General features: G+C 66.3%; 42 protein-coding genes and 1 pseudogene. 26 read left to right on the top strand and 17 right to left on the bottom strand.

The genetic code is table 11. The annotated features are described in order from the left end of the window. Nucleotides 1-71 precede the first annotated feature (71 nt). On the bottom strand, nucleotides 72-911 hold the full coding sequence (locus AC1ROX_RS30680; RefSeq protein WP_493132583.1) for a TauD/TfdA dioxygenase family protein: 840 nt from the start codon (nucleotides 909-911) through the stop codon (nucleotides 72-74). Nucleotides 912-975: 64 nt separating this feature from the next. On the opposite strand from AC1ROX_RS30680, the gene AC1ROX_RS30675 reads away from it, so the two are divergent. From AC1ROX_RS30675 to AC1ROX_RS30615, 13 genes are all read left to right on the top strand, one after another. Next, entirely contained in the window at nucleotides 976-1,572 is a 597-nt protein-coding gene (locus AC1ROX_RS30675; RefSeq protein WP_493132581.1) for a glutathione S-transferase family protein, read from the top strand. Between the two features lie 25 nt (nucleotides 1,573-1,597). Further along, nucleotides 1,598-3,040 carry a 4-hydroxyphenylacetate 3-hydroxylase family protein gene (locus tag AC1ROX_RS30670; RefSeq protein ID WP_493132579.1) on the top strand — a complete coding sequence of 481 codons (1,443 nt, stop codon included), beginning with the start codon at nucleotides 1,598-1,600 and terminating at the stop codon, nucleotides 3,038-3,040. A 19-nt stretch (nucleotides 3,041-3,059) separates the two neighbouring features. Beyond that, nucleotides 3,060-3,365, top strand: coding sequence for an ATP-dependent Clp protease adapter ClpS (gene clpS / locus AC1ROX_RS30665; protein ID WP_493132577.1), 306 nt, complete (start codon nucleotides 3,060-3,062; stop codon nucleotides 3,363-3,365). Nucleotides 3,366-3,398: 33 nt separating this feature from the next. After that, nucleotides 3,399-4,271 (top strand): DUF72 domain-containing protein, encoded by an 873-nt coding sequence (locus tag AC1ROX_RS30660; protein WP_493132575.1) that lies wholly within the window; start codon nucleotides 3,399-3,401, stop codon nucleotides 4,269-4,271. A 2-nt stretch (nucleotides 4,272-4,273) separates the two neighbouring features. Then, on the top strand, nucleotides 4,274-4,876 hold the full coding sequence (locus AC1ROX_RS30655; RefSeq protein WP_493132573.1) for a UdgX family uracil-DNA binding protein: 603 nt from the start codon (nucleotides 4,274-4,276) through the stop codon (nucleotides 4,874-4,876). Nucleotides 4,877-5,051: 175 nt separating this feature from the next. Beyond that, nucleotides 5,052-5,177 carry a type B 50S ribosomal protein L36 gene (ykgO, locus tag AC1ROX_RS30650; RefSeq protein WP_068191747.1) on the top strand — a complete coding sequence of 42 codons (126 nt, stop codon included), beginning with the start codon at nucleotides 5,052-5,054 and terminating at the stop codon, nucleotides 5,175-5,177. Nucleotides 5,178-5,257: 80 nt separating this feature from the next. Then, nucleotides 5,258-6,745 carry an FAD-linked oxidase C-terminal domain-containing protein gene (locus tag AC1ROX_RS30645; protein WP_493132571.1) on the top strand — a complete coding sequence of 496 codons (1,488 nt, stop codon included), beginning with the start codon at nucleotides 5,258-5,260 and terminating at the stop codon, nucleotides 6,743-6,745. 88 nt (nucleotides 6,746-6,833) lie between these two features. Next, entirely contained in the window at nucleotides 6,834-8,003 is a 1,170-nt protein-coding gene (glcE, locus tag AC1ROX_RS30640; protein WP_493132569.1) for a glycolate oxidase subunit GlcE, read from the top strand. A 1-nt stretch (nucleotide 8,004) separates the two neighbouring features. Continuing rightward, on the top strand, nucleotides 8,005-9,324 hold the full coding sequence (gene glcF, locus AC1ROX_RS30635; protein ID WP_493132567.1) for a glycolate oxidase subunit GlcF: 1,320 nt from the start codon (nucleotides 8,005-8,007) through the stop codon (nucleotides 9,322-9,324). A 29-nt stretch (nucleotides 9,325-9,353) separates the two neighbouring features. Beyond that, on the top strand, nucleotides 9,354-9,950 hold the full coding sequence (locus AC1ROX_RS30630; RefSeq protein WP_493132565.1) for a tetratricopeptide repeat protein: 597 nt from the start codon (nucleotides 9,354-9,356) through the stop codon (nucleotides 9,948-9,950). 35 nt (nucleotides 9,951-9,985) lie between these two features. Continuing rightward, entirely contained in the window at nucleotides 9,986-11,221 is a 1,236-nt protein-coding gene (locus AC1ROX_RS30625) for a metal-dependent hydrolase family protein (RefSeq protein WP_493132563.1), read from the top strand. Nucleotides 11,222-11,251: 30 nt separating this feature from the next. Continuing rightward, complete coding sequence (locus AC1ROX_RS30620) at nucleotides 11,252-13,909, top strand: DUF2339 domain-containing protein (RefSeq protein WP_493132560.1); 2,658 nt, start codon at nucleotides 11,252-11,254, stop codon at nucleotides 13,907-13,909. Between the two features lie 190 nt (nucleotides 13,910-14,099). Further along, nucleotides 14,100-15,557, top strand: a complete 1,458-nt coding sequence (locus AC1ROX_RS30615) for an aromatic ring-hydroxylating oxygenase subunit alpha (RefSeq protein ID WP_493132558.1) — start codon at nucleotides 14,100-14,102, stop codon at nucleotides 15,555-15,557. Between the two features lie 211 nt (nucleotides 15,558-15,768). On the opposite strand, the gene AC1ROX_RS30610 is transcribed toward AC1ROX_RS30615, so the two are convergent. The 9 genes from AC1ROX_RS30610 to AC1ROX_RS30570 form a co-directional block, all read right to left on the bottom strand. Then, complete coding sequence (locus tag AC1ROX_RS30610) at nucleotides 15,769-16,023, bottom strand: hypothetical protein (protein WP_493132556.1); 255 nt, start codon at nucleotides 16,021-16,023, stop codon at nucleotides 15,769-15,771. Nucleotides 16,024-16,232: 209 nt separating this feature from the next. Then, the gene (locus tag AC1ROX_RS30605) at nucleotides 16,233-16,388 is read right to left on the bottom strand and encodes a hypothetical protein (protein ID WP_493132554.1); all 156 of its coding nucleotides are present in this window, start codon (nucleotides 16,386-16,388) and stop codon (nucleotides 16,233-16,235) included. A 94-nt stretch (nucleotides 16,389-16,482) separates the two neighbouring features. After that, the gene (gene pyk, locus AC1ROX_RS30600; protein ID WP_493132552.1) at nucleotides 16,483-17,895 is read right to left on the bottom strand and encodes a pyruvate kinase; all 1,413 of its coding nucleotides are present in this window, start codon (nucleotides 17,893-17,895) and stop codon (nucleotides 16,483-16,485) included. 9 nt (nucleotides 17,896-17,904) lie between these two features. After that, nucleotides 17,905-18,819 carry an L-threonate dehydrogenase gene (gene ltnD, locus AC1ROX_RS30595; protein ID WP_493132550.1) on the bottom strand — a complete coding sequence of 305 codons (915 nt, stop codon included), beginning with the start codon at nucleotides 18,817-18,819 and terminating at the stop codon, nucleotides 17,905-17,907. A gap of 2 nt (nucleotides 18,820-18,821) precedes the next feature. Beyond that, nucleotides 18,822-19,607 (bottom strand): 2-oxo-tetronate isomerase, encoded by a 786-nt coding sequence (gene otnI, locus AC1ROX_RS30590; protein WP_493132549.1) that lies wholly within the window; start codon nucleotides 19,605-19,607, stop codon nucleotides 18,822-18,824. A gap of 12 nt (nucleotides 19,608-19,619) precedes the next feature. Next, on the bottom strand, nucleotides 19,620-20,267 hold the full coding sequence (gene otnC / locus AC1ROX_RS30585) for a 3-oxo-tetronate 4-phosphate decarboxylase (RefSeq protein WP_493132548.1): 648 nt from the start codon (nucleotides 20,265-20,267) through the stop codon (nucleotides 19,620-19,622). Further along, nucleotides 20,264-21,520 carry a 3-oxo-tetronate kinase gene (gene otnK, locus AC1ROX_RS30580; RefSeq protein WP_493132547.1) on the bottom strand — a complete coding sequence of 419 codons (1,257 nt, stop codon included), beginning with the start codon at nucleotides 21,518-21,520 and terminating at the stop codon, nucleotides 20,264-20,266. The genes otnC and otnK overlap by 4 nt, the downstream gene beginning before the upstream one ends. 9 nt (nucleotides 21,521-21,529) lie before the next feature. Then, complete coding sequence (locus tag AC1ROX_RS30575; protein WP_493132546.1) at nucleotides 21,530-21,949, bottom strand: GFA family protein; 420 nt, start codon at nucleotides 21,947-21,949, stop codon at nucleotides 21,530-21,532. Beyond that, on the bottom strand, nucleotides 21,946-23,223 hold the full coding sequence (locus AC1ROX_RS30570) for a glycerate kinase type-2 family protein (RefSeq protein WP_493132545.1): 1,278 nt from the start codon (nucleotides 23,221-23,223) through the stop codon (nucleotides 21,946-21,948). Before AC1ROX_RS30570 ends, AC1ROX_RS30575 begins: the two co-directional genes overlap by 4 nt. A gap of 29 nt (nucleotides 23,224-23,252) precedes the next feature. Between AC1ROX_RS30570 and AC1ROX_RS30565 the strand changes: the two are divergent. From AC1ROX_RS30565 to AC1ROX_RS30540, 6 genes and pseudogenes are all read left to right on the top strand, one after another. Then, nucleotides 23,253-24,019 (top strand): annotated as a pseudogene (locus AC1ROX_RS30565) (N-formylglutamate amidohydrolase). Further along, nucleotides 24,016-24,681, top strand: coding sequence for a DUF6925 family protein (locus AC1ROX_RS30560; protein ID WP_493132543.1), 666 nt, complete (start codon nucleotides 24,016-24,018; stop codon nucleotides 24,679-24,681). Before AC1ROX_RS30565 ends, AC1ROX_RS30560 begins: the two are co-directional and overlap by 4 nt. 21 nt (nucleotides 24,682-24,702) lie before the next feature. Beyond that, nucleotides 24,703-25,002, top strand: coding sequence for a DUF1244 domain-containing protein (locus tag AC1ROX_RS30555; protein ID WP_493132542.1), 300 nt, complete (start codon nucleotides 24,703-24,705; stop codon nucleotides 25,000-25,002). Nucleotides 25,003-25,130: 128 nt separating this feature from the next. Continuing rightward, nucleotides 25,131-25,403 (top strand): DUF2312 domain-containing protein, encoded by a 273-nt coding sequence (locus AC1ROX_RS30550; protein ID WP_493132540.1) that lies wholly within the window; start codon nucleotides 25,131-25,133, stop codon nucleotides 25,401-25,403. A gap of 108 nt (nucleotides 25,404-25,511) precedes the next feature. Next, the gene (locus AC1ROX_RS30545) at nucleotides 25,512-26,657 is read left to right on the top strand and encodes a YncE family protein (RefSeq protein WP_493132538.1); all 1,146 of its coding nucleotides are present in this window, start codon (nucleotides 25,512-25,514) and stop codon (nucleotides 26,655-26,657) included. Further along, a complete protein-coding gene (locus AC1ROX_RS30540; protein ID WP_493132536.1) occupies nucleotides 26,654-27,628 on the top strand; it encodes a Bug family tripartite tricarboxylate transporter substrate binding protein in 975 nt (324 codons plus the stop codon). Before AC1ROX_RS30545 ends, AC1ROX_RS30540 begins: the two co-directional genes overlap by 4 nt. A gap of 3 nt (nucleotides 27,629-27,631) precedes the next feature. Here AC1ROX_RS30540 and AC1ROX_RS30535 read toward each other — a convergent pair whose 3' ends face one another. The 5 genes from AC1ROX_RS30535 to AC1ROX_RS30515 form a co-directional block, all read right to left on the bottom strand. After that, on the bottom strand, nucleotides 27,632-29,851 hold the full coding sequence (locus AC1ROX_RS30535) for an ABC transporter substrate-binding protein (protein WP_493132534.1): 2,220 nt from the start codon (nucleotides 29,849-29,851) through the stop codon (nucleotides 27,632-27,634). Between the two features lie 78 nt (nucleotides 29,852-29,929). After that, complete coding sequence (locus tag AC1ROX_RS30530; protein WP_493132533.1) at nucleotides 29,930-30,604, bottom strand: DUF429 domain-containing protein; 675 nt, start codon at nucleotides 30,602-30,604, stop codon at nucleotides 29,930-29,932. Nucleotides 30,605-30,611: 7 nt separating this feature from the next. Next, nucleotides 30,612-31,829, bottom strand: coding sequence for an NADP-dependent isocitrate dehydrogenase (locus AC1ROX_RS30525; protein WP_493132531.1), 1,218 nt, complete (start codon nucleotides 31,827-31,829; stop codon nucleotides 30,612-30,614). A gap of 423 nt (nucleotides 31,830-32,252) precedes the next feature. Continuing rightward, nucleotides 32,253-34,475 carry an NADP-dependent isocitrate dehydrogenase gene (locus tag AC1ROX_RS30520; RefSeq protein ID WP_493132529.1) on the bottom strand — a complete coding sequence of 741 codons (2,223 nt, stop codon included), beginning with the start codon at nucleotides 34,473-34,475 and terminating at the stop codon, nucleotides 32,253-32,255. Nucleotides 34,476-34,582: 107 nt separating this feature from the next. Further along, a complete protein-coding gene (locus tag AC1ROX_RS30515) occupies nucleotides 34,583-35,176 on the bottom strand; it encodes an LOG family protein (protein ID WP_493132527.1) in 594 nt (197 codons plus the stop codon). Nucleotides 35,177-35,292: 116 nt separating this feature from the next. Here AC1ROX_RS30515 and AC1ROX_RS30510 point away from each other — a divergent pair, with 116 nt between their 5' ends. From AC1ROX_RS30510 to AC1ROX_RS30480, 7 genes are all read left to right on the top strand, one after another. Further along, nucleotides 35,293-36,366 (top strand): LysM peptidoglycan-binding domain-containing protein, encoded by a 1,074-nt coding sequence (locus AC1ROX_RS30510; protein WP_493132525.1) that lies wholly within the window; start codon nucleotides 35,293-35,295, stop codon nucleotides 36,364-36,366. A 25-nt stretch (nucleotides 36,367-36,391) separates the two neighbouring features. Continuing rightward, nucleotides 36,392-37,087, top strand: a complete 696-nt coding sequence (locus AC1ROX_RS30505) for a phosphatidylserine decarboxylase (RefSeq protein WP_493132585.1) — start codon at nucleotides 36,392-36,394, stop codon at nucleotides 37,085-37,087. 24 nt (nucleotides 37,088-37,111) lie between these two features. Continuing rightward, nucleotides 37,112-37,945, top strand: coding sequence for a CDP-diacylglycerol--serine O-phosphatidyltransferase (gene pssA, locus AC1ROX_RS30500; RefSeq protein WP_493132523.1), 834 nt, complete (start codon nucleotides 37,112-37,114; stop codon nucleotides 37,943-37,945). A gap of 9 nt (nucleotides 37,946-37,954) precedes the next feature. Then, a complete protein-coding gene (locus tag AC1ROX_RS30495; protein ID WP_493132521.1) occupies nucleotides 37,955-38,566 on the top strand; it encodes a CDP-alcohol phosphatidyltransferase family protein in 612 nt (203 codons plus the stop codon). 193 nt (nucleotides 38,567-38,759) lie between these two features. Next, on the top strand, nucleotides 38,760-38,918 hold the full coding sequence (locus AC1ROX_RS30490) for a Flp family type IVb pilin (protein WP_493132519.1): 159 nt from the start codon (nucleotides 38,760-38,762) through the stop codon (nucleotides 38,916-38,918). A 16-nt stretch (nucleotides 38,919-38,934) separates the two neighbouring features. Further along, nucleotides 38,935-39,432, top strand: coding sequence for an A24 family peptidase (locus tag AC1ROX_RS30485; RefSeq protein ID WP_493132517.1), 498 nt, complete (start codon nucleotides 38,935-38,937; stop codon nucleotides 39,430-39,432). A gap of 25 nt (nucleotides 39,433-39,457) precedes the next feature. Continuing rightward, the gene (locus AC1ROX_RS30480; RefSeq protein WP_493132515.1) at nucleotides 39,458-40,042 is read left to right on the top strand and encodes a hypothetical protein; all 585 of its coding nucleotides are present in this window, start codon (nucleotides 39,458-39,460) and stop codon (nucleotides 40,040-40,042) included. A gap of 4 nt (nucleotides 40,043-40,046) precedes the next feature. On the opposite strand, the gene AC1ROX_RS30475 is transcribed toward AC1ROX_RS30480, so the two are convergent. Both AC1ROX_RS30475 and AC1ROX_RS30470 read right to left on the bottom strand, forming a co-directional pair. After that, the gene (locus tag AC1ROX_RS30475; protein ID WP_493132513.1) at nucleotides 40,047-40,811 is read right to left on the bottom strand and encodes a glucose 1-dehydrogenase; all 765 of its coding nucleotides are present in this window, start codon (nucleotides 40,809-40,811) and stop codon (nucleotides 40,047-40,049) included. Between the two features lie 190 nt (nucleotides 40,812-41,001). Further along, entirely contained in the window at nucleotides 41,002-41,139 is a 138-nt protein-coding gene (locus tag AC1ROX_RS30470) for a NepR family anti-sigma factor (RefSeq protein WP_493132511.1), read from the bottom strand. Between the last annotated feature and the right edge of the window lie 115 nt (nucleotides 41,140-41,254).

Here is a 41,254-nt window from a genome sequence, read left to right as displayed (position 1 = left end):
TGGAGCGCGCCACTCCAGTGGCGCTCAAGATCAAGATATGAGCGCCACTGGAGTGGCGCGCTCCGATGAGTTTAGAACGGCTCCGTGCCGGCCACGATGACCCGGTGCATCAACCGTCGCTCACCCTCGGGATAGTCGGCGTTGGCCTTGTGCATCGTGCAGCGATTGTCCCAGATCACGATGTCACCCTGGCGCCAGACATGGCGGTACTCGTATTTCGGCTGCGTCGCGTGGGCGATCAGCTCGTCGAGCAGCGCGTCGCTCTCGGCGCGGCCGAGGTCCTCGATCTCTTCCATGCGGTTGGGATTGAGATAGAGCGACCGGCGCCGCGTCTCCGGATGGGTGCGCACCAGCGGATGCGTCGCCTCGGGCATCGCCGCCATCTCCTCGGCCGGCCGTGTCGAGATGCGGCTGAGCTTGCGGCTCGAATGGTACTTGTGGATCACCCGCATCGGATCGATGCGCGCCTTCATCTCGGCGGGCAGGTCCTCGTAGGCAGCGTACATGTTGGTGAACTGCGTGTCGCCGCCGCGCGACGGGACCTCGACGCCGTAGAGCATGGTGAGCGAGCAGGGCGCCCGCATGAAGCTGTCGTCGGTGTGCCAGTTGGCGCCGTTCACGATTTTCTTGCCGTCGCCCAGCACGTCGCGGTCCTCGCTCGAGATGATGTTCACCTCGGCGCATTCCGGTGTGCGGGCGAGCTGCAAGCGCTGCATCGGCGTTCCGAACTTCGACATGGCGTTGAGGAAGGCCGGCGGCGCCAGGTGCTGGTCGCGGATGCAGATCACGAGATTGTCGTGCAGCACGCCGGTCAGCGCCGCCTGCGTCGCCGCATCGGCCGGCTTGTTGAGGTCGATGCCGCGAACGGCCGCGGCCATGTGAGTGCCGAGTTTCTCGGTCTGGAAATTCATGGCGTTGCTCCCGGGATGCGGGATAACGTGCGCGCCGATCCGATGAATCTCAAGGGGGACCGCCATGAAGATCGCCTATTCCGCTGCAAGTCCGTATGTCCGTAAAGTGATGGCTTGCGCCATCGCGCGCGGGCTCAACGACAAGATCGAACGCTGGAAGATCGGCACGACCGATCCCGCACTGCTGCCGGTCAATCCGCTGTCCAAGGTACCGACCCTGATCACCGACGAGGGCACGTCGATCTACGACAGTCCGGTGATCTGCGAGTATCTCGACAGCATCGGCAGTGCGCCCAAGCTGTTCCCGCCGGCCGGTCCGGCGCGCTGGACGGCGCTGACGCAGGAAGCGTTGGGCGATGGTATCCTCGACGCGACGCAGCCGCGCCGCCGCGAGATCGCGTTGCCGCAGGACGAGGGCCGTCAGAGCTACATCGCGCTCCAGCAGGGCAAGGTCACGCGTTCGCTCGACGAGCTGGAGAAGCAGGCCGATTCGCTGGGCGACCTGACCACGATCGGCGAGATCACCATTGGCTGCGCGCTGGGCTATCTCGACTTCCGCTACGCCAACGAGCCGTGGCGTCCGGGTCACCCGAAGCTCTCGGCCTGGTACGACAAGGTCGTGAAGCTGCCGCCCCTTGCCGAGACGATGCCCGTGGGGTGATTGTCCCCTCCGGAAGAGGGATGCAATGCCGGCACGGACGGGTGAACAATTCCTGAAGGGGCTTCGCGGCCCCCGCGAGGTCTGGGTCGACGGCGAGAAGATCGCCGACGTCGTCGACCACCCCAAGCTCAGCGGCGCGGCCCATGCGCTGGCGGAGGTCTACGATCTCCACCACGCACAGGCCGCGACCTGCCTGGCGCCGGATCCGGAGACCGGTGAGGCGATTCCGGTCAGCCACTTGATCCCACGCTCGCGGGAAGACCTGAAGCGGCGTCACGCGGCGCTGCGACAGGTGGCGGAATATTCGGTCGGCCTGATGGGCCGCACGCCCGACTACATGAACGTGACCTATGCCGGTTTCGCCGGCCGGCCCGATGAATGGGGCGCGCACGGCAACGAGGCCGGCGCCGAGCGGCTGGTCGCCTATCAGAAGTTCCTGCGGCGCGGCGACGTGGCGCTCACCCACACCGTTGTCCAGCCGACCGTCGACAAGGCGATGGGCGACGTGCCCAAGGCCGGCAACGAACAGGCGTTGCACAAGGTCGGCGACACCGAACACGGCATCGTCGTGCGCGGCTCGAGAGTGCTGGCGACGCTGGCGCCGTTCGCCGACGAGATCGCAGTCTATCCCAGCATGCCGCTGCCCCAGGGTGCCGACGACTATGCGCTCTCCTTCTGCATCCCCGTCGGCACGCCGGGCCTGAAATTCCTCTGTCGCGATTCGGTGTCGGCGCCGGACAACCGGTTCGACTTCCCGCTGTCGGGCCGCTTCGACGAGCAGGATGCCTTCGTGATCTTCGACGATGTCGAGGTGCCGCGCGACCGGCTGTTCATCGACGGCAACCTCGCTTCCTACAACACGGTGATGACGTCGAGCTGGCCGCCCAACATCTTCCAGCAGACGATGATCAGGGCCTGGACGAAGCTCGACTTCGCCTGGGGGCTGGCGCTGCGCATGGCAGCGTCGATCAACGCCGTCGATCCTGAGACGCAGCGCATGATCGGCGAGATCTGGACCTATGCGGAGTTCACGCGCGCGGCCATCGTCGCCGCCGAGGCCGAGGCGCGCGAATGGCCGTCGGGCCTGTGGACCTGCGACGTCCGTCCGTTGCATGCGTTGCGCAGCACCCTGCCGATCTGGTTCCCGCGGGTGAACGAGATCCTGCGCCTGATCGGCTCGCACAATCTCCTGGCCGCACCCACGGCGGCGCAGCTCGCCGACCCGGACCTGCGGCCGCTGATCGATCGCTACCTGCCGGGCGCCAAGGGCATGGCGGCGGAGGAGCGCATCCGCATCTTCCGGCTGGCCTGGGATTTCGCCGGCAGCGCACTGGCCAGCCGCAACGAGCAGTACGAGCGCTTCTACCTTGCATCGTCGGCACGCAACCTGGCACGCCACCTGCAGTTCACCGACCGCAGTCGCGCCGACCGGCTTGTGCGGCGCTTCCTGGACGAGGAGTATCGGTAGGGATAGCGAGGAGGGGCCGATGAGCGATATCGACACCAAGCCGCAGGCGATCGAGCGGACCAAGACCAAGCAGCCGCCGCTCTACAAGGTGATCCTGCTCAACGACGACTACACGCCGCGTGAATTCGTGGTTGTCGTGCTCAAGGCGGTGTTCCGCATGACCGAGGAGCAGTCCTATCGCGTCATGATGACGGCCCATCAGCGCGGCGCCTGTGTCGTCGCGACCTACACGCGCGACATCGCCGAATCCAAGGCGACCGAGGCCAACGATATGGGCCGCAGCGCCGGCCACCCGCTCGAGTTCAGCACCGAGCCGGAAGAATAGGGCAACCGCCGCCGATTGCCCCCGTTGCGGGGCATGGCGAAGCGATCGCAGGTCCATATCGGCGTGTCGGGATGGCGCTACAAGCCCTGGCGCGGGCAGTTCTATCCGGAAGGCCTGTCGCAGAAGGACGAGCTTGCGCATCTCGCCTCGGTCTTCCCGACGGTCGAGATCAACGGCACCTTTTACAGCATGCAGACGCCCGACGCGTTTGCACGCTGGGCCGACGAGACGCCTGAAGGTTTCGTCTTCGCGGTGAAGGGGCCGCGCTTTCTCACGCACATGAAGCGACTGCGCGATCCCGAGGCGCCCTTGGCCAACTTCATGGCATCGGGCCTGTTGCGCCTCGGTCCCAAGCTTGGGCCCATCCTTTGGCAGCTCCCGCCGAACTTCCGGTTCGATGCGGAGCGTCTCGAAGCCTTCTTCGAGGTGCTGCCGCGCAACACGCAGCAGGCGGCGCGTCTTGGCCGCCACCATGACGACCGGCTCAAGGCAAAGGCCTGGCTGCGTGTCGAGAGCCAGCAGCCGATTCGGCATGCCATCGAGATCCGGCACGAGAGCTTCCGTGATCCGGCCTTCATTGCCTTGCTGCGAAAGCACAAGGTCGCCCTGGTTTGTGCCGACACCGTCAAATGGCCGCTGCTCATGGATCTCACGGCGGACTTCGTCTACTGCCGGCTGCACGGCTCGAAGGAGCTTTATCGCAGCGCCTACAGCGCCAAGGAATTGTCGAGCTGGGCCAAGCGCATCGAGGCCTGGCGCGACGGCGAGCCGATGACCGATGGCACGTTCGCGGGGCCGCCGCTGAAGCGACATTCCAGGCGCGACGTCTATGTCTACTTCGACAATACCGACAAGCTTCATGCGCCGCAGGATGCGCAGACGCTGATGAAGCGGCTGGAGCGCTAGCGATGGCGCGCGCTGCCGCAGAATTGAAGAGTGTGGCCGGGGCGGCGAGGGGCTGCACGCGCTGCCCGCTCTACCGCAACGCCACGCAGACCGTGTTCGGCGAAGGGCCTGCCCGCGCGAAGCTCATGCTGGTGGGCGAGCAGCCGGGCGACCAGGAGGACCTGGCGGGCCGGCCGTTCGTCGGCCCGGCCGGCAAGCTGCTGGACCGGGCGCTGGCCGAGGCGGGCATCGATCGCGGCAAGGTCTATCTCTCGAACGTGGTGAAGCACTTCAAGAACGAGCCGCGCGGCAAGAAGCGGCTGCACAAGCGGCCGAATCGCTACGAGACGGAGGTCTGCAAGGTCTGGATCGACAAGGAGATCTCCCTGGTGCGGCCGGTGCTGATCCTGGCGCTGGGCGTCACCGCGGCACAGAGCCTGACCGGGCGCCGGACGATCGTGCTTTCGCGCGAGCGCGGCCGGCCGATCGAACTGCCGGGCGGGCATCGCGGCATGGTGACGACGCACCCCTCGGCTATCCTGCGCATGCCCGACGAGACGGCGCACCGGGCAGGATTCGCGGGACTGGTGCGGGATCTGAAGGCGGCGGCGAAGCTGGCCGGATAATGATACAATCACCAAGCCCTTGCGATCATTGACGAATTCCGGTTTTCCGGGCAGAAGGGCCGGCCAAAGTTGGATGGAAAATCAATGGGTTGACGGAAACGTCTCCGATCCGTATTTTCCGCCCGCTTTCGGAATTCACCCCGGCTCGGCCGGGGCTTTTTGTTGAGTTAGGGCCATGAAGATCCGTCATTCTCTCAAGTCGGTGAAGCTCCGTCACAAGGACTGCCGCATCGTGCGCCGCAAGGGCCGCGTCTACGTGATCAACAAGACCAACCCGCGCTTCAAGGCCCGCCAGGGCTGAAGACGGCGTCAGCGTCTTAGCGAACAAAGCGGCGGAGGCTTCGGCTTCCGCCGCTTTTTCATTTGGCGTATGAGCGAAGCATGGAGATGCCGCCGCTCGATCCCGCCATTCTCGCCCGCCGGTCGGAGATCGTCGCCGCGCTGCGTGCCATCGTTCCCGGCGAGGGCGTGATCGACGACCTCGACGGCATGCGCCCCTTCGAATGCGATGCGCTGTCGGCCTACCGGCAGATGCCGCTGGTCGTGGTGCTGCCCGAGACGGTGGCCCAGGTCGCCGCCATCCTGCGCTACTGCCAGGACCACAAGGTGAAGGTCGTGCCGCGCGGCGGCGGGACCTCGCTGTCCGGCGGCTCGATGCCGGTGGGCGACGCGATCCTGCTGGCCATGGGCAAGTTCAACCGCGTGCTCGAGATCGACTACGCCAATCGCTGCGCCCGCGTGCAGCCGGGCGTCACCAACCTCGGGGTCACCAAGGCGGTCGAGCACGAAGGCTTCTATTACGCGCCCGATCCCAGCTCGCAGATCGCCTGCTCGATCGGCGGCAACGTCGCGGAGAATTCCGGCGGCGTGCACTGCCTGAAATACGGCCTCACGACCAACAACCTGCTCGGCATCGAGATGGTGCTGATGAACGGCGAGGTCGTGCGGCTGGGCGGCAAGCATCTCGATTCGGAAGGCTATGATCTGCTGGGCCTGATGACCGGCTCGGAGGGACTCTTAGGCGTCGTCACCGAGGTGACGGTGCGGCTCCTGCGTAAGCCTTCGACCGCGCGCGCCGTGCTGCTGGGCTTCCCGACCGAGGCGGGCGCGGCCGACTGCGTCGCCGCCGTCATCGCCTCGGGCATCATCCCCGGCGGCATGGAGATGATGGACAAGGAGGCGACCAAGTGCGCCGAGGCCTATGTCGGCGCGGGCTATCCGCTCGACGCCGAGGGGCTGCTGATCGTCGAACTCGATGGGCCGCCGGTCGAGGTCGACCATCTGGTCGAACGTGTCGCCGAGATCGCGCGCGGCCGCGGCGCCACGACCGTGCGAGTCAGCAACGACGAGCAGGAGCGGGTGCTGTTCTGGGCCGGCCGCAAGGCCGCGTTCCCCGCCGTCGGTCAGATCTCGCCCGATTACATGTGCCTCGACGGCTCGGTGCCGCGCGGAAAACTGGTCGAGGTGCTGGCCGAGATGCGCGTGCTGTCGAAGCAATACGGCTTGCGCGTCGTCAACGTGTTCCATGCCGGCGACGGCAACCTCCATCCGCTGATCCTGTTCGACGCCAACGATCCGGCCGAACTGAAGCGCTGCGAGGAACTGGGCGCCGACATCCTGCGGCTCTGCGTGCGGGTCGGCGGCGTGCTGACCGGCGAGCACGGAGTCGGCATCGAGAAGCGCGACCTGATGGGCGTGCAGTTCACCGAGATCGACCTCGACCAGCAGATGCGCGTGAAATGCGCCTTCGACCCCGACCACCTGCTCAACCCCGGCAAGGTGTTCCCCAAGCTGCGCCGCTGCGCCGAACTCGGCCGCCTGGTCGTGACGCAGAACAACATCCCGTTCCCCGACATTCCGCGGTTTTAAGAGTGCTGCACCTCGCCTTCATAGGAGCGCGCAACTCCAGTTGCGCTCATGCTCATGAAAGAATGCGCAACTGGAGTTGCGCGCTCCCATGACAAGCATAATCAAGCCGCGCGACGCCGAGGAGCTGCGGCAGGCGGTGGAATGGGCGCTGGGCGAGGGCGTGACGCTCGACGTGCGCGGCGAGGGCGGCAAGCTCGCGCTCGGCAAGCCGATGCAGTGCGGCCAGGTGCTCGATCTCTCGGGCATCTCCGGCATCGTCGATTATGCGCCCGAGGAACTGGTCGTCACCCTGCGCGCCGGCACGCCGATGCGTGAGGTCGAGGCGCTGCTGGCCCAGCGCAACCAGATGCTGGCCTTCGAGCCGCCCGATCTCGGCCCGCTGCTCGGGCAGGCGCCGGGACAGGGGACATTGGTCGGTGCGGTGATGGGCAATCTCGCCGGTTCGCGTCGCCTTTCGGCGGGCGCGGCGCGCGATCACCTGCTCGGTTTCAGCGGCGTCAACGGACGCGGCGAGGCCTTCAAGTCGGGCGGCCGGGTGATGAAGAACGTCACCGGCTACGATCTCTCCAAGGTCGTCGCGGGTTCGTGGGGCACGCTGGCGGTGCTCGACGAGGTCTCGGTCAAGGTACTGCCGGCGCCGGACCAGACGGCGACCTTGATGCTGCTGGGCCTCGACGATGCGGCGGCCGTGCGTGCGATGTGCGCGGCGATGGGCAGTCCGCACGAAGTCTCGGGCGCGGCGCACCTGCCGGGCCGGACGGCGCTCCGTCTCGAAGGCGTGGCGCCCTCGGTCGAGGCGCGGCTCAAGGGTCTGCGCGAGCTGATGGCGGATGCAGGTGCTGCGATGGAGGAACTCGGCACGCTGGAGAGCCGGACCTTCTGGCGCGAGGTGCGCGACGTGGCACCGCTGAACGCAGCGCCCGACGTCGTGGTCTGGAAGATCTCCTGCCCGCCGACCGAGGGACCGGCGATCTTGGCGCGCATCAAGGCGCAGCGCGCCGGCGCGCAGGCCTTCTACGACTGGTCGGGTGGCCTGATCTGGCTGGCGCTGCCGCCCACGGCCGACGCCGACCATGCGATCGTTCGCGGCGCCCTCGGTGCCACCGGTGGCCATGCGACCCTGATCCGTGCGCCTGAGGCGGTACGCGCCGCCGTGCCTGTCTTCCAGCCGCAGTCCGCCGCGCTGGTCGCGCTGGCGGCACGGGTAAAGGAAAGCTTCGACCCCAAGGGTCTCTTCAATCCAGGCCGGATGGGCTGACGTGCAAACCAACTTCACCCTGGCCCAGCTTGCCGATCCCGAGAACGAGCGCAGCGAGCGCATCCTGCGCAAGTGCGTGCATTGCGGCTTCTGCACGGCCACCTGCCCGACCTTCGTGCTGCTGGGCGACGAGCGCGACAGTCCGCGCGGTCGCATCTATCTCATCAAGGCGATGCTGGAGGGCGATCGCGCGCCCACGATGCAGGAGGTGCGGCACGTCGATCGCTGCCTGTCGTGCCTCTCCTGCATGACGACCTGCCCCTCGGGCGTGAACTACATGCATCTGGTCGATCACGGCCGGCACCATATCGAGGAGACCTATACGAGGGCGCCGGCCGACCGCTTCATGCGCGGCCTGCTCGCCTGGCTGATGCCGCGGCCGGCGGCGTTCCGCTGGGCCATGGTGCTGGGCCGCCTCGCCAAGCCGCTGGCGCCGCTGCTGCCGGCGACCAGCCCCGATCCGGGCGGCGCCACCTTCCTGCGACGCCTGCGCGCCATGCTCGACGCGGTGCCGGCGCGCCTGAACGGCCCGTCGCCGGTCGACCGGCCGCAGACCTTTCCGGCCAAGGGCCTGCGCCGCAAGCGCGTGGCGCTGATGCCGGGCTGCGGCCAGCAGGTGCTGGCGCCGGAGGTCAACGAGGCCACCGTGCGGCTGCTGACGCGCCACGATGTCGAGGTGGTGAACGTCGCGGGCTCGGGCTGCTGCGGCTCGTCCGTGCTCCATGTCGGCCGCAACGAGCAAGCGATCGCGCTGGCCAAGGCCAACATCACCGCCTGGCTGCGTGAGATCGACGGAGCCGGGCTCGACGCCATCGTGATCAACGCCTCGGGCTGCGGCACGACGGTCAAGGACTACGGCAACATGCTGGCCGACGAGCCGGAATGGCACGAGAAGGCGCTGCAGGTCGCCAAGCTCGCCAAGGATGTGAGCGAGGTCATGGTCGAGATCGGCCTCGTGAACGTCGAGCCCAAGCGGCTGACCGTCGCTTACCATTCCGCCTGCTCGATGCAGCACGGCCAGAAGGTGATCGAACAGCCCAAGAAGCTGCTGCGGGATGCCGGCTTCGTCGTGAAGGACGTGCCCGAGGGCCATCTCTGCTGTGGCTGGGCGGGTACCTACCAGGTGCTGCAGCCCGACCTGTCGCGGCGCCTGCGCGACCGCAAGGTGGCCAACATCGAAAGCGTGAAGCCCGACGTGATCGCGGCCGGCAATTTCGGCTGCATCGGCAACATCGCCTCCGGCACCGGCATACCGATTGCCCATACGGTCGAGCTGCTCGACTGGGCGACGGGTGGTCCAAAGCCGGCCGCGCTCGGATAACCCCGAGGAAGGACCCCGCAGGGAGTGCCATGATCCTTCTTCGCACTTGCCTTGCGGCCTTCCTCGGACTGATGCTCGGGGCCAACGTGCAGGCGCAGAACGCCGGGAGCGGCACCGTGCTCGATACCCTGTTCACCAAGCTGCAGAGCGCCACCGATCCGCTGGCCATCCAGTCGCTGGAGGCGGCGATCTGGGAGCAGTGGATGATGGTCCCGGACATGGGCCAGCGCGCGCTCATGATCCGCGGCGTCGCCGAGATGCAGCAGCAGGAGTTCAAGGCTTCGATCGAAACCTTCACGCGCCTGATCGATGTGGCGCCCGACCTGTCGGAAGCCTGGAACAAGCGGGCGACGGCGCATTGGCTGATGGGCAACTTCCCGGCCTCGCTGGCCGACATCTGCGAGACGGTGAAGCGCGAGCCACGCCACTTCGGGGCCTATTCGGGCCTCGGCATGATCCGCGCGGAGATGGGGGAAAATGCCCGTGCCGTGGCGGCCTTCGAGCTGGCGCGCAAATGGAATCCGCACATCGTGGGAATCGACCGCGAGATCGAGCGCCTGAAGGCGCTGGGCGGCGACGCCGGGCCGGACGTCGATCCTCTGGGTTGCGGGCGGCCCACGACGTAGGCAAAAGTCGCCTCATTCGAATTCGGGAGTGAGTCATGGCCACGTTGTATGTCGGCGGCCGTCTGTTCGACGGCGAAAAGGTGCAAGACGGGCAGGGGGTTCTGGAAGAGGGCGGCCGCATCAAGCGGGTCGCCGCAGCGGGCGAGTTCAAGGGCTTCGCCGGCGAGCGGGTCGACACGTCGGGCGCCACGCTGATTCCCGGCATCATCGACTGCCACGTCCATTCGCTGTCGGGCGCCGAGGGCAATCCCGGCGCCGTGCAGGACCGGCTGAGCGCGGCCCAGCTCACGGTGCGCGGCATGGAATTCATGCGCCAGACGCTGGAAGGCGGCGTCACCGCCGTGCGCGACTGCGGCGGCAAGGACTATATCGAGTTCGCCATTCGCGATGCCTACAATGCCGGCCGCTTCCTGGGCCCGACCATGCGCTGTGCCGGTCGCATGATCTGCATGACCGGCGGTCACGGCAACCGCACTGGCCGCGTGGCCGACGGCGTCGACGAGGTGATCAAGGCGGTGCGCGAGCAGGTTCATGCCGGCTCCGACCTGGTGAAGATCATGGCGACGGGCGGCGTGATGACCGCCGGCGTCAATCCCGAGGATGCGCATTACAGCGCCGAGGAGATGAAGGCCGGCATTTCGGAGGCGCATCGCTTCCACAAATGCTGCGCCAGCCATGCCCAGGGCGCACTCGGCATCCTCAATGCCGTGCGCGGCGGCATCGATTCCATCGAGCACGGCATCTTCATGGACGAGGAATGCTGCCGCGAGATGAAGGAGCGCGGCGTCTGGCTGGTGCCGACCCTGGCCGCCGTGAAGAACATCCTCAAGGGCTACGACGAGGGCGACCGCTCGATCCCCGACTATGTGATCGAGAAGAGCCGCCGCGTGTTCGACCGCCATATCGCGGCGACCAAGATGTACTACTCGGCCGGCGGCCGCATCGCGATGGGCACCGACGCCGGCACGCCGCACAATCGCCATGGCGAGAATGCGCGCGAGCTTGAGTTCATGTGCGACATCGGCATTTCCAGCCGAGATTCGCTGTTCTTCGCGACTGCGAGTGCCGCTGACCTGATGCGGCTGGCCGATCACGGCCGCATCAAGGAAGGCAACGTGGCCGACCTCGTGGTCTGCGACGGCGATGCGCTGGCCGACATCAAGCGCGCGGCCCGAAAGGAAAACCACCGCCTGGTCGTGAAGCGCGGTATTGTCGCCCGCGACAACCGCGCGGCCTTTGTCCAGTCCGCCGCGCGCGTCGCGGCAGAATAGGCCCCAGAGAAAGGCGATCCCGGAGACTTCGTGGAAGAAATCTTCCTCATCCTGATCGGGATCGCCTGGGCCCTCGGCACGCCGCTGATCGCCATCTGGGCGCTGGTCCGTACCTCGGGCCTGCGCGTGCAGAACGAGCGTCTCACGACCGAGATCTTCGTTCTCAAGCGCCAGATCGCTGCAATCGGCGAACAACCGCTTCCGCCGCCTCTCCCGGCAGCCTCGCCCGAAGCAGCCTCGCCTGAGGCGACTCCTCCTGAGGCAGTGCCCTTCGAGGCCGCCGTGCCGCCGCCGCCGGCACCCCCCTTCGTTCCCGAGCCCGAGGCGATCGTCATTGGCGCGGATCTGCCCGCATCCGTGCCGGCTTCGCCGCCACCTCCCGTGGGCCCGACAATCGAGCCGGAGAAGATCGGCTGGGAACAGCGGCTCGGCGCGCGTGCCTTCCTCTGGGTCGGCGCCGTCACCCTGGCTTTGGCGGCGGTCTTCCTCGTCCGTTACTCGATCGAGGAGGGCTACCTCTCGCCCGAGGTGAGGGTCATCCTGGCAGCGCTGTTCGGCTTCGCGCTGATCGCGGGCGCCGAGCGCATGAGGCCGCGCGATGATCGCGTCTCGCAGGCGCTGGCCGCCGCCGGCGTGGCGGCGCTCTATGGCTCATTGCTGTCGGCCGTCGCGCTCCACGGCATGATCTCCAAGGTCGCGGCGAGCGGTGGTGCGGCCGCCCTGACGGCCTTCGCGATCACGCTTTCCCTGCGCCATGGCATTCTCGTGGCGGCACTCGCCTTTGTCGGTGGTTTCCTGAGCCCCGCGATCATCGGCAGCGAGCAGCCCAATACGCCGGTCCTGTTCGGCTACCTGCTGGCCATTGCCGCCGGCACTCTCACGGTCATCAGAGTGCGCGGCTGGTGGGTTCTGGGCTGGGGCGTGCTGGCGGGCTCGGCGCTGTGGACCGTGGTGTGGATGCTGGCCGATCCCGACCTGCCGGAACTGCATTGGGTCGGCATCTTCCTGGTCGCGGTTGCTTGCCTCTTCGTCTGGGCGACGTGGCGGCGCATGCAGGAGAACGAGAACCCGCCGAAGGACGTACTGGCGCTGGTCTGGGCCTCGCTGGCCGTCACCGGCGGATTGCTGGTGATCGCCATCGTCCAGGATGGCGGCGTGCAGACGGCCGGCTGGCTGGCCCTGGCCGCGCACGGGATCGGCATCTTCGCCTTCGCGCGCTGGACGCCGCGCTTCCAGTTTGCCGGAGGCCTCGCACCGGCCTTGTCGCTGGCGGCCCTGGCGCTCTGGTGGTGGGCATCGAGCGGCGTGCCGGCCGAATGGAGCGACGACCGCTTCGGCTGGCTCGTGACGGGCTTCGGTGGCCTCTATACGGCATCGGCTTTTGCGTTGCTGTGGAACGCGCCGCGGCCGGGCTTCTGGGCGGCACTTTCGGTGTCAGCGGCGCTCTCGCACTTCCTGCTCGCCTGGTATGTGCTGCGCGGTACGGCGGTGGGTGGCCTGCCGTGGGGGCTGATCAGCGTCGGGTTGGCCGCACCGTTCCTGGTGGGCGCCGAGCGCCTCACCCGCTGGCGCGAGACGATGCCGGGCGCCACCGAGGCGCTGGGCTTCCTGGCCGCCGGCGTCACTTTCTTTATTGGCGCGGCCATCCCGCTCGAGCTCAATCGCGAATGGATCACCGTCGCCTATGCGGTCGAGCTGGCCGCCGTCGCCGCCATCTCCGCCCAGCTCGGGCTGGTGGCCCTGCGCCGGCTCTGCTGGCCGCTGCTGGTCATCGTGGTCGTGCGCTTCGTCGCGAACCCGGAGATCCTGAGATACCCGATCGGCCTGACGCCGATCCTCAACTGGATGCTCTGGGGCTACGGCATCTCCATCGCCGCCCTGGTCGTGGCGCTGCGCTTCCTGCGGCCGACCGGCGACTGGCGGCTGGTGCGGGGTGTCGAGGCGGCGGCGGCGCTGCTTGCCTTCGTTCTGCTGACCCTCGAAGTGCGCAGCATCTTCCAGCCGACCGCCATGATGACCCCGGACGCGAGCTTCATGGAGCGCGCCTTCTACGTCCTGGTCTGGGGCGCCTTTGCCCTGGCGGCGCTGTGGAAGACACGTTTGGACGGTGATGTCGTCGCCCTATGGGCTTGGCGGGCCAGCGGCGCTCTTGCCGCCGTGGTCGTGCTGTTCCTGCAGGTGCTGGTCGCCAATCCCGTGGTCGAGCCGGCCGATGTCGGTCGGCTGCCGATCCTCAACGGGCTGCTGCTTGCCTATGCGGTTCCTGCAGCCTTGGCCGCCCTGGCACGGCGCTGGGTGGACGGCATCGAAGCCGACCGGCGGCTCGACATCGTGGTGGGTGCCACGGCCTCGATCCTGGCGTTCGCTTATGTCTCCTTCGAGGTGCGTCACCTGTTCGATCCGGGCTTCGAGCGGCGCGGCTTCGAGGCGCACGGCCTGGAGCTCTACGCCTATTCGATCGTCTGGCTGCTGTTCGGCGTGGCGCTGCTGGCCCTGGGCTTCCTGCGGCAAGCGGCGGCGCTGCGGCATGCCGGCATGGCGCTGGTCTGCATCGTGGTCGCCAAGGTCTTCCTGATCGACATGGCGGGGCTGCAGGGCCTGCTGCGGGTCTTCTCTTTCCTGGGACTGGGCGCCGCCCTGATCGGCCTCGGCTACGCCTATCGCCGGCTCGGTTTCGACAGCAAATGACCGGGGCGTTGTTTCCCGAGTTCGGCCTCATCGCTCGTCTATATGCCGCTGGCCCCGGAGACCATCTTGTCGCCAGCCTGTAGGCTGACCTACGCTCTGCTCTGCTCCGGTCAGCCTACGGGCTGGGCAGAACGACCAGACTCTGACTCACGGACTGGCATTGCGGTTGGGGTAGACCACTTTGGTGCGAATGTTCGACTTTTTGCGACGACCTCGATATCGCGGCCACATCGACGCGTTGAGAGATGGGTTCGTACATGGTTGGGCGCACGACGGTGGTCGTCCCCGCGAGCGGCTCTCCATTGAAATCTATAGTGCTGGAATTCTTCTCGGTGTTGTACGCGCCGATAGCTTTCGTTCGGATTTGGCTGTTGCTGGTATCGGCGACGGAAAATTCGCCTTTTCTTTCGCCCTTCCCGCAGAGGCGGGCGACGGCGGTCCCATTGCTGCCCGGGTGGCGAAAACCGAATACTGGCTAACCAGCAGCGACCGTTCTGGCACCGCCAGCTCGCCGAGGCCCGGTCGAGGAGGGAATATCTCGCCCAATTGGGCGTGCGCCCTTACCGGTGACGGCGAGTTCAGGGAAGAAAAGGCCATACTGGGGCATTGCTGGACGCTTCTCGGGATTACTCCAGACCTGAAAAAGGATGGAGACTGGTTTCGCGCGACTCTGGGCGGCCGGTCGATATTCGTGCAAAGATTCAGCGACACGATCAAAGGATTTGAGAATCGCTGTGCCCATCGGTTTTTTCCTTTGCGAACGTCCGACACGGGTAACGGCCCGATCGTTTGTGGCTTTCACCATTGGCACTACAATCGAGACGGCCATGCGGTCGGGATCCCCAATTGTCTGGAACTATTCGGCACCAATCCACGCGACGTCGGCGCCAAATTGGTCGCTTTGGACATTGCCACCTGCGGATCTCTCATCTTTGGTCGCTTTCCAGGAGTGAATACATCGGAAAGCCTTGAGGACTATCTCGGTGAAGGCTTCCCCATCCTCAACGCGATGTGCACGATGCCCGGGCGTCCGCAGCGCTTGAACGGTCAAATTTCCGCCAACTGGAAACTGCCGATGGAAATCACGATGGACGACTACCACACTGTCGCGATCCACCACAGAAAGCACTACGCGAAGAACAGCGAACTTTCGTACTTCCGCTTTGGCTGGCATAGTGCGCACTTCAAGGGCCACAACGACACGCTCGCCTCGATGTCGGTGGCGTGCCGGGAGAATCGCTATCTTCCAAGCGATTACCGCATCTTCAATATCTTTCCCAATCTTGCTGTCTCTATTTTCAGCGCTCGACCTTATTGGTTTTGTTATGTCCAGGTGTTTGCGCCGACATCTCCCAGGCAAACACACCATGTGGGGTGGCTTTTCCAGACAGGATTCCCAGCGAAGGAGCGCGCACTCGATCGCTGGACGCGTCCATTCTCGGACCTGATCCGCGCGCATCTCGTACGATCCTTCACAAAGAAGATCATCGACGAAGATCGCCGAGCCTGCGAGCAGATGCAAACGATCGCCCATCAGTTTGAGGGCTCTCCGATATTCAGCGCGCAAGAGAAGCGTATTGAGTGGTTCGAGGAGGCCTATGAGGTCGCTATGGCGCGAGGCGAAGCGATGGGCGACACTTGCAGATAGGGGAGGCCGCCAAGTCCGTTGTGGGTCAAAGGACTGAACCCCTCAGGCGACATTGTGCGGCGACAGGCGGCACGCCGCATCGGGGTAAACGGGAAGGGCGCGACCTATCTGAGGGTCGGAGTGCTGAACGTCACCTCTCGCCGCCCGGCGGGATCGGGCGGTCGATGGGCAAGGCGCGCCGGGTCATCGACCGGTGCCCGAAAAACCACACTTAGAGGCCCGTCGCCAACCGGATGCGGGCCTTCACCAGGCCGGGATCGTTCGGAAGCTGACTGACTTCAGCGGCAATGAGGTGCGAGTCCGATGCCGATGCGGCTGCCTTTGCGCGACCGGTCGAGGCATCGACGACGACCGCGAGCGTGACGAGGGCGACGGCGATCACCAGCAGATCGATCCAGGAAAAGCGGGACTTGCGGAGTTCGTACGGGACAGCGATGGCCCGGATCTTCTTTTGGCCGTTATTCATGATGGCCTCTGGGGGACAGAGTTATCGGCTGGGCTGGAATGGTTGCTTTATGATTCCGATTTCGGTCGGGGCCGCGACCGCACTAAGGCGAGACCAAGGAAGTTTGTGTCATCCGTGTCCGAGGGTGGCGCCGGCGACGGCGGCAAAGGTCAGGATCGACGCGGCGATGACCAGGAAATCGATCCAGCCGAGCGACAGGCGGCGACGCTTCACGAGTTCGCTCCCGCGCTGCTGGCAGGAGGCGGCGGAGGCGCGATCGTCGTGCGGCCGGTCACGCCGGTTTGCGCGAGCACACCGCCAGCGAAGATCACGACGCAAATCACGATGAGGACGGCATCGACGGTGGCGAAATTGCGGCGAGACATGGAACCTCTCGTTGTGTCTTCAGGAGACACTACGGAGAGGTGACGGCGATCATCCCTTGATGAAATCATGCGCGCGGCGTGAGCGCGCGCCGCTTCAGACGTAGGCGATGCGCAGGATGTTGGTCGCGCCCGGCGTGCCGAAGGGAACGCCCGCGGTGACGACGAGGCGTTCGCCTTCCTTGGCGATCTCCTCCTGGCGCGCCACGCGCACGGCGCGCTGGACCATGTCGGCGAAATTGTGCGCGTCTTCGGTCTGCACCGGATGGACGCCCCAGGTGAGGGTCATGCGCCGTGCCGTGTCGAGGTTGGGTGTCAGGCACAGGATGCGGACGTCGGGCCGTTCGCGCGCTGCCCGCAACGTCGTCGAGCCCGTGTTGGTGTAGGTGACGATGGCGGCAGCCGATAGCGTGTGGGCGCACTGGCGCGCGGCGGCGCTGATCGCGTCTGCGGTCGTGGCCTCCGGCTCGTGGCGGCTGGCATCCATCAGGCGGCGATAGAGCGGATCGGTTTCGACGCTCTTCAGGATGCGGTCCATGATGGTGACCGCTTCGATCGGGTAGTCGCCCGATGCGGACTCGGCGGACAGCATGACGGCATCGGTGCCGTCGTAGACGGCGGTGGCCACGTCGGAAACTTCGGCGCGGGTCGGCGTCGGCGAATGGATCATCGACTCCAGCATCTGCGTCGCCACGATGGTCGGTTTGCCGGCGATGCGGGAGGCGGCCAGGATGCGCTTCTGCAGCGGCGGCACGGCCTCGGGCGGCATCTCGACGCCGAGGTCGCCGCGGGCGACCATGATGCCGTCGCTCTGCTCGATGATCTCGTCGAGATGCTCGATCGCCTGCGGCTTCTCGAGCTTGGCCATCACGGCGGCGCGGCCGGCCACCAGCTTCTTCAGCTCGGCAATATCGTGAGCGTGCTGCACGAAGGAGAGGGCGACCCAGTCGACGCCCAGCGACAGGCCGAACGCGAGGTCCTTGTGGTCCTTCGGCGTCATCGGCGACATCGGCAGGACGAGGTTGGGCAGGTTCACGCCCTTGCGGTCGCTGATCGTGCCGGCGACCTCGACCACCGTGTCGATGGTCTTCTCGTCGTGGGCCACGATGCGCAGGCGGACCTTGCCGTCATCGACCAGCAGCAGGCCGTCGGGCTTCGCGGCCTTGAAGATCTCGGGATGGAGCAGGGGAACGCGCTTGGCCGTGCCGGGCGTTGCATCCATGTCGAAGCGCAGCGTCTGGCCCTTCTTCAGCTCTATCGGGCCCTTGGCGAAGGTGCCGAGGCGCAGCTTGGGGCCCTGCAGGTCCATCAGGATCGCGATCGGGTGCTTGTATTCCTTCTCCAACGCGCGGAGCTGATCGACCCTCTGGCGGTGGTCCTCGTGCTGGCCGTGGCTGAAGTTCAGCCGGAAGACATCGGCACCGGCTTCGAACAGGGTACGCAGGCGCTCCGGCGAAGACGAAGCGGGCCCTAGCGTGGCAACGATCTTGGTGAAACGGTTTCGACGCATGGGTCCAGTCTACTTCCCGGGCGACGACACTTTAAAGTCACCCGCCTGTTCGTAGACCTTTACGACGGCCGCGTCATCCAGCTTGCCGTGGCCGGCGCCCGCAGCCGCGATGAACAGCTGATGTGCAGCCGCGGCAAGCGGCAGCGGCAGGCGCAGCTCGTGGCCGGTGTCGAGCACGAGGCCCAGATCCTTCACGAAGATCTCGACTGCCGACAGCGGCGTGTAATCGTCGTCGAGCATGTGCGGCACGCGATTGCCGAACATCCAGGAATTGCCGGCACTGGCCGAGATCACGTCGTAGACCGCGCGCGTGTCGGCGCCGGCCTTGGCGGCGAGCGCCATGGCTTCGGCGGCGGTGGCGATGTGCACGCCGGCCAGGAGCTGGTTCACCGTCTTCACCAGCGAGCCGATGCCCGCCTTGTCGCCCAGACGAAACACCTTGGCGGAAGTGGCGGAGAGGATGGACTCCGCGGCGGCGTAGCTTTGTGCGTTGCCCGAAGACATGAAGGTGAGCTCGCCCGACTCCGCGCGCGCCCGGCCACCGGACATCGGCGCATCGAGCAGCTCGTGCCCGCTCGCCGCCAGCCGTTCGTCGAGCTTGCGGATGAAGGCGGCGGGGCAGGTGGCGCACTGCATGACGAGGCCGCCCTTGCGCAGCGTGCTGGCGGCGCCGCCCTCGCCATAGAGAACGGTCTCGACCTGTTGGGCATTCACGACGGCGACGACCACGACATCCGCGGTCTTCGCGGCTTCGGCCGGCGAGGCGGCCGTCGTGCCGCCTGCGGCCACGAACGCATCGCGTGCGGCGGCGCTGGGATCGACGCCGATCACCTTGTGCCCGTGCTTCAGCAGGTTCTTCGCCATGCCGAGGCCCATCGAGCCCAGGCCCACGAAGGCGACGACGGGTGTGTTCTTGTCGGTCATGGTCAGGCCTTGATGCCGTACTTGGCGGCCCAGCCGAGGCCGGCACCGGTGGTCGTCTTGGGCTTGTATTCGAGGCCGACATAGCCGTCGTAGCCGAGGCGATCGAGCACATCGAGCAGGTAGAGGTGATTGACCTCGCCGATATCGGGCTCGTTGCGGTCGGGGTTGCCCGCGATCTGCACGTGCGAGGTGATGGGGAACAGCCGCTCCGTCCGCTTCTGCAGGTCACCCTCGGTCACCTGCAGGTGATAGAGGTCGAGCTGCAGGCGCAGATGCGGCGCGCCGACTTCCTCTATGATCGCCTTCACCTGATCGGTCGTGTTGGTGAAGTAGCCGGGAATGTCGCGATGGTTGATCGGCTCCAGCACGATGGTGATGCCGCTCTTGGCCGTGCGGTCGCAGATCTTCTTGAGGTTCGACACGAAGGTGCGATGCATCGCCTTCACGTCGGCACCCGACGCGATCATGCCCGACATCACGTGCAGGGTGCGGCACTCAAGGACCTGCGCGTAGTCGAGCGCCTTGTCGATGGCGGCGTCGAACTCGGCCTCGCGACCGGGAAGGGCGGCAAGCCCACGCTCGCCCTTGCTGGCGTCACCGGGCGGCAGGTTGAACAGCGCCTGCGTGAGCTTGTGTTTCTTCAGCTCGGCGGCGATCTCGCTGGCCGGGGCCTCGTAGGGGAACAGGATCTCGACGGCCTTGAAGCCGTGCGCCGCGGCGGCGCCGAAGCGCTGCAGGAACGGCACTTCCTGGTAGATCCACGAGAGATTGGCGGCGAGCTTGGGCATGCTTCTGTCCGATCAGGAAGGATAGGCTTCTTCGACGTCGCGCACCTGCGCATCCGACAGCGTTCGCAGCTTGAAGCCCTGCAACAGGAGGTGGAGCTTGGCCGTTTCCTCCAGCTCCTCGATGGAAGCCGACGCGGCCGACAGCGATGTGCCGGCGACCACGGGGCCGTGGTTGGCCAGCAGCACGGCGCGATGGCCCTTGGCATAGTCACGAATGGCGTCTGCCAGCTTGGGATCGCCCGGCTTGAAGTAGGGCACCAGCGGCAGCTTGCCGACTCGCATCACGAAGTAGGGTGTGATCGGCGGCAGGGTCGTCTCGGCATTGTGGTGGCACGACGGATCGAGGCAGGAGATCGCCACGGCATGCGTGCAATGGAGATGCACGATGGCGCCGTCCTTGGGCCGCACGTCGTAGACCGAGCGATGCAGCAGCGCTTCCTTGGTCGGCGGGTCGCCCCCGACATGCTTGCCGGAGAGATCGATCTTGGAGAGCTGGCCGGGCTCGAGTTCGCCCAGCGACGAATTGGTCGGCGTCATCAACCAGCCATCGGCCACGCGGGCGCTGATGTTGCCGGACGTGCCGGGGCAGAGGCCGCGCGCGGCGAGCTTGGCACCCAGCGCGCAGATCTGCTCGCGCATCTTGGTTTCTGCGGTGCTCATAATTTGTCGAATGCCTTGGTGAAGAAATCCGGGGCGCCGAAATTGCCGGACTTCAGCGCGAGCAGGATCGGCTTGTTGCCGACGGATGCCGTCCACGGCACGCCGGGATCGATCTCGGGGCCGATGCGCAGCGCGGTGACGTCGAGCGCGCTGACGACGGCGCCCGAGGTCTCGCCACCCGCAACGACAAGGCGGCCGACGCCGGCGCCGACGAGACCACGCGCCAGCGCCGCCATCGTCTTCTCGATCGCCTGGCTCGATTTCTCGATCCCGTACTTGGCCTGCAGCGCCTTCACGGAATCGGGCGTGTCGCTGGCCGACAGCAGGATCGGGCCGTTGCCCAGCTTGCCCTTGGTCCAGTCCAACGCCTTGCCGGCGACATCCTCGCCGCGGCAGATCGCATCCGTGTCGAGCGCCAGATGCGCGCCCTTGAAAGCCTTGATCTGGCCGAGCGTGGCGGCCGAGCAGGAGCCGGCGAGCACCGCTGCAGCACCCTCGATCTTCGGCAGCGTGTCGGCGCCGGGGCGATGGGCCATCAGGCCGCGGCGGCGATAGGCGGCCGGAAGACCCAGCGCGACGCCCGAACCGCCGGTGACCAGCGTGTCGTCACCGATCGCTTCGCCGATGATGCCGAGATCGGTATCGGCCACGGCATCGACCACGACATGGCGCACACCATCGGCCGCGAGCTTGTCGAGCGATTCGCGCAGCACCGCAGAGCCGGACTGGACCTGCTTCAGCGCCACGAGGCCGACCTTGTGCGGCGTCTGCCGGGCCAGCACGCGCACCAGGCTGGCGTCGGTCATCGGCGTCAGCGGATGGTGCTTCATGTGCGAGTCGGACAGCAGGATGTCGCCGACGAAGAGATGGCCAAAGAAGATCGTGCGGCCGTTCACCGGAAAGGCGGGGCAGTAGATCGCCTGCTTGGCCTTCAGCGCGTCGAGCAGCGCATCGCCCACCGGGCCGATATTGCCGGCGTCGGTCGAATCGAAGGTCGAGCAGTATTTGAAGAAGAACCGCACGCAGCCCGCCGCCTGCAACACCTTCAGCGCGTCGAGCGACTGGGCGACGGCATCGGCGGCGGGAATCGAGCGTGTCTTCAGCGCGACGACGACGGCATCGACGTCGTCGGGGATGGTGCCCTTCGCCGGCACGCCGATTGTCTGGATCGTGCGCATGCCGCCTTTGACGAGCATGCCCGCGATGTCGGTTGCGCCGGTAAAATCGTCGGCGATCACTCCAAGAATGGCCATGGGTTGACGTTAGGCGATGACGGTCGCTGGCATCCAGAACTTTCGGCGCCGGGAACGCCGCCGGGCCTCGTCCTCGCCGTCATAGTGGTACAACGGCGGTGCAGCATCGAACGTGTTGCGGATGTCGAGGGAATTGACGTTCACGATGCCGATGGCGCCGCTCTCCTCTTGCATGACCGCGCCGACATAGGCGCCGCACTTTGCGCAGAGCAGGTAGTCGGTGATTCCCAGTCCGAACCGGTAGCGGGAGAGGGCATTTGGTGCGCTGCGAAATTCAACCGTGCCGCCCGGATCGCCCATCGTGCGGGCGCCGTGGCGGCGGCAGAAACTGCAGGCGCAGCGGCCGATGCGCATCTCCTCGGGTTTCTTGTCCGATGTGAGCGCGATCTGGATCGCGCCGCAGTGGCAGGAACCGGGGTAGGTCGTCATGGCGCGATCAAGGTGACTCTGAAGTCATTGACGTTGGTCCGCGTCGGACCGGTGATCAGGCCGTCGCCCAGCAGCTCGAAGAAGCCGTGCCCGTCATTGTCGTCGAGCATGGCCTGAGGGTCGCGCCCCTTGGCGCGCGCGCGGGCCGGCGTGTCGGGGGCGAAGATGGCGCCGGCAACTTCTTCCGCGCCGTCGACGCCGTCAGTGTCGGCCGACAGGCCCCAGATGCCCGGCGCACCATTGGCCGCAATGGCCTGCGCCAGCAGATATTCGACGTTGCGTCCGCCGCGACCCTTGCCGCGCACCGTGACGGTGGTCTCGCCGCCGGAAAGGATCGCCACAGGCTTGCCGCCGCGCTTGGCGATCTCGATGGCCTGCCGCGCATGCTCGGCGCCCAGCTCGCGCGCCTCGCCCTCGAGATTGTCGCCCAGCATGATTACTTCCACGCCGTGTTCCCTGGCGACGGCGGCGGCGGCTTCGAGCGAGCGCTTGGGCGTGGCGACCATGATCGTCTCGACATTGGCGAGGCGCGGATCGCCGGGCTTCGGCGTCTCCTCGATGCGGCCGGCCGCACCTTCCTTGAGATGGGCGAGCACGGAAGGCGGTGGATCGATCTTGTATTTCGCGAGCACCGCAAGCGCGTCGGCGAAGGTCGTCTTGTCGGCGACGGTGGGACCGGAGCCGATGACGCCGGGGTCATCATTCGGCACGTCCGAGATCAGCCAGGAGAGGACACGCGCCGGCTGGGCGGCGATGGCGAGCCGGCCGCCCTTGATCGCCGAGAGATGCTTTCGCACCGTGTTCATCTCGGTGATGTTGGCGCCGGATTTCAGCAGCGCGCGATTGACGTCCTGCTTGTCGTTCAGAGTGAGGCCTTCGGCCGGCAACGCGAGCAGCGCCGAGGCACCGCCCGAGATCAGGCAGAGCAGCAGATCGTCGGCGCTCAGTCCCTGCACGCGCTCGTAGATACGGCCGGCGGCCTCGCGGCCCTTGTCGTCGGGCACGGGATGCGCGGCCTCGACGATCTCGATGCGCTTGCAGGCCTCGCCGTAGCCGTAGCGCGTCACCACCAGCCCTTCGAGCGGATGCGGCCACTGATCCTCGACGGCGCGCGCCATGGCCGCACTCGCCTTGCCGGCGCCGATCACGATGGTGCGGCCCGTGGGCGGCTGGAGCTTCGCGATATAGGGCGCAAGGCAGGTGGCGGGACGAGCGGCAGCGAGGGCGGCATCGAACAGGGCGCGCAGCAGGGCGCGGGCGTCGGCATCTTTCATTTGCCCGATCTTCGCACTATAGGGGCGCGATGCAACCGTTGCTCCGGCCGGGCGATCCACCGCCGTTTTCCGTCTTCAACGAGCAGGGCCGGGCACCGTTGTTGCTGCTCTGTGATCACGCCAGCAAGGCGGTGCCGCAAGCGCTGGGCGATCTCGGCATTCCAGAGAGCGAACTGGCGCGTCACATCGGCTGGGATATCGGCGGCCTCGACTCCGCGATCGAGCTGGCGAAGGCGCTCGACGCGCCGCTGGTCTCGTCCGGCTACTCGCGGCTGGTGATCGACTGCAATCGCTGGCCGGGCGGCGAGGGCTCGACGCCCGAGGTCAGCGATGGCACGCCGGTGCCGGCCAACAAGGGCCTCACCAGGGAACAGGTCGATGTGCGCGCCGAGGCCTGTTTCTGGCCCTATCATCGCGAGGTCGACCGCCTGCTCGATGCGATGACGGCGGACGGTCGCCAAGTCTGCCTGCTGGTGATGCACAGCTTCACGCCCTCGATGAACGGTTCGACCGGCCCTGGCATGTCGGTGTGCTGTGGAACGACGATCCGCGCCTGCCCGAGCCGCTGCTGGCAGAGCTGCGCCGCGATCCGTCGCTGGTGGTGGGCGACAACGAGCCTTACTCGGCGCGCGCCGCCTACGAATACACACTGACCGCCCATGCGCGATCGCGGGCGCTGCCGCATTGCTCGATCGAGGTGCGGCAGGATCTGATGAGCACGCCGGACGACGCGCGCGCCTGGGGCCGCCGGCTGGCGCCGGCGATCTCGACCGCCGTCGAAAAGGCGCTGGCGTGAACTGTGTCGAGCTTTCGGAGACTCCGCGCGACCTGATCCAGCGCCATCTGATTGGCGCCGCAAACGGCTGGAGCGTGGGCACCTGGGGCGCCATCGGCGAGTTCCAGTATGACGAGGGCGAGCCCGATCTGGTCGTGGATGCAGACGGCCTCTCTGTGTCGAGCCGGCGCGGCGCCTTGTATATCGGCGACCTGAGCGGCGTCACGCCCTTCGCCCTGATCGACGACAATGGCCGCACACGAGAAATCGCCTTCTGCTCCGCTCGGCCCGCCAATGGACGCTCCGTCATCCATGCAGTCGACGAGTTGACGTTCGACCTTGGCATCGGCGTGCCTCACATCGACGTGCTGGTGCGCCTGGCGCCGGACGATGGGGAGACGCGCCAGGCGCTCGGTGCCGGCCTCGGCAGGCCGCTGCTGACGGCCGACAATCCGGCCGGTCCCGCGATCGGCAAGGCCAGCCCGACGCGCATCTTCGCCTCGGCGTTTGCCACGCTGGAGGTCCACCAGCCGATCCCGCCGCCGGATGGCCGTTCGCCGGCCGGCCCGCACAGCCACCTGCTGCCGAATCATCTCAAGGAGGGCAGGATCCATGCGCCGGGTTCGCCGCTTCCGGCTGGTTTATACTGCGGCCTGAGCCTATATCCCCGGACACGCCTTTAGCCTGTGGTTCAGGAGAGCATCATGGACGACAAGACCCGTACCGAACTCGAGGCCGCCGCCTTCCGGCGCCTGGTGTCGCACCTCCAGGAGCGCACCGACGTCCAGAACATCGACCTGATGAACCTGGCCGGTTTCTGCCGCAACTGCCTGTCGCGCTGGTATCGCGAGGAAGCGGGCAAGCAGGGCATCGAGATCGCCGATCCGAAGGCCCGCGAGATCGTCTACGGCATGCCGTACGAGGAGTGGAAGGCCAAGCACCAGAAGGAAGCCTCGGGCGACCAGAAGAAGGCCTTCGACACGGCCCAGCACAAGCACGGCTAGTGCTGGCACTGCCGGCATTCTGCCGGCCGGGGACACCGTCCCCGTTATCCCCATCATTCATTCCAACGATGTCATTGAGCTGACACGGCCGCTCCTCCTATGGTCCGGCCGTAGACAAGGAGCAGGACATGCCGGACGGCAGCAGCGTTTCCAAGAAAGTTAAGGCCGGTCCGATCTCCGCAGACCGCCTGAAGAGCTTCGTCGAGCGCATCGAAAAGCTCGAAGAGGAACGCAAGGCCATCGGCGGCGACATCAAGGACGTCTATAGCGAGGCCAAGGGCGTCGGCTACGACGTCAAGACCATGCGCAAGATCATCTCGCTGCGCTCCATGGATGCGGCCGACCGCGCCGAGCAGGAGACGCTGCTCGACGTCTACAAGCACGCCCTCGGGATGGTCTGATAATACCGGGCTGAAAACGGAAAATTGATTCCGCAGGCTTCGCGCAGGCGCTAGGGTTCTTCACGGCAGAATGCTCCGGCTACAGGAGCGGGCCGAGGAGGAACTCCCATGCGAAACACCGTCATCACGGGCGTTTGCGTAGCGTTGAGTCTCGCCGCCTCACAGGCGTATGCACAGCTCGCCGTTTCCTCGAACGATCACAAGATCGTCCAGGAAAACGGCGTCAACAGGAACGTCGCCAACCCGCCACCCGACACGATCACGATCCTGGATCTCGGCGCCCTGCCGGTGAAGGTCGTGGGCACCGTCGCCAACGTGCCGGGCAGCGTCGTCGGTCCGCCACTCTCGGTCGCGATCACGCCCGACGAGTCGATCGCGCTGATCGCCTCCTCGTCGAAGCTCGATCCCGCCGATCCGACCAAGCTCGCCAACGACGATCGCGTGACCGTCGTCGACCTCAAGGACCGCAAGATCATCGGGACCTTGAACACCGGCCCCGGCGCGGCCGGCATCTCGATCACCAAGGACGGCAAGCGCGCCTATGTCGCCAACCGCATGGCCGGATCGATCTCGATCCTGTCGATCGACGGCAAGGACGTGAAGCTGGTGAAGACCGTGCCGCTGATGGACGCAAAGACGCTGCTCAGCCACATGGCGGTGTCGCCGGACGGCGCGACCGGCGTGGTGACGCGCAACGGCGACGCCAAGGTCGAGTTGATGAAGCTCGGCGGCGACACCGTCGCCTCGTCTTCGGTGCTCGACGTGGCACCGCGGCCCTATGCCGTGTCGGTGACACCCGACAGCAAGAACGCCGTCGTGGCGAGCCTCGGCGATCCCAAGGCCAACGGCATCCTCACCGTGATCGACCTCGCCACGGGCAAGATCGTGGGCACCGTCGATATCGGTCACGAGAATCTCGAAGGCATGATCATGTCGAGCGACGGGCGCTGGATCGCGGGCGTCGCCCATGCCGGCTCGACGCGGCCCAAGGATGCGCCGCAATACAAGCCCAACGGCATGGTGGTGCTCTACAAGCTCGACGGCACCGGCCTCACCAAGACCGGTGAAGCGCCGATCGGCGGCTGGTCGCAGGGCGCCTCATTCTCACGCGATGGCTCGGTCATCGTCGTGCAGAACATGAACGAGAAGAACCTGCAGGTGTTCAAGAACGACAATGGCAAGGTCACCGATACCGGCCAGAAGATCGATGTCGGCGGCGGTGCCGCAGCGGTGAGGAGTTCGACGGACCGATGATCCAGAGGCGTAGCGTACTCAAACTGCCGCTCGCCGCCGTTGCGGCGGGCGGTGTCCCGGCGGCGCAGGCCCAGGCCTTTCCGTCCCAACCCGTCCATCTCGTGGTGCCGTTCCCGCCCGGGGGCGGCACCGACTCGCTCGCGCGGGCGATCCAGGAGCCGATGCAGAAGGCGCTCGGCGGTACGGTGATCGTCGACAACAAGGGTGGAGGCGGGGGCAGCATCGCCCACGAATTCGTGGCCAAGCAGCCGGCCGACGGCCACTGGATGGTGGTCGGCGCCAACAACCTGCCGCTCTATCCGCATATCGTGGCCCGGCTCGGCTTCGATGCGAAGACGGCCTTCGCACCGATCGGCTTCATCGCCAAGCAGGAGTCGGTCCTCGTCGGCAGCCTCGACGCGCCGTGGCCCGACCTCAAGGCGATCATCGCCGCGGCCAAGGCGGCGCCCGGCTCGGTGCAATACGGCACCGCCGGCCTTACGACGCCGATGCATCTGTCGACCGAACAGTTCGCCATGCTGAACGGCATCAAGCTGACGCATGTGCCGTTCCGCGGGACTGGTCCGCTCGTGACCGACCTGCTGGGCGGCCATATCAAGCTCGGCATGTCGAGCATCACCAGCGTCTCGCAGCAGATCGCGGCCGGGAAACTGAAACCCTATGCCATGGCCTCGCTGGAGCGTTCTTCGGTGGCGCCCAACATCCCGACCTTCAAGGAACTGGGCGCGGGCGACGTCGACGGCACCATCGTCTACACGCTGCTGGCGCCGGCCGGTACGCCGCCCGCCATCGTCGCCAGGCTGAACGAGGCGCTGAACGCCGCCGTGGCGACGCCGGAGCAGAAGGAGGACCTCTCCAGGCGCGGCTTCGTCGCCATGGGCGGCACGCCGCAGCAACTCGAGGACTGGCTGAAGGTCCAGGAACCGATCTGGGTGCCGGTGCTGCAGGCCGCCGGGGTGAAGCCGGAATAGGGCTCAGTGGTTTGACAGGGCCAGGATCTCGATGAGCCCGATTATGACGGCCAGCGCATAGACGATGCGCGTGGCCCATTCCAGCCGATGGGCGGTGGTGATCCGCTGGGCGCTGCGCAATGCCTCGGCCGTCGGGATGGAGATGACGCACATCAGCGACAGCGCGAAGAAGGCGTAGAACACGTATTCCACGGCCACCGTGTAGCCGATGCTGCCGAGCTGGTTGTTGACGGTCGTCAGCAGCACCACACCCGACAGGACGCCGGTGATCGTCACCGTCACCTTCTGCGCCATCAAGGTCGGCGGGAAGAACAGCGCGGCGAAGGTGATCAGCGACATCAGCAGCAGCGGCAGAAGCGTCTTGGCCAGGGTCGTGAGCGATCGGCGTTCGAGGTCGATCGTGAGAAGAAAGCCGGAAAGCTCCAGACCGTTTCGGGCGGCGATCCTCGTGAGACTGCCGAGCGGCGATTGCGTCCCGAGATTTTCGCGGCGCTCCGACGCCGAGACGAAATCCCAGAGCGTGATGTTCCGGAAAGCGGCTGCCGGTGCGGTCTCGTGCATGCCTCCGCCGTCTTCCGAGGCCCTTGCGCCGCTGGCGGCGCGGTCGATGACATAGACGATGCGGTTGTTGGCGGCGCGGTTGTTGAACAGGGGCAGGGACAGGGTCTGTACGTCGAAAGGGAAGCGATGCAGGTCGAAGTCGTTGCGGAACTCGCCCTGCACCCGCCACAGCCAGTATTCCGTGCCGTCGGCGTCCAGCCGTCGTTCGGACGGTTGGTTGCGGTCGAACGTACTCTTGATGCTGCTCGGGAAGACGATGTCGATCGGGTCGGCCGGGTCGATTCCGGCATCCTTGGCGAAGCGCAGCCAGACATAGAAATCCGCGACGAAACTCGAACGCGCGACGTCGATCTGCTGGATTTCGTTGATGTGCATGCCGGTGTAGACGACGCGCTGCAGGCGGGCATAACGGCCCGCGCCCATTTCGAAGACCGCACCACTCTGCAGATCCTGCGGCGTCGGGTTGTTCACGTTAACGATCTGCAAGGGCGCCGATTCGAAACGGTTACCGGTGAAGCGGCCGATGCGGATACCTGTCGTGCGCGCCCGGTCGGCGTCGAACCGGAAGCGCCCCAGCAGTCCAGGCTTGGCATTTTGCGCGTTCGTGAGCCCGAGAAGGTATCGGGTGACGCCGGCGCGCTGCGCGGCGGGATCGCCGGGCGCCTTGGCGACGGCGGCGCGGATCGCATCGACGGCGAGCGTTGCGGCTTCGTAGCCTGCCACCGCCTCCCAGCGCGGTTCCTGGCCGAAGCGGGCCCGGTAGCGCCGGGCGAAGGCGAGCTGCGCGGCATTTGCCGAATCGAGGATCACCGGCGCGAGGCCGTACAGGCCTTGGGTGAGGATGCCGGGCTGTGCCTTCTCTTCCGGCTGCTCGGCCAGCAGCTTGGTGAAATTCTCATCGCCGAACGGGTCGGCGCCGAGAAAGGGCCCAGTATGGCCGAGGCGATGCAGGCTGCCCAGCAGGTCCGCCCCTTCATGATCGAGCGTGAGCAGGACGACCGGCCGGCGCTCTTCGGCGACTGCCGCTGCGACGCGCTCGACGGTGGCCTTGTCGGCTTCGCGAGGCAGGGGATGATAGCTTGCCACGATGCCGAGCCGCCGGGCCGCGGCCTCGAAGCCCGCGTTCAGCGTCTCGCCGGCGCCGCTCTGGACGACGATGACCGAGGCCTCGCGCTTGCCCAGCGCGCGGACCAGGTAGTGCGCCAGGAACTCGCCCTGGTCGCTGTTCTTGAAGATCACCCGGAACGTCGTGGCATTGCGGGTCATCGCATCTGAAGTTGCAGTCGGGGGCAACGATGCCAGGCCGGCCGCCGCATAGACCGGTCCGGCGGCCAGCGACCCGGTCCCGAAGTTCGGCCCCAGCACCACGACCGCCGGGCCGGCGACGATCCGCTCGGCCACGGCCCGCGCCTTGGCGTCGTCGCCTTCGTCGTCGATCGGCTCGAGGCGGAGACGCAGTTTGGGGTCCGCTTTCACCGCCTCTTCGACGGCGAGCTGGATGCCTTCCAGCGTCGCCACGCCGTAGGTGCTGCCCTTGCCGGTCAATGAAAGCGGCGCAGCAATGACCACGGGATCACGCTGAAGGCTCTGAGCCACAGCCGCCGTGGCCGACATTGCGACAAATGCCAGCGAGGCGAGCGCTACCAGCGCGCGAGCGAACATGAATCTCCCCCAATCCACGGTCCGTTTATGCGGTGATCGCGCGTGAACGTCATCCGAAAGTCGCGGGTCCGCGCCCCCTCAGAACCAGATGTTCATCGGCAGGCCGTGGCGGTCGCGCTCGTCTGCGGGACCAAGACGCGTGGCCGTGCCGTCGACAATCAGCGTTGCCGTACGGCAGACGGCTATGGCGTCGAGGACGTCGTCGCGAGCGGCGCCCGGCACCGCCTGCGGCTGCCATGTGAAACCATGCCGGGCGAGCAGGTCGAGGCGTTCGGCAAACCCCTCCGGCTTGCGCTTCTTGCTGAGGACGGGCCTGCCGCCGTTCATGCGCGTGAAGGCGAGTTCGGGATGGGCTTCATAGACAATCGAGCGCAGGGACTCGTTGCCGCGCATCAGCGCGTCGACCTCGCGCATCTTGGGAAAGAGGTGGAAGGTCTGCTGGTTCAGGCCAATCCCAAGGGTCTTGCTGAGGGCATTGGCCTCTGCATGCGTGGTGCAGTCCAGCGCCGGCCGGCAGGGCGTGGGGAAGACCGAACTCGCCTTGCCCGGCAGGAGCCTGCGGGCGGCGACCTCGCAGGCGCGCGGCGGGCGCGGCACATCGACGAAACCGATCGGCATGTCGACGGCCAGAATCGAAAGACCCTCGCAGGCTTCCGCGAGGGTCTTCACGACTTTTATGTCCAGCGCACCGTCGGCGTCGCGCCGGCAGACGACCCAGCCGGTGCGGCAGCCGTCGGCGCCCGCGACGATCAATGGCGTCCTACCACGTGGCCATTCTAGCCTTGAGGCCGCCGTCCAGCACCGCGAGGAACTCCTCGGTGGTCTGGTAGGGCTGGTGCATGCCGATCAGCAGCGCGAGATCCTTGGTCATCTTGCCGCTCTCAACGGCCTCGACGCAGACCTTCTCGAGGGCGTCGGCGAACTTCACGACTTCGGGCGTGTCGTCGAAGGTGCCGCGATATTTCAGGGCCTGCGTCCAGGCGAAGATCGAGGCGATCGGGTTGGTCGAGGTCGGCTTGCCTTGCTGGTGCTCACGGTAGTGGCGCGTCACCGTGCCATGGGCGGCCTCGGCCTCGACGGTCTTGCCGTCCGGCGTCAGCAGCACCGAAGTCATGAGGCCGAGCGAGCCGAAGCCCTGGGCCACCGTGTCGGACTGAACGTCGCCGTCGTAGTTCTTGCAGGCCCAGACGAATTCGCCGTGCCACTTCAGCGCCGAGGCGACCATGTCGTCGATCAGGCGGTGCTGGTAGCCGATGTTCTTCGCCTTGAACTTGTCGGCGAACTCCTTGTCGAAGACCTCCTGGAACAGGTCCTTGAAGCGGCCGTCGTAGCGCTTGAGGATGGTGTTCTTGGTCGACAGGTAGACTGGCCAGCCGCGCATCAGGCCGTAATTGAACGAGCTGCGCGCGAAGCCGATGATCGATTCGTCGAGATTGTACATTGCCATCGCGACGCCGCCGGCCGGGAAGTCGAACACCTCGTGCTCGATCACCTTTCCGTCCTCGCCCTCAAAGCGAACTGTAAGTTTACCCTTGCCCGGCACCACGAAGTCGGTGGCGCGATACTGGTCGCCGAAGGCGTGGCGGCCGATGACGATCGGATGCGTCCAGCCCGGCACGAGGCGAGGGACGTTCTTGCAGACGATGGGCTCGCGGAAGATCGTGCCGCCGATGATGTTGCGGATCGTGCCGTTCGGCGACTTCCACATCTCCTTGAGCTTGAATTCCTCGACGCGCGCCTCGTCCGGCGTGATGGTCGCGCACTTCACGGCGACGCCGTACTTCAGCGTGGCCTTTGCCGAATCGACCGTCACCTGGTCGTTGGTCTTGTCGCGATTCTCGACGCCGAGGTCGTAATATTTCAGATCGATGTCGAGATAGGGGAGGATCAGCTTTTCCTTGATGAACGCCCAGATGATGCGGGTCATCTCGTCGCCGTCCATATCGACGACCGGGTTCTTCACCTTGATCTTCGGCATCTTCCGGACCCTCACAATTCTCTCAGCACGCGCAATTTAAGCGCCCCGGCTGCCCGGATGCGCATTAGAACGGAATGAGCGCAGCATTCAACGTCTCACTCGGCCGCATCCTGATCTCGGCCCTCGCTTAACAAGCCAATTGGCAGCCATTCGTATCTGCGGGCTTGTCTTGGGCCTGGTGTCTCAGCCAAGCACCAAGCGCGCGTTCCCCCTGCGACCCGGCGACGTCGTCAGAAGCACAAACGAAATATACGAAATATACGAAACAAACGAAACGAACCCCCCGGGGGAGCGATTCCGGGGTTGTGGTGGCCGTCCGAACCGGGAGTCACACTGCTCCAGCCCCTATATTCCGGTTCATTTGAGAAAGCTCACATGAAAAAGCCGCCCCGGTTGCCCGGGGCGGCTTCACCTGTCGCCGTATTAAAGAGTGGCGAGGGCTGCGTTCAACGTCTCACTCGGCCGCATCCCGGCCGATGTCTTGGCCTGGTCGGGCAGGTAGTAGCCGCCCGTATCGACCGGCTTGCCCTGTGCGGCGATCAGCTCGGCGTCGATCTTGGCCTCGTTCTCTTCCAGCGTCTTGGCCAGCGGCTTGAAGCGGGCCGAGAGCGCCGTGCTGTTGTCGCGGCGGGCCAGCGCCTGGGCCCAGTAGAGGGCCAGGTAGAAATGGCTGCCGCGGTTATCCAGCTCGCCGACCTTGCGGGCGGGGGAGCGGTTGTTGTCGAGGATCTTGCCGTTGGCCTCGTCGAGCGTCTCGGCCAGGACCTTCACGTCCTCGTTGCCGGTCGTCTGCGCCAGATGCTCCAGCGAGGCGCCCAGCGCCAGGAACTCGCCCAGCGAGTCCCAGCGCAGATAGCCTTCGTGCTGGAACTGCTCGACATGCTTGGGCGCCGAACCGCCAGCGCCGGTCTCGAACAGGCCGCCGCCCTGCAGCAGCGGAACGATCGACAGCATCTTGGCCGAGGTGCCCAGCTCCATGATCGGGAACAGGTCGGTCAGGTAGTCGCGCAGCACGTTGCCGGTGACGGAGATCGTGTCGAGACCCTGGCGGATGCGCTCGAGCGAGAACTTCGTCGCCTCGACCGGCGCCAGGATGCGGATGTCGAGACCCTTGGTGTCCTCGTCCTTGAGGTACTTCTCGACCTTCTTGATGAGCTCCGCGTCATGGCCGCGCTTGGCATCGAGCCAGAACACCGCCGGTGTGTTGGTGAGCCGCGCGCGGCGCACGCCGAGCTTGACCCAGTCACGGATCGGCTCGTCCTTGACCTGGCACATGCGGAAGACGTCGCCGGCCTCGACCTTCTGCTCCATCAGGACCTTGCCGTCCTCGGCAACGACGCGGACCGTGCCGGCCGTGGCGAGTTCAAAGGTCTTGTCGTGGCTGCCATACTCCTCGGCCTGCTGGGCCATCAGGCCGACGTTCGGCACCGAGCCCATCGTCTTCGGATCGAAGGCGCCGTGCGCCTTGCAATCGTCGATGACGGCCTGGAACAGCGTCGAGTAGCAGCGGTCGGGGATCGCGGCGAGCACGTCATGCAGCTTGCCGTCGGCGCCCCACATCTTGCCCGACTCGCGGATCATCGCCGGCATCGAGGCGTCGATGATCACGTCGCTGGGGACGTGGAGGTTGGTGATGCCCTTGTCGGAGTTGACCATGGCGAGGCCCGGCCGCTTGGCATACTCGGCCTGGATGTCGGCCTTGATGGCGGCCTTCTCGGCCTCCGGCAGCGTCTCGATGCGGGCCAGCATGTCGCCGAGGCCGGTGTCGGGATCGACGCCCAGCTTCTTCAGCGTCTCGCCGTGCTTGGTGAACACGTCGGCGAAGAACACCGAGAGGCAGTGACCGAACAGGATGGGATCGGAGATCTTCATCATGGTCGTCTTGACGTGCAGCGAGAACAGGATGCCGTCCTTCTTCGCCGCCTCGATCGCCTCGGCATAGAAAGCGTTCAACGCCTTGGCGCTCATCACCGAGCAGTCGATGATCTCGCCGGCCTTGAGCGGGATCTTGGGCTTCAGCACCGTGGTCGCGCCGTCGGCGGCGACCAGCTCGATGCGGGCATTGGTCGGCGCCGCGAGGGTCGTGGCGATTTCGGAGCCGTAGAAATCGTTGCCCGTCATGTGGGCGACGCGGGTCTTCGAGTCCTTGCTCCAGGCGCCCATCTTGTGCGGATGCTTGCGCGCATACTGCTTCACGGCGCCGGCGGCGCGGCGGTCGGAATTGCCCTCGCGCAGGACCGGGTTCACGGCGCTGCCCAGCACCTTGCCGTAGCGGGCGCGGATTTCCTTGTCGGCGGGCGTTGCGTCGGTGTCGGGATAGTTCGGGATGTCGTAGCCCTTGCCCTGCAGCTCCTTGATCGCGGCCTTGAGCTGCGGGATCGAGGCGGAGATGTTGGGCAGCTTGATGATGTTGGCTTCCGGCTTCATCGCCAGCTTGCCGAGTTCGGCGAGCTCGTCGGGGATCTTCTGGCCGGGCTTCAGTCTGTCGGGGAAGTTCGCGATGATGCGACCGGTCAGCGAAATATCGGCCAGCTTCACCTTCACGCCGGCCGTGGCAACGAAGGCCTGGACGATCGGGAGAAGGGAAAACGTCGCAAGCCCGGGGGCCTCGTCGACCTTCGTCCAGACGATTTCGAGATCTGACATACCTGCACCTCCGTACGCCGCTTTCGTTTCGGCTGGGTTGATGGATTGCTGATTAGGCCTGTCTTGTTGCACCGCCGTGAGAGGCCTGCAAGGCGGCCGGCAAAGGGTCAGATCCGGTCGAGACGCTTCGCGAAGCCGGCGGACGAGGGCATTGCCGCAATGGCAGGCAGGACATCCTTCAGTTCGCTCACGAAGGCGACATGGTCGAGATGGGTTCGTTCGGCGAAACCGCCTTCCACCACATTGCGGAGGAGGGCGGCGAGGGGCTGCCAGTAGCCGCCCTGATCGATGATCACGATCGGCTTGCTGTGGAGGCCAAGCGTCCGCCAGGACAGGACTTCGAAGAACTCCTCGAGGGTCCCGATGCCGCCGGGCAGGACCACGAAAGCGTCGGCCCGGTCGAACATCTGCAGCTTGCGCTCGTGCATGGTCTCCACGACCACCGTTTCGGTGAGGTCCGGATGGCCGGCTTCGCGCTCCAGGAGGAACCGCGGGATGATCCCGACGGCCTGGCCACGGTTGTCGAGCACGGCATTGGCGACCAGGCCCATCAGGCCGACGCCGCCGCCGCCATAGACCAGCGTGATGCCCTCGGCGGCCAGGAGCCGGCCGAGGCCGACTGCCGTCTCGCGGGTGGCAGGATCGGTCCCGAAACGGGCGCCGCAGAAGACGCAAAGGGAAGAGGGGGTGAATTCGGGCACGAAAGCTGCTTTTCTGGGACGATCCAGCGCGTTTCAGCGCGGGTGTGACATGGTATTGTTACGCAAAGGCTGGCTGCGACGCCAATGGGGATGGTGGTCGCACCGTTGGGAGGGCGATGTCACGAACTGTTTTCGGGCTGGTGGCAGTGGGCGCGGTGGTAATCGCGATCGCCCTGGGCGTTGCATGGCGTGGGAAACTGAGCGAGCAGGCCGCCATCGACCAGCCGATCAAAGCCATCGTCGTCGGGGCGACGCCTCAACCGGCCGCCGCTGCCGCCACCGCCACCGCCACGCCGGGACCGGCACCCGCTGCAGCCTCGGTCCCGGCGCTCGCGCCGACCTCTTCCGCTGCCGGCGCGCTGCCGTCGTTCGACGTCGCCCGGATCGGTCCCGACGGCCGGGCGGTGATCGCCGGCCGCGCCGCGCCCAGTGCCAAGATCGTGCTGCTGGACGGCGGCAAGGAGATCGCGAAGGCCGAATCCGACGCACGCGGCGAGTGGGTCATCATCGTGCAGGATCCGCCGCTCGCGGTCGGCCAGCACGAATTGCGCGTCGTGCAGCATATCGAGGGCAAGGCGCCGCTCACGTCGGAGCAGGCGGTGGTTGCCGTCGTGCCGGAGCCGCCGGCGGCAAACGCCCAGGGACAGCCTCGCGCCGAGACGCTGGTCATGATCTCTCCGCGGGCCGGTGCCGCAACCGTCGTGCAGCCCCCCACGGCGGCCGGCTTGCCGAAGTCCGCCGATCTCTCATTGTCGACTTTGGATTACGATGATCGCGGGCACGTCACGGTGTCGGGGCTCGCGGCGCCCGGAACCGTCGTCCGGGCCTATGTGAACGACAAGATGGTGGCCGAAGGCGTGGCGGCCTCCGACGGGCGCTGGCGGCTGAAGCCGGTGGATCCGATCGAGCAGGGCAAGCACGTGCTCCGGCTCGACCGCGTCGCCCAGGACGGCCGGCCGGTTGCGCGCCTCGAAATGCCGTTCGAGCGGGTCATCGTCGCGCCGGTCTCCAGCAGCGACGGACGACGGCTGCATATCGTGAAGGGTGACAATCTCTGGAACATCGCCCAGGCACACTATGGCGCGGGCTGGCGTCACACCGTCATTTTCGGTGCAAACAAGGATCAGGTTAAGAACCCCGATCTGATATACCCCGGCCAAATTCTCAGCCTGCCCAAGGTCGACAACTGACCTTCGGACAACGAAGAGCGCGCGAATCATGCTGGCTAATTTCCTGGTGCCGATCCTCGCGGACGGTTGGCGCTTCATCGGTCTCTTTGCCGCCGCGACCTTTGTCGCCGCGCTGACCGGCGTGGCGTGGCTGTTCTGGCCGATGATGCTGGTGACGGCATGGTCGATCTATTTCTTCCGCGATCCCTCTCGCGGCGTGCCGCAGGATGACGGGCTGTTGATCGCGCCGGCCGACGGGCTGGTGCAGATGGTGGTCGATGCCGTGCCGCCGGCCGAGTTGGGCTTGGGCGACAAGCCGCTGACTCGCGTCTCGATCTTCCTCAGCGTCTTCGACGTCCACATAAACCGCAGCCCCTGCGCCGCGACGGTCGACGTCGTGGCCTACCGGCCGGGCAAGTTCCTGAGCGCCAATGCCGACAAGGCGAGCGAGGACAATGAGCGCACGGCGCTGGCGCTGCGCCGCGCCGACGGCCGCGTCATCGGTTGCGTGCAGATCGCGGGCTATGTGGCCCGCCGCATCGTCTGCTACGTGAAGCCGGGCCAGGCGGTCGCCGCAGGGGAACGTTTCGGCCATATCCGCTTTGGTAGTCGGACGGACCTCTACCTGCCGGACGGCGCGCGTCTGCTGGTGTCGCCGGGCCAGCGCATGATCGGCGGCGAGACAGTCATGGCCGAGCTCGATCCCGTCGTGAGCGGACCGCGCACTGCCGTCGAATTCTAGCGGCGAGTTCTTAGGGAGCCCGACATGGACAGCGACCTGCGTTCCGGCCGCAGCGGATTGCGCGGCTTCTCCATCAACCGCCTGATCCCCAATATCCTGACGCTGGCGGCCCTGTGCTCGGGCCTGACGGCGATCCGCTTCGGCCTGCAGGGGGAGATGCGGCTGGCGGTCATCGCCATCATCGTGGCGGCGATCTTCGATGCGCTCGACGGACGCGTGGCGCGCCGGCTGGGCGTCACCAGCCGTTTCGGTGCCGAGCTCGATTCGCTGTCCGACTTCCTCTGCTTCGGTGTCGCGCCGGCCCTCGTCCTTTATCTGGCGTCGCTGACGCATGCGGGGGCATTGGGCTGGGTCGTGACCCTGATGTTCCCGATGTGCTCGGCGCTCCGGTTGGCGCGGTTCAACACGGCCCTGGAGCCCGACACGCCGCCGCCCGCCTGGACGGGATCCTATTTCACGGGCGTGCCGGCGCCGGCGGGCGCGCTGCTGGCTCTGATGCCGCTCATGCTGAGCTTCGAGATCGAGGCAGCCTGGCCGCGCCACGCCATCGTCGTCGGCTTCGTGCTGGTGGCGGTGGGCGGCCTCATGGTGAGCCGCCTGCCGACCTTCTCGTTCAAGAAGGGCCGGATTCCGCGGCATCTCGTACTGCCGGCGATGCTGGCGGCGGCTCTGGTCATGGGCGTGCTCGCGAGCGCGCCCTGGATTGCGCTGTCGCTGATCGGCTTCGGCTATATGTGCCTGATCCCGTTCAGTGTGATGGCGCATCGCCGCCAGACCCTGCAGGACCGCAAGGAGGCCGAGGCCGCGGCCATCGTGCCGCTGCGCTCCGTCGACAAGGGAACGCCGGCACACGATTGATCGGCGCCGATGCTCGATCCCATTCTGCGGCGCTGGATCGATCCGCCGCTCGATCGCGCCGGCGCATGGTTTGCGGCGCAGGGTGTTTCCGCCAACGGCCTCAGCCTGACCGGCCTGGCGATCGGACTGTCCGCCGTGCCGCTGCTGGCCTTCGGGCATTACGAGGCGGCGCTCGCAGTGATCCTGCTCAACCGCTTGCTCGACGGGCTCGATGGCGCGGTCGCCCGGCATAGCCGACCGACAGCGTTCGGCGGCTATCTCGACATCGTCTGCGACATGGCCTTCTACGCCGCCGTCCCGCTGGGCTTTGCCTTGGCGCGGCCGGAGAATGCCGTCTGGGCGGCGCTATTGCTCGCGTCCTTCGTCTGCACCTGCGCCTCGTTCCACGGGCGCGCCGTGCTGGCCGCCGGCCGCGGGGAGCGCGACACGGGGGAGAGGGGCGCCAAGTCGTTCTTCCATGCCGCCGGCCTGATGGAGGGTACGGAGACGATCCTGGCCTTCGTTCTTTTCTGCTTCTTGCCCGACCTCTTTCCGTGGCTCGCCGGAGGGGTAGCCGCCTTGTGCTTCTGGACCGCCGCCGCGCGGGTGATCGAGACCTGTTTGGCTGATTCGAATTCCTGATTTCTCGAATTTCGGCATCTTCTGTGATCGCCTTCACAGATCGGAGTGGCCATCGAAATTCCCTATTGGAATCATATTGTTAGAAAAGATGACACAAAATGGTCGAGTTTCGTTGACCTGAGAATTTACATTAAGTACCATTCCTAAGTTGATTCGGTGTGACGCTGCGAATCTGGGTTGGGGGACTAGGGAAATGCTTTCGATCTTCCGTCGCTTGATGAAGAACACCCAGGGCGCCACGGCCGTCGAATACACCCTGATCACCTCGTTGATCGCGGTGGCTGCCATCGCCTCGATCCGCTCCGTCACGGACAAGGTGAGCCACGTCCTGGGCACGGCGGCCCTCAACTAACGAATTGCTGCGGTCCTTGCCGGACCTGGTCGAGCTTCTCCAGGCCGGCTGCCTGATCGTCCTTGCGGGCCTGCTCATCGGAGCGGCCTGGCAGGATTTGCGCACCCTCCACATCGGCAATGGACTCTCGATCGCCATCGCGGCGCTGTTTGGCGTCTGGGCGTGTATCGGCTTGCTGGGGGAGACTTACACGCCTCTGGCGATTGGTCTTTCTCTCGCCTGCGCGGCCGGCTTGTTCGCCATGGGGGCCGCGGCGTTCGCGGCCGGAATGCTGGGAGGCGGCGACGTCAAGCTCCTGGCCGCGCTCGGCCTGTTCGCGGGCCCGGCCCAACTCATCGACCTGCTGCTGGTGACGGCCCTCACGGGCGGGCTGCTGGGGATCGCGGTGCTCGCCGGCGCGCCGGTCGGGCCTGCCTCGAGCCGGGGTGACGCGGCCTTGAGCCGGAGATTGCCCTATGGCCCCGCGATCGCGGCGGGTGGGCTTTGGGTTGCATCGAGGCTGGCCCTCGGCTGAGATTGGCTTCCGAAAAGGAGAGCCCATGCCTTCGCTGCTCGCAAAGACAGTCATCGCCGCCCTGGCCGCAACGATCCTGGCGTCTACCGCCGGCGCCCACACCCCTGCGCCGCCGGTGCGCAGCAGCGTCGACGTGCCGACGACTCCCGGCATGCCCGAGTTCCGCGATCCCAAGACGGGCCAGATCTGGACGCCGGAGAATGTCGGGCGGGGGCCGATCGGCAAGCCGACGCCCGCCGACCTTGCGTTCGATCCGCTGGCGCAGGCCGAGCGGATCAAGGGCGTCGTCATTCAGCGCCCCAACTTCGCGCCGCTGGGCTGGTCCGCGCCGACCGCCGGTCCGGCCGTGCCCCTGGTGACGATGGACAATGCCAGCCTGCGGGCCGTTCCCGGAAAGCGCTGGCAGGTCGTGCTCTACGTGAACAACAACAGCGCCGGTACCCTGGCGCCGATGATCGATTGCCGCTTCACCAATGCCGGCACGCTCGTCGAGGAGACGCGCATCCTGGTGCCCGGCATCGGTGCCGGCGTCCGCGGCGGGATCACGATCTACGGGCCGAAGACCGACCTGTTCGTCGATCGCGCGTCCTGCCGCATCGTCTCGCCCTGATCGCTCAGCCCTGCACCGAATAGCCGCCGTCGACCGTGATGGCGGCGCCGGTGACATAGTCCGAGGCCGAGGCCGCCAGGAAGACGGCGATGCCCGCGAAGTCGTCGGGCGTGCCCCAGCGTCCGGCCGGCGTGCGCTTCAGCACCGAATCGTGCAGCGCCGGCACATCGGTCCGCGCGCGGCGGGTGAGGGCGGTGTCGATCCAGCCCGGCAGGATCGCGTTCACCTGGATATTGTCCTTGGCCCAGGCGGTCGCCATCGCCTTGGTCATCTGCACGATGCCGCCCTTGCTCGCGGCATAGGCCGTCGTGAAGGAGGCGCCGAAGATCGACATCATCGAGCCGATGTTGATCATCTTGCCGCCGCCGGTCTTCATCATCTCGGGGTAGGCGGCGTGGCTGCACAGGAAGGCGCTGGTCAGGTTGCTGTCCATCACCTGGTGCCATTCGGCGAGCGTGTATTCCTGCGGCTGCTTGCGGATGTTGATGCCGGCGTTGTTCACCAGGATGTCGAGACGGCCATGGGCCTTCACCGCATCGGCGATCAGCGCCCGGCACGATTCTTCCTTCAGGACGTCGACAATGGCGAAGCTGGCTTTCGCACCGATCGCCTGCAGTTCCCTGACCGCTGCTTCGTTCTTGGCGGTGTCGCGGCCCGCGACGACGATCGTGGCGCCGGCACGCGCCATCCCCATCGCCATGCCGAGACCGATGCCGCCATTGCCGCCGGTAACCACGGCCACCCGGCCGGAAAGATCGAAAAGCTCCATCGTATCGCCTCCCCTTTTCATGACCGTCTCTATAGCGAACCCGTGCAACCCGAAATAGAGGCTCGTCGTTAGCCAAGCACGAGTTCGCGGCGCGCCGGCCGGGCTGACCGGCGGGTTGCGGACACGGGTGGCGGCGGTCGAAAGACCCCCGCCATTCTCTATTGGAAGAAGGGTGTCGAAAGTTCAGCCGTTACTTCTTGGACGGCTTTTCGGAACCATTGCCCTTATTGTTCGCCGCGTCCTTGTCGATCAGGTTCAGCAGATCGTCGGGCAGGGGTTCGCTGGCAATCTCGTCGTACATTGCGTGGAGCTGCTTGTGCAGCCACATGTCGAACGGGCGTTCGTTGGTCCGAGGCTTGGCGCGCGCCGGGCGGCTTCTGCCTGTTCAGCAATGCCGCGATCGGCGCCCTGCATGCCCGGGCGGCCTACGGCGTTCAGCGCAT

The sequence above is a fragment of the Reyranella sp. GW821-FHT14A01 genome (assembly GCF_058803965.1).
Note: the sequence above shows the minus strand (reverse complement) of the source record. Positions and strands in the feature narration are given on the sequence as shown.

Bases quoted from the DNA above. Each gene is read 5' to 3' on its own strand.
- AC1ROX_RS30550 (WP_493132540.1), top strand. From the start codon at position 25,131: ATGCCGGACGGCAGCAGCGTTTCCAAGAAAGTTAAGGCCGGTCCGATC.
- AC1ROX_RS30490 (WP_493132519.1), top strand. From the start codon at position 38,760: ATGCTTTCGATCTTCCGTCGCTTGATGAAGAACACCCAGGGCGCCACG.
- AC1ROX_RS30525 (WP_493132531.1), bottom strand. From the start codon at position 31,829: ATGCCGAAGATCAAGGTGAAGAACCCGGTCGTCGATATGGACGGCGAC.
- AC1ROX_RS30615 (WP_493132558.1), top strand. From the start codon at position 14,100: ATGTTCGACTTTTTGCGACGACCTCGATATCGCGGCCACATCGACGCG.
- pssA (WP_493132523.1), top strand. From the start codon at position 37,112: ATGGACAGCGACCTGCGTTCCGGCCGCAGCGGATTGCGCGGCTTCTCC.
- otnK (WP_493132547.1), bottom strand. From the start codon at position 21,520: ATGGCCATTCTTGGAGTGATCGCCGACGATTTTACCGGCGCAACCGAC.
- AC1ROX_RS30520 (WP_493132529.1), bottom strand. From the start codon at position 34,475: ATGTCAGATCTCGAAATCGTCTGGACGAAGGTCGACGAGGCCCCCGGG.
- ykgO (WP_068191747.1), top strand. From the start codon at position 5,052: ATGAAGATCCGTCATTCTCTCAAGTCGGTGAAGCTCCGTCACAAGGAC.
- AC1ROX_RS30670 (WP_493132579.1), top strand. From the start codon at position 1,598: ATGCCGGCACGGACGGGTGAACAATTCCTGAAGGGGCTTCGCGGCCCC.
- AC1ROX_RS30480 (WP_493132515.1), top strand. From the start codon at position 39,458: ATGCCTTCGCTGCTCGCAAAGACAGTCATCGCCGCCCTGGCCGCAACG.
- AC1ROX_RS30680 (WP_493132583.1), bottom strand. From the start codon at position 911: ATGAATTTCCAGACCGAGAAACTCGGCACTCACATGGCCGCGGCCGTT.
- AC1ROX_RS30575 (WP_493132546.1), bottom strand. From the start codon at position 21,949: ATGACGACCTACCCCGGTTCCTGCCACTGCGGCGCGATCCAGATCGCG.
- AC1ROX_RS30675 (WP_493132581.1), top strand. From the start codon at position 976: ATGAAGATCGCCTATTCCGCTGCAAGTCCGTATGTCCGTAAAGTGATG.
- ltnD (WP_493132550.1), bottom strand. From the start codon at position 18,819: ATGACCGACAAGAACACACCCGTCGTCGCCTTCGTGGGCCTGGGCTCG.
- pyk (WP_493132552.1), bottom strand. From the start codon at position 17,895: ATGCGTCGAAACCGTTTCACCAAGATCGTTGCCACGCTAGGGCCCGCT.
- AC1ROX_RS30660 (WP_493132575.1), top strand. From the start codon at position 3,399: ATGGCGAAGCGATCGCAGGTCCATATCGGCGTGTCGGGATGGCGCTAC.
- AC1ROX_RS30555 (WP_493132542.1), top strand. From the start codon at position 24,703: ATGGACGACAAGACCCGTACCGAACTCGAGGCCGCCGCCTTCCGGCGC.
- AC1ROX_RS30510 (WP_493132525.1), top strand. From the start codon at position 35,293: ATGTCACGAACTGTTTTCGGGCTGGTGGCAGTGGGCGCGGTGGTAATC.
- AC1ROX_RS30495 (WP_493132521.1), top strand. From the start codon at position 37,955: ATGCTCGATCCCATTCTGCGGCGCTGGATCGATCCGCCGCTCGATCGC.
- AC1ROX_RS30655 (WP_493132573.1), top strand. From the start codon at position 4,274: ATGGCGCGCGCTGCCGCAGAATTGAAGAGTGTGGCCGGGGCGGCGAGG.
- AC1ROX_RS30545 (WP_493132538.1), top strand. From the start codon at position 25,512: ATGCGAAACACCGTCATCACGGGCGTTTGCGTAGCGTTGAGTCTCGCC.
- otnC (WP_493132548.1), bottom strand. From the start codon at position 20,267: ATGAGCACCGCAGAAACCAAGATGCGCGAGCAGATCTGCGCGCTGGGT.
- AC1ROX_RS30630 (WP_493132565.1), top strand. From the start codon at position 9,354: ATGATCCTTCTTCGCACTTGCCTTGCGGCCTTCCTCGGACTGATGCTC.
- AC1ROX_RS30625 (WP_493132563.1), top strand. From the start codon at position 9,986: ATGGCCACGTTGTATGTCGGCGGCCGTCTGTTCGACGGCGAAAAGGTG.
- otnI (WP_493132549.1), bottom strand. From the start codon at position 19,607: ATGCCCAAGCTCGCCGCCAATCTCTCGTGGATCTACCAGGAAGTGCCG.
- AC1ROX_RS30475 (WP_493132513.1), bottom strand. From the start codon at position 40,811: ATGGAGCTTTTCGATCTTTCCGGCCGGGTGGCCGTGGTTACCGGCGGC.
- AC1ROX_RS30535 (WP_493132534.1), bottom strand. From the start codon at position 29,851: ATGTTCGCTCGCGCGCTGGTAGCGCTCGCCTCGCTGGCATTTGTCGCA.
- AC1ROX_RS30540 (WP_493132536.1), top strand. From the start codon at position 26,654: ATGATCCAGAGGCGTAGCGTACTCAAACTGCCGCTCGCCGCCGTTGCG.
- AC1ROX_RS30605 (WP_493132554.1), bottom strand. From the start codon at position 16,388: ATGTCTCGCCGCAATTTCGCCACCGTCGATGCCGTCCTCATCGTGATT.
- AC1ROX_RS30470 (WP_493132511.1), bottom strand. From the start codon at position 41,139: ATGTGGCTGCACAAGCAGCTCCACGCAATGTACGACGAGATTGCCAGC.
- clpS (WP_493132577.1), top strand. From the start codon at position 3,060: ATGAGCGATATCGACACCAAGCCGCAGGCGATCGAGCGGACCAAGACC.
- AC1ROX_RS30570 (WP_493132545.1), bottom strand. From the start codon at position 23,223: ATGAAAGATGCCGACGCCCGCGCCCTGCTGCGCGCCCTGTTCGATGCC.
- AC1ROX_RS30610 (WP_493132556.1), bottom strand. From the start codon at position 16,023: ATGAATAACGGCCAAAAGAAGATCCGGGCCATCGCTGTCCCGTACGAA.
- AC1ROX_RS30645 (WP_493132571.1), top strand. From the start codon at position 5,258: ATGGAGATGCCGCCGCTCGATCCCGCCATTCTCGCCCGCCGGTCGGAG.
- glcE (WP_493132569.1), top strand. From the start codon at position 6,834: ATGACAAGCATAATCAAGCCGCGCGACGCCGAGGAGCTGCGGCAGGCG.